General features: G+C 35.1%; 63 protein-coding genes. 16 read left to right on the forward strand and 47 right to left on the reverse strand.

Annotated elements, in window-relative coordinates:
- On the forward strand, window positions 1-940 hold a 940-nt coding region (locus tag ABD814_RS05130; RefSeq protein WP_344911025.1), incomplete at its 5' end, for a DDE-type integrase/transposase/recombinase.
- A gap of 213 nt (window positions 941-1,153) precedes the next feature.
- Here the strand turns inward: ABD814_RS05130 and ABD814_RS05135 are convergent.
- From ABD814_RS05135 to ABD814_RS05160, 6 genes are all read right to left on the reverse strand, one after another.
- Window positions 1,154-1,336, reverse strand: a complete 183-nt coding sequence (locus tag ABD814_RS05135; RefSeq protein ID WP_344911026.1) for a DUF4227 family protein — start codon at window positions 1,334-1,336, stop codon at window positions 1,154-1,156.
- A gap of 146 nt (window positions 1,337-1,482) precedes the next feature.
- Entirely contained in the window at window positions 1,483-1,929 is a 447-nt protein-coding gene (fur, locus tag ABD814_RS05140) for a ferric iron uptake transcriptional regulator (protein WP_344911027.1), read from the reverse strand.
- A gap of 108 nt (window positions 1,930-2,037) precedes the next feature.
- Window positions 2,038-2,676, reverse strand: a complete 639-nt coding sequence (gene spoIIM / locus ABD814_RS05145; protein WP_344911028.1) for a stage II sporulation protein M — start codon at window positions 2,674-2,676, stop codon at window positions 2,038-2,040.
- A gap of 100 nt (window positions 2,677-2,776) precedes the next feature.
- Window positions 2,777-3,940 carry an endonuclease Q family protein gene (locus ABD814_RS05150; protein ID WP_344911030.1) on the reverse strand — a complete coding sequence of 388 codons (1,164 nt, stop codon included), beginning with the start codon at window positions 3,938-3,940 and terminating at the stop codon, window positions 2,777-2,779.
- Window positions 3,940-4,494: an NUDIX domain-containing protein gene (locus ABD814_RS05155; protein ID WP_344911031.1), complete on the reverse strand. Its 555-nt coding sequence runs from the start codon at window positions 4,492-4,494 to the stop codon at window positions 3,940-3,942. The genes ABD814_RS05150 and ABD814_RS05155 overlap by 1 nt, the downstream gene beginning before the upstream one ends.
- Before the next feature lie 25 nt (window positions 4,495-4,519).
- On the reverse strand, window positions 4,520-5,311 hold the full coding sequence (locus ABD814_RS05160; protein WP_344911033.1) for an SDR family NAD(P)-dependent oxidoreductase: 792 nt from the start codon (window positions 5,309-5,311) through the stop codon (window positions 4,520-4,522).
- Between the two features lie 77 nt (window positions 5,312-5,388).
- On the opposite strand from ABD814_RS05160, the gene ABD814_RS05165 reads away from it, so the two are divergent.
- Both ABD814_RS05165 and rnz read left to right on the forward strand, forming a co-directional pair.
- Window positions 5,389-6,150 carry a glycerophosphodiester phosphodiesterase family protein gene (locus tag ABD814_RS05165; protein WP_344911034.1) on the forward strand — a complete coding sequence of 254 codons (762 nt, stop codon included), beginning with the start codon at window positions 5,389-5,391 and terminating at the stop codon, window positions 6,148-6,150.
- Between the two features lie 25 nt (window positions 6,151-6,175).
- Entirely contained in the window at window positions 6,176-7,105 is a 930-nt protein-coding gene (rnz, locus tag ABD814_RS05170; protein ID WP_344911035.1) for a ribonuclease Z, read from the forward strand.
- Window positions 7,106-7,127: 22 nt separating this feature from the next.
- Here the strand turns inward: rnz and ABD814_RS05175 are convergent, their stop codons facing one another.
- Both ABD814_RS05175 and ABD814_RS05180 read right to left on the reverse strand, forming a co-directional pair.
- Complete coding sequence (locus tag ABD814_RS05175; RefSeq protein WP_344911036.1) at window positions 7,128-8,375, reverse strand: DNA polymerase IV; 1,248 nt, start codon at window positions 8,373-8,375, stop codon at window positions 7,128-7,130.
- A 43-nt stretch (window positions 8,376-8,418) separates the two neighbouring features.
- The gene (locus ABD814_RS05180; RefSeq protein WP_344911038.1) at window positions 8,419-9,540 is read right to left on the reverse strand and encodes a M20/M25/M40 family metallo-hydrolase; all 1,122 of its coding nucleotides are present in this window, start codon (window positions 9,538-9,540) and stop codon (window positions 8,419-8,421) included.
- A 124-nt stretch (window positions 9,541-9,664) separates the two neighbouring features.
- Here ABD814_RS05180 and ABD814_RS05185 point away from each other — a divergent pair, with 124 nt between their 5' ends.
- Window positions 9,665-9,820, forward strand: coding sequence for a DUF4044 domain-containing protein (locus ABD814_RS05185; protein ID WP_344911039.1), 156 nt, complete (start codon window positions 9,665-9,667; stop codon window positions 9,818-9,820).
- 32 nt (window positions 9,821-9,852) lie between these two features.
- On the opposite strand, the gene ABD814_RS05190 is transcribed toward ABD814_RS05185, so the two are convergent.
- The 31 genes from ABD814_RS05190 to ABD814_RS05340 all read right to left on the reverse strand — a co-directional run bounded on the left by ABD814_RS05190 (window position 9,853) and on the right by ABD814_RS05340 (window position 37,757).
- On the reverse strand, window positions 9,853-10,806 hold the full coding sequence (locus ABD814_RS05190) for an aromatic acid exporter family protein (protein WP_344911041.1): 954 nt from the start codon (window positions 10,804-10,806) through the stop codon (window positions 9,853-9,855).
- Between the two features lie 151 nt (window positions 10,807-10,957).
- Entirely contained in the window at window positions 10,958-12,196 is a 1,239-nt protein-coding gene (locus ABD814_RS05195; RefSeq protein ID WP_344911042.1) for a dihydrolipoamide acetyltransferase family protein, read from the reverse strand.
- 18 nt (window positions 12,197-12,214) lie between these two features.
- Window positions 12,215-13,201 (reverse strand): alpha-ketoacid dehydrogenase subunit beta, encoded by a 987-nt coding sequence (locus tag ABD814_RS05200; protein WP_344911044.1) that lies wholly within the window; start codon window positions 13,199-13,201, stop codon window positions 12,215-12,217.
- Window positions 13,202-13,216: 15 nt separating this feature from the next.
- The gene (locus ABD814_RS05205) at window positions 13,217-14,206 is read right to left on the reverse strand and encodes a thiamine pyrophosphate-dependent dehydrogenase E1 component subunit alpha (protein WP_425549056.1); all 990 of its coding nucleotides are present in this window, start codon (window positions 14,204-14,206) and stop codon (window positions 13,217-13,219) included.
- 7 nt (window positions 14,207-14,213) lie between these two features.
- Window positions 14,214-15,641: a dihydrolipoyl dehydrogenase gene (gene lpdA, locus ABD814_RS05210; RefSeq protein WP_344911047.1), complete on the reverse strand. Its 1,428-nt coding sequence runs from the start codon at window positions 15,639-15,641 to the stop codon at window positions 14,214-14,216.
- Window positions 15,642-15,811: 170 nt separating this feature from the next.
- Window positions 15,812-17,167, reverse strand: a complete 1,356-nt coding sequence (locus tag ABD814_RS05215; RefSeq protein WP_344911049.1) for an aspartate kinase — start codon at window positions 17,165-17,167, stop codon at window positions 15,812-15,814.
- A 119-nt stretch (window positions 17,168-17,286) separates the two neighbouring features.
- A complete protein-coding gene (gene safA, locus ABD814_RS05220; protein WP_344911051.1) occupies window positions 17,287-17,880 on the reverse strand; it encodes a SafA/ExsA family spore coat assembly protein in 594 nt (197 codons plus the stop codon).
- Window positions 17,881-18,155: 275 nt separating this feature from the next.
- Window positions 18,156-18,935 carry a sporulation transcription factor Spo0A gene (spo0A, locus tag ABD814_RS05225; RefSeq protein ID WP_344911053.1) on the reverse strand — a complete coding sequence of 260 codons (780 nt, stop codon included), beginning with the start codon at window positions 18,933-18,935 and terminating at the stop codon, window positions 18,156-18,158.
- Window positions 18,936-19,224: 289 nt separating this feature from the next.
- On the reverse strand, window positions 19,225-20,508 hold the full coding sequence (gene spoIVB / locus ABD814_RS05230; protein ID WP_344911055.1) for a SpoIVB peptidase: 1,284 nt from the start codon (window positions 20,506-20,508) through the stop codon (window positions 19,225-19,227).
- A gap of 192 nt (window positions 20,509-20,700) precedes the next feature.
- Complete coding sequence (gene recN / locus ABD814_RS05235; protein ID WP_425549055.1) at window positions 20,701-22,434, reverse strand: DNA repair protein RecN; 1,734 nt, start codon at window positions 22,432-22,434, stop codon at window positions 20,701-20,703.
- A 24-nt stretch (window positions 22,435-22,458) separates the two neighbouring features.
- Entirely contained in the window at window positions 22,459-22,908 is a 450-nt protein-coding gene (ahrC, locus tag ABD814_RS05240) for a transcriptional regulator AhrC/ArgR (RefSeq protein ID WP_344911059.1), read from the reverse strand.
- 24 nt (window positions 22,909-22,932) lie between these two features.
- On the reverse strand, window positions 22,933-23,751 hold the full coding sequence (locus ABD814_RS05245; protein WP_344911061.1) for a TlyA family RNA methyltransferase: 819 nt from the start codon (window positions 23,749-23,751) through the stop codon (window positions 22,933-22,935).
- A gap of 82 nt (window positions 23,752-23,833) precedes the next feature.
- A complete protein-coding gene (locus tag ABD814_RS05250) occupies window positions 23,834-24,718 on the reverse strand; it encodes a polyprenyl synthetase family protein (protein ID WP_344911063.1) in 885 nt (294 codons plus the stop codon).
- A 2-nt stretch (window positions 24,719-24,720) separates the two neighbouring features.
- The gene (gene xseB, locus ABD814_RS05255) at window positions 24,721-24,948 is read right to left on the reverse strand and encodes an exodeoxyribonuclease VII small subunit (RefSeq protein ID WP_344911065.1); all 228 of its coding nucleotides are present in this window, start codon (window positions 24,946-24,948) and stop codon (window positions 24,721-24,723) included.
- Window positions 24,941-26,290 carry an exodeoxyribonuclease VII large subunit gene (xseA, locus tag ABD814_RS05260; RefSeq protein ID WP_344911067.1) on the reverse strand — a complete coding sequence of 450 codons (1,350 nt, stop codon included), beginning with the start codon at window positions 26,288-26,290 and terminating at the stop codon, window positions 24,941-24,943. Before xseA ends, xseB begins: the two co-directional genes overlap by 8 nt.
- 19 nt (window positions 26,291-26,309) lie before the next feature.
- Window positions 26,310-27,164 carry a bifunctional methylenetetrahydrofolate dehydrogenase/methenyltetrahydrofolate cyclohydrolase FolD gene (folD, locus tag ABD814_RS05265; protein WP_344911069.1) on the reverse strand — a complete coding sequence of 285 codons (855 nt, stop codon included), beginning with the start codon at window positions 27,162-27,164 and terminating at the stop codon, window positions 26,310-26,312.
- Window positions 27,165-27,179: 15 nt separating this feature from the next.
- Window positions 27,180-27,557, reverse strand: coding sequence for a transcription antitermination factor NusB (gene nusB, locus ABD814_RS05270; protein WP_344911071.1), 378 nt, complete (start codon window positions 27,555-27,557; stop codon window positions 27,180-27,182).
- 211 nt (window positions 27,558-27,768) lie between these two features.
- Window positions 27,769-28,158 carry an Asp23/Gls24 family envelope stress response protein gene (locus ABD814_RS05275; RefSeq protein WP_344911073.1) on the reverse strand — a complete coding sequence of 130 codons (390 nt, stop codon included), beginning with the start codon at window positions 28,156-28,158 and terminating at the stop codon, window positions 27,769-27,771.
- 42 nt (window positions 28,159-28,200) lie between these two features.
- Window positions 28,201-29,565, reverse strand: a complete 1,365-nt coding sequence (gene accC, locus ABD814_RS05280; RefSeq protein WP_344911075.1) for an acetyl-CoA carboxylase biotin carboxylase subunit — start codon at window positions 29,563-29,565, stop codon at window positions 28,201-28,203.
- A gap of 12 nt (window positions 29,566-29,577) precedes the next feature.
- A complete protein-coding gene (accB, locus tag ABD814_RS05285) occupies window positions 29,578-30,054 on the reverse strand; it encodes an acetyl-CoA carboxylase biotin carboxyl carrier protein (RefSeq protein WP_344911077.1) in 477 nt (158 codons plus the stop codon).
- A 216-nt stretch (window positions 30,055-30,270) separates the two neighbouring features.
- Window positions 30,271-30,870: a SpoIIIAH-like family protein gene (locus ABD814_RS05290; protein WP_344911079.1), complete on the reverse strand. Its 600-nt coding sequence runs from the start codon at window positions 30,868-30,870 to the stop codon at window positions 30,271-30,273.
- A gap of 2 nt (window positions 30,871-30,872) precedes the next feature.
- On the reverse strand, window positions 30,873-31,514 hold the full coding sequence (gene spoIIIAG / locus ABD814_RS05295) for a stage III sporulation protein AG (protein WP_344911081.1): 642 nt from the start codon (window positions 31,512-31,514) through the stop codon (window positions 30,873-30,875).
- A gap of 3 nt (window positions 31,515-31,517) precedes the next feature.
- Window positions 31,518-32,126 carry a stage III sporulation protein AF gene (spoIIIAF, locus tag ABD814_RS05300; protein ID WP_344911083.1) on the reverse strand — a complete coding sequence of 203 codons (609 nt, stop codon included), beginning with the start codon at window positions 32,124-32,126 and terminating at the stop codon, window positions 31,518-31,520.
- A 13-nt stretch (window positions 32,127-32,139) separates the two neighbouring features.
- Window positions 32,140-33,321, reverse strand: coding sequence for a stage III sporulation protein AE (spoIIIAE, locus tag ABD814_RS05305; protein ID WP_344911085.1), 1,182 nt, complete (start codon window positions 33,319-33,321; stop codon window positions 32,140-32,142).
- Between the two features lie 22 nt (window positions 33,322-33,343).
- Window positions 33,344-33,733 (reverse strand): stage III sporulation protein AD, encoded by a 390-nt coding sequence (spoIIIAD, locus tag ABD814_RS05310; protein ID WP_344911086.1) that lies wholly within the window; start codon window positions 33,731-33,733, stop codon window positions 33,344-33,346.
- Window positions 33,734-33,737: 4 nt separating this feature from the next.
- Window positions 33,738-33,944, reverse strand: a complete 207-nt coding sequence (gene spoIIIAC / locus ABD814_RS05315; RefSeq protein WP_344911088.1) for a stage III sporulation protein AC — start codon at window positions 33,942-33,944, stop codon at window positions 33,738-33,740.
- Between the two features lie 15 nt (window positions 33,945-33,959).
- Entirely contained in the window at window positions 33,960-34,469 is a 510-nt protein-coding gene (locus ABD814_RS05320) for a stage III sporulation protein AB (RefSeq protein WP_344911090.1), read from the reverse strand.
- Window positions 34,414-35,382: a stage III sporulation protein AA gene (spoIIIAA, locus tag ABD814_RS05325; protein WP_344911092.1), complete on the reverse strand. Its 969-nt coding sequence runs from the start codon at window positions 35,380-35,382 to the stop codon at window positions 34,414-34,416. The genes ABD814_RS05320 and spoIIIAA overlap by 56 nt, the downstream gene beginning before the upstream one ends.
- Window positions 35,383-35,522: 140 nt before the next feature.
- Complete coding sequence (gene efp, locus ABD814_RS05330) at window positions 35,523-36,083, reverse strand: elongation factor P (RefSeq protein ID WP_344911094.1); 561 nt, start codon at window positions 36,081-36,083, stop codon at window positions 35,523-35,525.
- A gap of 39 nt (window positions 36,084-36,122) precedes the next feature.
- Entirely contained in the window at window positions 36,123-37,184 is a 1,062-nt protein-coding gene (locus tag ABD814_RS05335) for a M24 family metallopeptidase (protein WP_344911095.1), read from the reverse strand.
- A gap of 87 nt (window positions 37,185-37,271) precedes the next feature.
- The gene (locus ABD814_RS05340; RefSeq protein WP_344911097.1) at window positions 37,272-37,757 is read right to left on the reverse strand and encodes a YqhR family membrane protein; all 486 of its coding nucleotides are present in this window, start codon (window positions 37,755-37,757) and stop codon (window positions 37,272-37,274) included.
- A 201-nt stretch (window positions 37,758-37,958) separates the two neighbouring features.
- Between ABD814_RS05340 and ABD814_RS05345 the strand changes: the two genes are divergently transcribed.
- On the forward strand, window positions 37,959-38,336 hold the full coding sequence (locus ABD814_RS05345) for an SA1362 family protein (RefSeq protein WP_344911099.1): 378 nt from the start codon (window positions 37,959-37,961) through the stop codon (window positions 38,334-38,336).
- Between the two features lie 88 nt (window positions 38,337-38,424).
- Here ABD814_RS05345 and ABD814_RS05350 read toward each other — a convergent pair whose 3' ends face one another.
- Both ABD814_RS05350 and mntR read right to left on the reverse strand, forming a co-directional pair.
- A complete protein-coding gene (locus ABD814_RS05350) occupies window positions 38,425-39,318 on the reverse strand; it encodes a patatin-like phospholipase family protein (protein WP_344911101.1) in 894 nt (297 codons plus the stop codon).
- 129 nt (window positions 39,319-39,447) lie between these two features.
- Entirely contained in the window at window positions 39,448-39,867 is a 420-nt protein-coding gene (mntR, locus tag ABD814_RS05355; RefSeq protein WP_344911102.1) for a transcriptional regulator MntR, read from the reverse strand.
- A gap of 186 nt (window positions 39,868-40,053) precedes the next feature.
- Here mntR and ABD814_RS05360 point away from each other — a divergent pair, with 186 nt between their 5' ends.
- From ABD814_RS05360 to ABD814_RS05370, 3 genes are all read left to right on the forward strand, one after another.
- The gene (locus ABD814_RS05360) at window positions 40,054-40,470 is read left to right on the forward strand and encodes a rhodanese-like domain-containing protein (RefSeq protein WP_344911104.1); all 417 of its coding nucleotides are present in this window, start codon (window positions 40,054-40,056) and stop codon (window positions 40,468-40,470) included.
- Window positions 40,471-40,619: 149 nt separating this feature from the next.
- Window positions 40,620-42,251: a DEAD/DEAH box helicase gene (locus ABD814_RS05365; protein ID WP_344911106.1), complete on the forward strand. Its 1,632-nt coding sequence runs from the start codon at window positions 40,620-40,622 to the stop codon at window positions 42,249-42,251.
- A complete protein-coding gene (locus tag ABD814_RS05370; RefSeq protein ID WP_344911108.1) occupies window positions 42,229-43,005 on the forward strand; it encodes a YqhG family protein in 777 nt (258 codons plus the stop codon). The genes ABD814_RS05365 and ABD814_RS05370 overlap by 23 nt, the downstream gene beginning before the upstream one ends.
- On the opposite strand, the gene ABD814_RS05375 is transcribed toward ABD814_RS05370, so the two are convergent.
- Window positions 42,971-43,201 carry a YqzE family protein gene (locus ABD814_RS05375; RefSeq protein WP_344911110.1) on the reverse strand — a complete coding sequence of 77 codons (231 nt, stop codon included), beginning with the start codon at window positions 43,199-43,201 and terminating at the stop codon, window positions 42,971-42,973. The genes ABD814_RS05370 and ABD814_RS05375 overlap by 35 nt on opposite strands.
- A 45-nt stretch (window positions 43,202-43,246) precedes the next feature.
- Window positions 43,247-43,738 (reverse strand): shikimate kinase, encoded by a 492-nt coding sequence (locus ABD814_RS05380; RefSeq protein ID WP_344911112.1) that lies wholly within the window; start codon window positions 43,736-43,738, stop codon window positions 43,247-43,249.
- 174 nt (window positions 43,739-43,912) lie between these two features.
- On the opposite strand from ABD814_RS05380, the gene comGA reads away from it, so the two are divergent.
- From comGA to ABD814_RS05415, 7 genes are read left to right on the forward strand one after another with little or no spacing between them, the layout of a single operon-like run.
- Entirely contained in the window at window positions 43,913-44,950 is a 1,038-nt protein-coding gene (gene comGA / locus ABD814_RS05385) for a competence type IV pilus ATPase ComGA (protein ID WP_344911113.1), read from the forward strand.
- Window positions 44,892-45,944 (forward strand): type II secretion system F family protein, encoded by a 1,053-nt coding sequence (locus tag ABD814_RS05390; protein WP_344911114.1) that lies wholly within the window; start codon window positions 44,892-44,894, stop codon window positions 45,942-45,944. The genes comGA and ABD814_RS05390 overlap by 59 nt, the downstream gene beginning before the upstream one ends.
- A gap of 11 nt (window positions 45,945-45,955) precedes the next feature.
- Window positions 45,956-46,276, forward strand: a complete 321-nt coding sequence (gene comGC, locus ABD814_RS05395; protein ID WP_344911116.1) for a competence type IV pilus major pilin ComGC — start codon at window positions 45,956-45,958, stop codon at window positions 46,274-46,276.
- On the forward strand, window positions 46,266-46,709 hold the full coding sequence (comGD, locus tag ABD814_RS05400) for a competence type IV pilus minor pilin ComGD (RefSeq protein WP_344911118.1): 444 nt from the start codon (window positions 46,266-46,268) through the stop codon (window positions 46,707-46,709). The genes comGC and comGD overlap by 11 nt, the downstream gene beginning before the upstream one ends.
- Window positions 46,693-47,031, forward strand: coding sequence for a hypothetical protein (locus tag ABD814_RS05405; protein ID WP_344911120.1), 339 nt, complete (start codon window positions 46,693-46,695; stop codon window positions 47,029-47,031). The genes comGD and ABD814_RS05405 overlap by 17 nt, the downstream gene beginning before the upstream one ends.
- On the forward strand, window positions 46,979-47,431 hold the full coding sequence (gene comGF / locus ABD814_RS05410) for a competence type IV pilus minor pilin ComGF (protein ID WP_344911121.1): 453 nt from the start codon (window positions 46,979-46,981) through the stop codon (window positions 47,429-47,431). The genes ABD814_RS05405 and comGF overlap by 53 nt, the downstream gene beginning before the upstream one ends.
- Window positions 47,400-47,777, forward strand: coding sequence for a hypothetical protein (locus ABD814_RS05415; RefSeq protein ID WP_344911122.1), 378 nt, complete (start codon window positions 47,400-47,402; stop codon window positions 47,775-47,777). Before comGF ends, ABD814_RS05415 begins: the two co-directional genes overlap by 32 nt.
- Window positions 47,778-47,806: 29 nt before the next feature.
- On the opposite strand, the gene ABD814_RS05420 is transcribed toward ABD814_RS05415, so the two are convergent.
- From ABD814_RS05420 to ABD814_RS05430, 3 genes are all read right to left on the reverse strand, one after another.
- The gene (locus tag ABD814_RS05420) at window positions 47,807-48,427 is read right to left on the reverse strand and encodes an MBL fold metallo-hydrolase (protein WP_344911124.1); all 621 of its coding nucleotides are present in this window, start codon (window positions 48,425-48,427) and stop codon (window positions 47,807-47,809) included.
- 58 nt (window positions 48,428-48,485) lie between these two features.
- Window positions 48,486-50,375, reverse strand: a complete 1,890-nt coding sequence (locus tag ABD814_RS05425) for an LTA synthase family protein (protein ID WP_344911126.1) — start codon at window positions 50,373-50,375, stop codon at window positions 48,486-48,488.
- A 112-nt stretch (window positions 50,376-50,487) separates the two neighbouring features.
- Window positions 50,488-51,447: an ROK family glucokinase gene (locus tag ABD814_RS05430; protein WP_344911127.1), complete on the reverse strand. Its 960-nt coding sequence runs from the start codon at window positions 51,445-51,447 to the stop codon at window positions 50,488-50,490.
- A 225-nt stretch (window positions 51,448-51,672) separates the two neighbouring features.
- Between ABD814_RS05430 and ABD814_RS05435 the strand changes: the two genes are divergently transcribed.
- On the forward strand, window positions 51,673-52,506 hold the full coding sequence (locus ABD814_RS05435) for a hypothetical protein (RefSeq protein ID WP_344911128.1): 834 nt from the start codon (window positions 51,673-51,675) through the stop codon (window positions 52,504-52,506).
- Here ABD814_RS05435 and ABD814_RS05440 read toward each other — a convergent pair.
- Window positions 52,503-53,066 carry a 5-formyltetrahydrofolate cyclo-ligase gene (locus ABD814_RS05440; RefSeq protein WP_344911131.1) on the reverse strand — a complete coding sequence of 188 codons (564 nt, stop codon included), beginning with the start codon at window positions 53,064-53,066 and terminating at the stop codon, window positions 52,503-52,505. The genes ABD814_RS05435 and ABD814_RS05440 overlap by 4 nt on opposite strands.
- Window positions 53,067-53,159: the final 93 nt, after the last annotated feature.

Raw genomic sequence — 53,159 nt, forward strand, 5'->3', positions numbered from 1 at the left:
ACTGGCATTCACTTTTGGCAATTTAATGGGCAAATCACCTATAAAAAATCAAGTTATGAATAATGCAGGGTTACGTTATATTTATCGGTCTTTTCACTTAAATCTCGAAGACATTAAATCCTACGGATTAATCAAAGCGCCTGTTGATTTAGCAAAGATTCATGCGTCTCCTCGATTATTAGGGGAAATCCTTACGCTTCATGTGAACTATGGGTTGCCAGCCCCAAAAGTAGCCGCTTTACTTTATGACCTTCACGGTGTGAAGATCAGTCGCCAAACGGTCTTAAACTATGCTTCAGCAGCAGGTGCGCAACTCTTACCTCTCACTCAAGATTATCCTTACGAGCTATCAAATGAGATTTGTGGAGATGAGACTTATATACGCGTCAAAGGAAAGTGGAACTATATCTGTTATTTCTTTGATGCTAAAAAGAAAATTATCTTATCCCAACGTTTATCAGCTAAGCGCAATACCGAGTTGGCGATAATGGCTGTTCACGATGTGCTGTCTCATTACGCCTTAGAAGGCGTACCAGAAGATTTGAACCTCGTCGTTGATGGTAATCCAATTTACAAATTAGCTCAACATTATTTATCCCAACACGGTTTTCAGTTTGATGTGACACAAGTCATTGGATTAACCAACGAAGACGATGTCTCAAAAGAATACCGTCCCCTTAAACAAATAATCGAACGATTAAACCGTACATACAAAGGGAATTATCGAGGAACACACGGTTTCAAATCACAAAACGGAGCACGAGCCCATATCGCCTGTTTTACGGCTTGTTTCAATTTTTTAAGACCTCATCAAGCATTAGACAATAAAGTTCCTGTTCGGATTCCTTATGTTCATGACGGGGTTGAAAATATGCCTGACAAATGGATTCGGTTATTAAACTTAGGAAATGGTCTCCTTAAAAGCACCTCAGCTGAATAAAGGTTACTTTACTTAACCAACTTGTTTAAAAAGCTAAAACAGGAGGGTCTTTTTGTGTTATCCATTTTTTAAATTCAGATTCTTTTCTTCGCTTAATTCCGCTTGAAACTTTCAAAAAAACATCTTTGGCATTTAAAAAAGTATCCTATTTGGGAATATCATACCTTCGAACAGGAATAAATCTGATTTTTCATAGAACTTTTGGCATTACCTTTAGTTTAAGAAAAACTTAAATAAGTTTACTTGTTCAGCAGCCTTTTCAGGTTCAATATGTCTTAACTGCTGTTGATATTCATTTCTCATCATACTAACGCCATATAAAAAGATTGAAAAAGTAATTAAAAAAATAATGACAACTTTTATCATCTCGGTGATGATTTGTTTTAACTTAACCATGTTAGCTCGTCCCTTCTACTTACATACTAAAACCATTATTGTTCTAGTACCTATTTTAAACAGGAAAAGCTAACATTAAACATTAAATGATTAAAGGAGCTATTACAATTAACAGCTCCTAGATTTAATTTAAAGACGATTCAGTTTTAATCTTGCTTAGGTTGGCAATCTCGACAGATACCATGGAATGTTAATCGGTGATCCTTAACTTGAAAGCCCCAGCCTTCTTCAACAATTAATTCAACCTCTTCTAATAGGTCTTCAACAATTTCTTCAACAGTGCCACATTCCATACAAACAAGGTGATGATGAAAGTGGGCGGCACCTTCTTTTCTCAAATCATATCGTGACACACCGTCACCAAAATTAATTTTATCAACTATTTTTAATTCTGATAGTAATTCTAAAGTTCGATAGACGGTTGCTAAGCCAATTTCTGGTGCCTTTTCTTTTACAAGCAAGTAAATATCTTCTGCACTTAAATGATCTTCCTCACGTTCAAGTAACACCCGAACGGTTGCTTCGCGTTGAGGAGTTAATTTGTAACTTTGAGCATGTAATTGTTTTTTGATCCGTTCAATCCGATGTTCCATGACGGAACCCCCTCCCACTTTCTCAATTATAAGCAGAGAGTGAGAAACTGTCAATTACAATTATTATAATTTGAAAATAAGTTTTAACTATCATCATAAGAATCTTTCTTAATTGATAAGTTGTCTAACTAACGGTAAATAATAACCAATTAAATAACCTTCAATTAATGCCGCCAACAAACAAAAACCAAACAAAACGACAAAAACAATTAAATACTGGCTAACCGGTTCTACTGTAAACCGAATAAAGCGTCGACCTGAAAGTTTTTTTAATAATTGACCGGAAAAGATCATAGCAATCGTAGCAGCAAACAAATAAACAGGGATAACAATTAAGTTTTGCGGTAGAATGGCTGCGCTAATGAATAATAAGCCGCTAAAACCATACTGATAGACAAAAAAACCGACTGAAAAACCGATAAAAGTTCCTTTAATGAATATCGTAACCCAAATAATTGGTAATCCAATAATTGATAAGCCTAAAAGCAAGAAAATAATTAAATATTGTAAATGTGAGAATAACGCAGATTTAAATAAATCAAAATGATTCAGAATTTCTTGTTGATCAATTCTGGAAAAATATTGATTTAAATAAAATAGTAAATCTTGTTTCTGAGTAAAGTGCATTGATACAACAATCATTGCACCAAAAATAAGCCCAACTATAAATAAAATCATAATAAATAGATAACTTAATTGATTCGTTTCGATATGTTTTGTAATTTCTCTTTGATAATTCGTTTTCATCGTCTCCGCCACCACACATTCTTTAATGTTGTTATCGTGAAAATATCAATAACTATACTAAAAAATATGAAATGATAGAGTAAAATAGAACTGAAAATTTCTATTCACTTATTTTACCATACTTACCTCCCCCACCGGTTTGAATATTGATCTTGCCAGAGCGGATGTTTTCAAGTTGGTTTGCAATTCTACTACCAACGAGTGCCCTAATTACCTCAAGATTCGCTTCATGTAAAATCTCCATTTCCGTCCCAAACTGATCAAGCATTTTTTGATATGTTTTTTTACCAAGTCCATGAATATAATCTAATGGAACGTGATAATGATATTGAGGACGCTTACGCTCGATTAATTCGCTATCCTTTAACTCATCAATTCTTTCTGACACACCTTTAATTTTCCCACTTCGGCCACAATTTGCACACTGATCTTCAGTAAAGTTATTGCTCTCACAATACTTACAAATCGATTGATAATATTTTCCTAACCGTGGGTGCATTCCATAATTAGCAATAACTTTGCGCCCATCTCTTTCATGTAAAGCAAGCTTGAACTCTTTAAAGTTACTCAATTTCATTGCTATTGTCTGGTATTCACGGACCATTTTTATTAATGAATGAGCATCTGAATTTGTTAAAAAAGTATAGTTGTTCAACTCGTTTATGCCTTGAACCATCGTGGTATCTGAACTTAAACCTAATTCAATCGCATCGATTAAATCTGGTTTAAAAACTTCGGTTAAAGAATGCTTCACACCTTTACCGTATAAACTTTTGAATGGTGTAAACACATGAGCAGGAATGAATAATCCAGCTAACTCTTTTACTTTTTCTTGTAACTCAACTGCCGTCACATAAACACGTTGTGAACTTAACTGAATATTTTTTAGCTGATTTTTTAACCATTCAGTAAATTGTTTGATTGTTTTCAAATCTGGAAAATAACACAACACATGAATCGGTCCTGAGCAATACTGATCGTAAATCTCTAATTCAACACCTAATAGAAGTGTGACTGACTCAAACTGAATCCCGCCATCTGCTAATTCAATTGCTTGATTAGCTTGGATCAATTGCTCGATCTCGGTTTGGACTGTCGGGACATGACAATCAACAATTCCAATCAAATCAAGGCCTTTATTTCTGCTTGCTTCAATTAAAATATTTGTTAAAGTTAAATTTTTTGAACCTGTAATTTTAACTGGCCGATTTGCTTGATCACGACCAATATGGATGTGCAAATCCGCATAAAATTCTGTTAACATTAAAATGTTCCTTTATCGTTTCGTAATTTTAAGTATTGAATGGCATAACTCGTCTTTAGATCATGAATCCGTTGTGACTTTTCAAATCCTGCCAATTCTTCTAGTGTATATTCAAACACTTCAACAAATTCATCATCATCGGCTTGAAGCCCATTCTCTACAGCCGTTAACTGGTCAGCAAGATAGAAATACAAAATTTCATTTGCAAACCCTGGTGACGTATAAGATGAAGTTAAATAAGTGATCCGATTTGCTCGATAGCCAGTTTCTTCTTCTAATTCTCGTTTAGCAGTTTCAACTGGATCCTCACCTAATTCAAGCTTTCCGGCAGGAATTTCTAACAAGCTTTTTTCTAATGGTTTACGATATTGTTCCACAACAACGATTTTACCCTCATCTGTTAGAGCAATAATCGCAACTGCACCAGGATGTTTGACAATTTCTCTCGTCGATTCTGTCCCGTCTGGTAAGACGACGGTATCTACAGATAAATCAATCATCCTCCCAGTAAAAATCTGTTCAGTTTTTATCGTTTTTTCTTCAAATTTTTTCATCAGCTAATCCTTTCAACTCATTATTTTATTTTTTATTAAATTGTTGGTTTAGTAATTTTTCCATTAGAGTTGGGAATTGATGGTGTAATTTTGCACCAATAGCCATCCACCAAGGTAAATTAATCTCTCGTTTACGTTTAAATAGATTTTTGATGATTGCATTTGCGACTTGATCTGCTGTCAGCATATAACGTGCAACCGACTTTTGATAGCCACCATCAGGATCAGCTTGTTTAAAAAAGTTCGTTTTGACAGGACCTAAATTGACGGTCGTAATCAGTAAATCTTTCGTTTCAATTTCTAGTCGCACTGCATTTGTATAAGCAATCAATGCGCTCTTTGTCGCACTGTAAGCAGCAGCTTTCGGGGTTGCCATTTTGCCTGCCATTGAGCCAATATTAATAATATGTCCAAATGTTTGAGTTTGAAAAAACGGAATCATTACTTTTAGCGATTCAATTACAGCATAAACATTTAGCTTGAACATTCGATCGATATCATTTGTTTGAGTCAAATGTGCAGATTCGAAAATACCAAGCCCTGCATTATTAATTAATCCATCAATTTGTGAATGGTTTCGAATGACTTTTTTAAATACCGTTTGGCAAGCTGTTCGGTTACTTAAATCAGCCGCATAAACGTGAATTTGATTAGACGTTTTTTTACTCAGCTGCTCGTGCAATTGATTGAGTTTTTCTTCAGATCGACTAATCAGAATTAGATTAGCTTCTAGCTGAGTTAATTTAAATGCTAATGCTTGTCCAATACCGCTCGTGGCTCCCGTTATGATGATTGTTTTATTAGAAAAATTTTTCACAAAAAATCGAACCTCCTAATGCCACATTCTTCTATATTATGCTATGATTTAAGTGAAATCGCAAATTATTAATTGAGGTGATTCAGATAAAACCACTTATTATCGCACATCGTGGGGCAAGCTTTGACCGCCCAGAAAATAGCTTCGCTGCCTTTAAACTTGCTTATGATCAAGGGGCTGAAGGAATTGAAACGGATGTTCATCTCAGCAAAGATAACGTACCCGTCCTCATTCACGACCATACAGTTAACCGAGTGACGAGTCAAAAAGGCTTGATCAAACAATTCACATTTAAAGAGCTAAAACAGTTAGATATCGGTTCATGGTTTGACCCGATTTATCATACTGAACGAATCATGTCATTAGTAGATTTTTTACAATGGGCCGAACCGAGCCAATTGATGATTAATTTAGAATTAAAAACGAATAAAGTGAACTATCCCGAGGTTGAAGCGATTGTTTATCAATCTGTCGAGGAGTTAAAGATGCTTGATCGTGTTGTTTTTTCAAGCTTTAATCACTTGAGTCTTGAAAAATTATCTCAATTAAATCCAAACACTTATCGAGCGCTGTTAGCTAAAAGACATTCGTCTCGACTCATCAAACTGAGTCAACAATTAAATTTAACAGGTATCCACTTAAAGCAACGAGCGATTAACCTGATCACGACAAAAAAGTATCATCAATTCAATCAATATGTCGGTGCATATACAGTCAATCAGCCGAATGATCTGAGAAGATGCTTGCGGGCAAAGTGTGATATGATCATAACAGATCGTCCTGGTTTAACGATCGAAAAAAAGGAACTATTCCTTAATCAAAAAGATGACAAGTTCTAAATATAATTAAAAGAGGTTAATTGATATGAAAGTAACTTTTTTAGGTACAGGTGCGGGTCTGCCTTCTAAACAGCGGAATGTTAGCTCAGTTGCACTTCATTTGTTAAAGGATGAGGGTGCGATCTGGTTGTTTGACTGTGGAGAAGCAACTCAACACCAAATTTTGTATACAACATTGAAGCCACGAAAAATTGAAAAAATATTTATTACCCATTTACATGGTGACCATATCTATGGTTTACCAGGTCTATTAAGTAGTCGCTCTTTCCAAGAAGGCTCAAGTCCATTAACAATATTCGGACCAAAAGGACTAGATCAATTTATTGAGACGAGTTTAAATGTGAGTCAGACAAAGCTACAATATCCAATTCAATTTGTTGAGATTTTTGATGGCTATCAGCTCGTTGAAGCAGATTACACAGTTGATGTGATTAAATTAGACCACGGCATTGACTCGTTTGGCTATCGACTAACTGAACACGATCAAATTGGGGAACTACAAGTCGACCGATTAAAAGCATTAGGTATCCAACCTGGACCCATTTATCAACAAATTAAACAGAATGAAGTAACTGAATTAGCAGACGGAAGGGAAATAGCTCGAGCTGATGTTGTTGGACCAGATAAAAAAGGACGTAAACTAGCTATTTTCGGTGATACAAGATTTCCATATCGGTTTGAAAAGTTCGTTAAAGGTGTTGACTTATTAATCCACGAAGCCACTTTTGACGGTGCTGATCAAAATTTAGCGAATCAATATTACCATAGTTCAAATGTAGAAGTAGCCCAACTTGCTAAAAATGCAAATGTTAATCAGTTAGTGCTAACTCATCTTTCTGCTCGATATCAAGACCAGAACTTACGTGAGTTTTTGCAAGAAGCACAAGCAATTTTTGCAAAAACAACTGTGGCAAAAGACTTTTTAACAATCGAAATACCCAAAGCGACTCGTTAACCACAGTGCTTTGGGTATTATGTTACTGTTTAAAATCATCTAGAAAGTCTTTTTGAAAGCTTGTTGTTGGTGTGTCATTATTGACTTGATCTTTAATTTTTTTGAATGGGTTCTTCCCATATTTTGTGCTTAATTCGTCAATGACATTTTGTATTGCTTCATCCTGTAAATGTTCTTGATAATTAAATAAATTAAGCTGTTCAATCGCTTGTTCTTTTTCAACCAGATTTTGCGCTGTTACTCCGAGTAAACGAATCGGTTCACCATTCCAATTTGTATCAAATAATTCACTCGCTACCGCAAAAATCTCGTCCTCTTGTGCCAAATACTCATCTTTTGTAATACTCCTTGTGATCGTCTTTCGATTATAGTAACGAATCATAATTTGTAATGTTTCAGCAACAACCTCTTTACGTGCTAACCGAATAGCAACTTTCTGTGATAATCTTCGTAACAGTTTGGCAATTGTTGTATCGTCGGTTGTATCTTCCCGTAATGTTTCCGAATTTCCGATACTTTTAAAGTCATAAATCGCATCTGGATCAACTGGGCTCGTATCAATCCCTTTTGCACGTTGTTGAAGACGTTCGCCATTAACACCGAGGATTCGTTTTAGCTGAAATTGATCCGCTTCAACTAAATCACCGATTTTATAGACGTCAAGTTTGTGCAGTTTTTCTGCTGTCTTTTGACCAACGCCGTACATTTCTTCGATATCAAGTGGCCATAATTTTTCTGGTAAATCTCTTTTTCTTAGAATCGTAATTCCCATCGGCTTTTTCATGTCAGAAGCCATTTTTGCTAAAAATTTATTAGGTGCGATACCAATGCTACATGGTAAATCAAGCTCATTCTTGATTCTTTGCTGTAATCTTTCTGCAATTTCCCAAGGTGGACCTAAATCATAGCATTCGGTAATGTCCAGATAGCCTTCATCAATTGAAATTGGCTGAACAATTGGTGTAATCTCGGCCATAATTTTAAAAATCTCACTCGATGCTTGACGATAGCGATCAAAATTAGGTGGTAAGACAATTAGTTCAGGACAAAGTTTTTTTGCCTGCCATAAAGGCATCGTCGTTCGAACACCTTTTGCTCGTGCTTCATAGCTGCTCGTAACAATAATGCCACGGCGCTCTTCCGGATTCCCAGCAATGGCTAATGGTTTCCCTTTCAGTTCAGGATTATAAGCAGCCTCAACTGAAGCATAGAAACTGTTCATATCAAGATGAAAAATAATTCGTCCGTTTTTTGGATACCATTTCAACATTGTATCGCTTCCTTTTGAACAAGCATTTTCAACAAATTTTTATTTATGATTGACTGGCAACCTGTTTAATAATTTCAAGTACGAGTTCAGTTAATTTCACAAGTTCAGTAATTGGCATTTTTTCATTAGTCGTATGAATTTCTTCATAACCAACAGCTAAATTCACTGTCGGGATTCCAAAACCAGCAATAATATTAGCATCACTTCCGCCACCACTTTGTTTTAGAGCGCTCGTTCTACCAATCTGATCAATTGCCTGTTCTGCGATGCGCACGACGTGGTCATCTGCCGCTTGTTTAAAACCGGTATACATCACTTGTGTATCAATTTCAACATCTCCGCCAAGCTCACGAGCTGCATCAACAAATGCCTCTTCCATCTGACTCACTTGTTTTTTTACCTTAGCTGGTTCTAATGAACGTGCTTCAGCTAATACTTCAACATAATCACAAACAATATTTGTTTTCTGTCCACCTTCAAAACGTCCAATATTAGCCGTAGTTTCTTGATCAATGCGTCCTAATGGCATATTCGTAATTGCTTTAGAGGCAATTGTGATCGCAGAGACACCTTTTTCAGGTGCGACCCCAGCATGAGCTGTTTTCCCTTTTACTTTTGCTAAAAGCTTCATTTGTGTTGGAGCTGCAATGACAATGTCACCTACTGGTCCATCACTGTCAAGCGCATAACCAAATTCAGCATCAATTAATGCCGGGTCTAATGCCTTCGCACCAACTAAACCAGACTCCTCACCTACTGTAATCACAAACTGAATTTGTCCATGAGGTAGATTCTGTTCCTTAAGACAGTGGATTGCTTCAATCATTGTTGCTAAACCTGCTTTATCATCGGCACCAAGAATTGTCGTACCATCTGATTTAATTAAATCTCCTTCGATCTTTGGTTTAACACTTTTGCCAGGGAATACTGTATCCATATGTGATGTAAAATAAATCGGTGTTGCCTTTTGTTTCGCTGGTAACGTACAAATTAGATTACCTGCACCAAATCCAGTCTTAGACTTCGCATCATCTTCAATGACATTCAAGCCCAAGTCAGTAAAAATTGTTTTAAGAACTTGGGCAATTTCTGTTTCAGCTCCTGTTTCTGAGTCAATTTGAACAAGTTGCAAAAATTGGTCAACTAATCGTTGTCTATTAATCATTTAATTATTTCTCCTTTGTGAAGATAAAGACGTCTTCATCTCAATCTTTTCTTAAAAAGCTTGTCACTTCGAAAGAATCAAGTTACAATAGTGGTATGATTTCCTGTTTGAAGGAGGTATTTTCATGGCTAAGAAAAGAAAAGCAAAATCGAATCAACAAATGCAATCTGAACGCAAGCCTTCTAAACGAGAAAAGCGTACGAAGTTTGTCATTTACCTAATGATTATTATTATGCTCGGATCTGTGATCTCAGGCGCATTGGTACAAATATTTTCATAAGAAGAGTAGCTTTAAAATTAGCTACTCTTTTTCTATGCACAATTTTCAGTTACTGCTCGGTTTTTAATTTGTAAATAACGCTCAATTTCACCAAGTAATTGAAATAAACTTGCTCTGATTTCAAATTCTAATCTCGTTGTTGGTAATTGATCTTTTTCAAAATATGACTTTAGCCACTGTACTTGATCTAAGTGATAAGTTACTGCATTATTTGGATAAATTGCATCAGCTAAATCATTATATAAATCAGCGATTTTATGTGATTGTTTAACTGGTATGTCTAGTGGCTCAATCATTCGAATCATTTGCTCTAAACAATCTAATTGAACTTTTCGCATTGAAAAATAATCTTGTTGCTTGTGTGCCTGACGGCTAAACGTATTTTCAATATTTTTAGCTACCCATTCTTCCGCACGATATAATTGCTCCTTTAACTCATTGAACCGACTTTTCGGTAGATCTTTATTTTCACCTTTTAAATAACCAGCAAAGTGTCGAAAGATTTGTTGATAACTCGCTTCAATTTCTTTTTTATAGTCAGCTAATTTCTTATCTAAACTTGGCATATATAGATTAAGAACTAACGCTACCCCAATTCCAAGCACCATAATCACAATCTCATTGATGATAATCGGTTGATCAATCGTACCTGTTTCATAAAAATGAAAGATAACAACAAGACTTGTCACAATCCCAGGTGCAATTTTTAAAAAATTAGAGATTGGGATGAAAACAAGGAGCAATAAGCCTACCGTCCACGGCTCATAGCCTAAGTTATCAAAAATAAAATAAGCAAAAACAATTGATAAAAGGCCTGCAGCGAAACGTTGTCCAGCGATTAAAAATGATTGCTTCCTTGTTGGCTGAATACACAATACTGCAATAATCCCTGCTGAACCTGTAAAATTCAACCCCAGTGTTTCAGCAATCAAAACTGCAATTGGCACCGCCACAATCATTTTAAGCATTTGATAGTCTATTTTCACTTCGATTCGCTCCTCACCTATTTTAAACTAAATCATACAACCTAACCTTTATTATAGTTTACAATAGTAAAATATTCAAAACCAATTAAAAAAATAGCCCTAACTACTTTATTCTGTCACAAATAAAATAACTAGGACTGATATTAATGATTTAATATATTGGTGTTGTGTCGCCTGAGATATTTTCTAAAATGTTTTTAACGTGTGACATAAATCTTCCGCAAATTACACCATCTAAAATTCGATGGTCAAGTGATAAACACAAATTGACCATATCACGCGCTGCAAACATGTCATTAATAATCACAGGCTTCTTCACAATCGATTCTACTTGTAAGATGGCCGCTTGTGGATAATTAATGACACCCATCGATTGAACAGAACCAAACGTTCCCGTATTGTTAACCGTAAAGGTTCCGCCTTCCATATCTGCTTGCGTCAACTGATTATGCTTTGCTTTATGCGCCAATTGATGAACACTCTTTGCAATCCCTTTAATACTTTTTTCATCAACATTATGAATCACAGGTACATACAACTCAGTTTCATTTCCAACTGCGATCGATAAGTTAATCTCTTTATGTTGAATAATCTTATCATCTTGCCACGAACTATTTAATTCGGGAAATTCTTTTAATGCCTTGGCTACCGCATTTAAAAAGAATGCGAAATATGATAGGTTATAACCTTCTTCTTCTCTAAATTTGTCCTTTTCAGCATTACGATAAGCAACTAAGTTTGTCACGTCAACTTCAATCATCATCCAAGCGTGTGGTATTTCTGTTTTAGCTCGAACCATATTAGTAGCAATTGCTTTTCTAATTCCGGTAACAGGAATCTCACGATTAACCGCTACTGGGGGAACAGGCTGTTGTGTCGTTTTAGCTTGGATAATCGACTCATTTTCGATTGATTCAACAACCTGATTATTTTCGTTATTCAAATAATTGAGCACATCTTTTCGAGTAATTCTTCCGGCTAATCCAGTCCCTCTTAGCTTACTTAAATCAATCTGATGTTCTTGTGCTAGAGTTAAAACTGCAGGTGAGTATCTTTGCTTCATTGATTCTGATTTTTGCGTTTGACTTTTTTTAGCACGATCATGCTCTTGAACATCAACTTCATGATCGTGATCTTCAGTGTGACCTGAATCAACTTTAATTTCAAATATAGGTGTTCCGACGTTAACAGTCTCATCTTCTTCAGCAAGCAACTTCACAATTGTTCCTGAATACAATGCTGGAACTTCTGCATTAACTTTATCAGTCATCACCTCTAGTACTGGTTGATATTGCTCAATTTTATCACCAGCCTTAATCAGCCACTGGCTAATCGTACCTTCAGTTACACTTTCACCTAGTTGTGGCATTGTCATTGTTTTAATCGTCATCTGAATCCCTCCAATCTACTAAAATAGAGCCAAATCGATCATAGCTTGTTTAATTTTATCTTTATTGACCATAAATTCTTTTTCTAATGTTGGTGCATACGGCATCGCCGGTACGTCTGGACCAGCTAACCTCTGAATTGGTGCATCTAAATCAAATAAACAGTGTTCAGCGATAATTGCTGAAACCTCACTAATAATACTGCCTTCTTTATTGTCTTCAGTAACGAGTAACACTTTGCCCGTCTGTTTCGCTGCTTGAATGATAGCAACTTGATCTAATGGGTAGACTGTTCTTAAATCAAGGACATGTACATCAATCTCTTTTTCGGTTGCTAGCTCATTGGCTATTTCTTTTACATAATGCAACATTAAACCATACGAAATAACGGTGATATCTGATCCTTCACGAACGAGATTTGCTTTTCCAATAGGGATCAGTTCATCCGTTTCTGGTACTTCTTCTTTTAATAATCGATACGCTCGCTTATGTTCAAAGAATAGAACTGGATCCGGATCACGAATAGCTGCTTTTAATAACCCTTTTGCATCTCTTGGACTTGATGGCATCACGATTTTTAATCCTGGTTGATTCGCAAAAATAGCTTCCATCGATTGTGAATGATAGAGTGCCCCGTGAACACCACCGCCATAAGGTGCCCTAATTGTGATCGGGCTACTCCAGTCATTATTTGAACGATAGCGTAACTTAGCTGCTTCAGAAATAATCTGGTTAACAGCAGGTAAAATAAAATCAGCAAACTGAATTTCTGCAATTGGAATCATCCCGTACATCGCAGCTCCAATACCAACACCAACAATCGCTGATTCAGCTAACGGTGTATCTATGACTCGTTTTTCGCCAAACTGCTCATAAAGACCATCAGTTGCACGAAAAACTCCCCCACGTTTACCTACATCTTCACCTAAGATAAAGACCTTCTCATCACGTTCCATCTCTTCTTTCATCGCCAATTGAATCGCTTCAATATATGATAATACAGACATTGTTTCTTCCCTCCCTTACTGATAAACACCATCATAGAGTGTTTCAACTGATGGATATGGTGCTTTTTCAGCAGCTTCTGTTGCTTGATTGATCTCAACTTTAATCGCAGCTTCCATTTCTGATTCGATCTGATCAGTTAATATATTTTTTTTAACTAAATATTGTCTAAACGTATGAAGACCGTCTTGTTCTTTTGCTTGATCAATCTCTTCTTGTGTCCGATAAGTCATATCATCATCATCACTTGAGTGTGCCGTTAAACGGTAACTGACCGCTTCAATCAGTGACGGACCTTCCCCTTTAAGTGCACGATCTCGAGCTTTTTTTATCGCTTGATAAACAGCTAATGGATTATTGCCGTCAATCGTTTCCCCATACATGCCGTAGCCAATCGCACGATCCGAAATTTTTTCACAAGCAACTTGTTTATTTAATGGGACCGAGATCGCATATTGATTGTTTTCAACCATAATGATGACCGGTAATTTATGAACAGCGGCAAAGTTGGCTCCTTCATGAAAATCACCTTGATTCGTAGAACCTTCACCTAAAGTGACAAATGAAATCGCTTGATCGTTATTCATTTGGCAAGCTAGGCCAACACCTACCGCATGTGGGACTTGGGTAGTAACTGGTGATGAGCCTGACAACATGCGTAATCGCTTCGAACCAAAATGCCCAGGCATCTGTCTTCCACCCGAGTTTGGATCAGCTGCTTTTGCAAATGCTTGCATCATTAAATCTTTAACTGTCATCCCCAATGCAAGTACAACACCAAAATCTCGATAATATGGTGCTGTATAATCACGCTCACGATCCAAGGCATAGGCGGCACCAACTTGTTGAGCTTCCTGTCCTTGACATGATACTAAAAAAGGTATTTTCCCCGCGCGGTTAAGGAGCCATGTCCGCTCATCAAAACGACGCGCTGTTAGCATTAAACGATACATTTCTAATACGTCATCATCTGTTAATTGTAAATCTTCATGATTAATCATTTGAATACTCCTCTCATAAGCTATGAACTGGCTGATCATCAATTGCCAGCGCCACTTCTTGAATCGCTTCACTTAACGATGGGTGTGGATGAATGCTGTAGCCGATTTCTGCAGCAGTTGCATCGAGCAACATCGCCAGACTGGTTTCAGCAATTAATTCGGTTACTTGATTACCGATCATGTGCACACCAAGTAAATCTTTTGTATCTTGGTCAATAATCATTTTTACAAATCCGCTATTATCACCATTAACTAATGCTTTACCAATTGCTGAAAAAGGTAGTTTTTTTACTTTAATGTTCAGACCTTGATCAGATGCTTCAGCTTCACTTAAACCAACTGTGGCAACTTCTGGTTGACTGTAAACACAACTTGGGACAAAGGCCTGTTGCTGAAACTTATCGAGCTGCCCAACCATATGCTCAACGGCTAGCTTGCCTTCATGTGCAGCGACATGTGCCAACTGTTCCCCACCGATGCAGTCACCAACAGCATAGATATGATCTTCTTTTGTTTGATAATATTTATTAACATCGATAAAACCAGCTGAATCGGTCGTAATTGACGTATTACTAATTCCAATATCAGCTAGATTAGCTGAACGCCCTATTGCAACGAGCACTTGATCGGTTATGATTGTCTGCTTTTCTTTTTTATCAGTTAACTCAAGTTCAACTGCTTGATTGCTAATAATCCTGTGATTAATAACTGTATTGTTTGTTAAGACGTTGATACCTTTTGTCTTTAAATCTTTTGCTAATTGTTTGGCGATTTCTTGATCAAATGATGGTAACAGCTGTGTTTGGTTTTCGATTAACGTGACATTGACACCAAAATCATTAAGCATTGAAGCCCATTCTACCCCAATCACGCCACCACCAATAATCGCTATCGATTCAGGTAATTTTTCTAATCTTAAAGCATCATCAGACGATAAAATAAACTTGCCATCAAATGGTAGAAGATCCAATTGATTTGCTACCGTACCTGTTGCAAGCAAAACGTGCTTACCAATTAAAATTGTATTTTCTTGTTCTCCTTCATGTTCAACCGAGATTGCTCCCGCCATCGGTGAAAAGATTGATGGCCCTAATAAACGGCCATAACCATTGAATATGTTTATTTTATTATGTTTCATTAAATGTTGGAGTCCACGATAAAGTTGGTTAACAACATCTTCTTTTCGTGCTTGGATTTTAGCAAAATGGAGTACCGGATTTGACGTTTCAATGCCATATTGCTGACTGTTAAGCACATCTTGATAAAACGATGCACTTTTTAAAAGCGTCTTCGTTGGGATACATCCCTTGTGTAAACATGTACCGCCAATTAATTCTTTTTCAACTAAAGCAACACTTAACCCTAACTGTCGAGCACGAATGGCTGCGATATAGCCCCCCATACCACCACCTAATATTACTAGGTCATAATTTTCACTCATAAAAAAAGCTCCTTTTCCAATAAAGTTAGTGTGCGAAGGATCAATTACTCATTTATATCTTATCGTTTATCAATTATTTTAGCAAGTGATTTATTATATGATGTTAGTACCTAGTTACAATTTGTTCACAAAAATAACTGTAGCATGAATGAGCTACAGTTATTTTAATACTATTTATTAAAAAAAACTTGATAAAGTGATTTTACTGCGTCATTGACAGCTTTTTCTTTAATGCCAAACATTAAAGAAACCTCTGAAGAACCTTGATTAATCATTTCAATATTAACATTTGCATCTTTGAATGCTTTTGCAGCAGTGTAAGCTGTTCCAACTTGACTCTGCATGCCTTCTCCAACGATCATCACTAGTGCTAATCCACGCTCAACATGGACTTGGTCAGGTTTTAACTCTGCCTTAATTCGCTCAAGCACGATCTCTTCTTTTTGCTCATCCATCTGTTCTTCCCGCATAATTACTGACAAGTCATCGATTCCTGAAGGTGTATGTTCATAAGAAATCCCCTCATCTTCTAAAATTTGCAATAGTTTGCGTCCGAAACCAACTTCCCTGTTCATTAAGTATTTACTAATGTATATACTCATAAATCCATTATCACTAGCGATTCCAACTACAGGATTAGCTTGAATATCGACTTCTTTTTTAGAGACAATAATCGTACCGAGGGCATCGGGGTTATTTGTGTTCTTAATACAAACTGGAATTTCAGCACGAACAGCTGGGATTAAAGCTTCTGCATGAAAAACAGAAAAACCAGCATACGATAGTTCTCTCATTTCTTTATATGTTAAAGCCGTAATTTCTTTAGGATTTTTAACGATCGATGGATTGACACAATAAACAGAATCAACATCAGTGAAATTCTCATAAAGCTCTGCCTTCACACCTGCCGCAACGATTGAACCGGTAATGTCTGATCCACCTCTGGAAAATGTTACCAACTTCCCTGCCGATGTGTAACCAAAGAATCCAGGAATAATCAAAATTTCTTCATATTCTCTTAATCGATAGATTTCCGCAAAACTTTCTTCAAGAATTTGTGCGCCACCAGGCTGTTCACTCAGGATCAATCCTGCATCTTTCGGATTCAAATATCGAGCGTTAATTCCAAGTGATTGTAAGTATTCACTGAGTATCTGCGCAAGTGTGTCTTCACCAATTGCTTTAATAGCATCTAACTTAAAGTTTAAATCACCATCACTCTGAAAAATTTCTGTCACATGAGATTCAATCTTAGTTATAACTTGATTTGATAACCCTAAATCATCGACAATTGAATGAAACCGAGCAATAACTTCAGCTAACTCAGCATGATACTTTTGTTTTCTCTGATACGATTCGCCAAGTTCAATCAATAAATCAGTTACTTTAACATCATCAGCATGACGTTTTCCAGGAGCAGAGACGATAATTACACGTCTCTGCTCATCTGCTTGAATAATTGTGGCTACCTTTTTTAATTGTACGGCATCTGCTACTGAACTTCCCCCAAATTTGGCTACTTTCATCATATACATCTCCAATATTATTTTTCTATATCAAATCTTACCACAAAAAATAATATATTGTTATAGAAAATTCAGTTTATTTTAAAATAGATGGAGATGATTGAACCGAACTTACTTTGTCAGCGCTTTATAAACATTTGTGTCCAGTATTTACCGTCTTCAACATAGCCAACTCCGATATGACTGAAATCACCTAGAATGTTAGCGCGGTGACCTGAACTGTTCATCCAAGCCCTAAAAACAGCATGTGGCGTCTGTTGTCCACGTGCAATGTTTTCAGCCGCCCGACGATACTGAAGTCCAAAATCCTGAATCATATCAAATGGCGATCCATATACAGGACTTGTATGTGAAAAATAATTATTTTCTAACATATCAGCTGATTTAATTCTTGCAACCCTTGATAATTGCCAATCTGGACGAAGCTCATTCAACCCATTACGAACGCGCTCTTGATTGACTAGCTGAATGACGATATGTTCCGTGTGTTTAATCGCATCAATATTTGGAATTGAAATTTTGTCTTTTGGATAAATTAAATCTGGGTTTTCAAGCTGAGGATTAGCCTCAATGATTTCTGTCACCCCAATTTGATACTTGAGTGCAATCTTCCAAAGTGTATCATTAGGTTGAACAGTATACGTTGACTCGGCATGTATATTTATCGGAATTAAGATAAACAACACTCCAATTAAAACTATAATTTTTTTCATAAAAAAACCTCCTTTTTGCTTAGTTTGGGCAAAAAAAAGGTTAGTATACGTTACTTTTAACACATTACTCGATCATCAATTTAATTTTTTTTACTTTAGCTTGATTAGCTCAGCGATTTAAATTTTAATGATAGAAAACGAACACTTGAGCAGAATTGGTTAATCTTCATATTACAGCAACTTCTTTGTTTACTTTGCTATAAAGAGTTAGACTTCTGCAGTTAAAATCCTCTTTTACCGATTCCAAAAACGATAAAAGAGGATTTAATCAATTGTTAACTCGCACGATATTCAAGTCTTAAATGATCAGCAACCATTGCGATGAATTCGCTATTAGTCGGTTTTGCTTTTGAACTGCTGACAGTGTAGCCAAATAATTCAGAGATGGAGTCGATATTTCCGCGACTCCAAGCAACTTCAATCGCATGGCGGATCGCACGTTCAACACGTGATGGTGTCGTATTGTATTTTTTTGCAATGTCTGGATAAAGCACTTTCGTAATTGAGCCTAATAATTCAACGTTATTAAAAATCATCGTAATCGCTTCTCGTAAATACATGTAGCCTTTAATATGTGCCGGGACGCCAACTTCATGGATGATATTTGTAATGCTAGCTTCTAAATCAAACTTCTTTTGTTTATGATCTGGGTGTTTCGCCGTTTTTCGTTCTATTTTTGGTTTACCATAAACTTGCCTCACTTGATCAGCTAAGTATTCTAAATCAAATGGCTTCAAGATAAAGTATGACGCACCTAGGTTAGCAGCCTTTTTCATCACATCTTCTTGACCGAAGGCGGTTAGCATGATGACATGAGGTTGTTTTTTTAACTCTAGATTTCTCATTTCCGTTAATACAGCTAATCCATCCATATGAGGCATAATAATATCTAAGATGACAACATCTGGATTCGTTTCTGTTAAGAGTTCCAAACTATCCCTTCCGTTATGAGCGACACCTACAATTTCGATGTCTTGTTGTGTTTCAAAATACTCCTCCATTACTCTGACTAGTTCCTGGTTGTCATCAACCAAACAAATTTTAATCTTTGACACATTTAATTCCTCCTTATTATGCTATCTACTCCTAACTAAGATTCGACGAAAAATCGCTTATCCCTTTTTAATCATCCAAGAAAATTTTTATTCGCTAAAACTTCTGTCAATTCGCTAAAAACACAAAAATTAATTAGCTTTAATTCCTTTTTTTATCTATTTTGTCGAAAATAATTTATTAAGATTATAACATACTTCAGTGAGTTGGGCGATTTCCTAATGTAAATATACATTAAAAAATAGCGCTAAGTTAATCGCGCTATTTTTGGTTCGATTATGAATTAAGCAATTAGCCTGCTTGCGCAAAGGTTTCTTTGTAATTTATTTCTGCCTCTTCTAACATCCACTCAATATGAATCCCATAACCAGATGTAGGGTCATTCACGAAAACATGTGTTACTGCTCCAACAATTTTATTGTCCTGAATGATTGGGCTTCCGCTCATCCCTTGAACAATCCCACCTGTTTTCTCAAGTAAACGTTCATCGGTTACTTTAATAACCATTCCCTTTGTAGCTGGATTTGTTTGTTCGATTGCACTGATAATTTCAATGTCAAATGTTTCAACTTCCTCTTCATTCACAACGGTTAAAATTTGTGCGGGACCTTCTTTTACTTCATTGCTATAAGCGATAGGTAATGGATCAATGGTATCCGCATCTTTTAAATCAATGCTTAATTGTCCAAAAACTCCAAACGAGCTATTCTTAGTGATGTTTCCTAATAAATTCTCATTTTTATTAAATGATGCCCTTTTTTCACCGGGTATGCCACTATCCCCTTTCTGGATCGATGTGATTCTAGATTTTACAATTGTTCCAGACTTTATTTCAATCGGTTCTTTCGTATCGACATCAGCAATTACATGCCCAAGTGCACCATACATATTTGTTTTTGGATCAAAGAAAGTTAAAGTTCCGATTCCAGCCGCTGAATCTCTAATATATAAACCAATTTTGTAACTATCTGTTTTTTCATCATATGATGGCATTAATTCTTCTTCAAATGTTTGATGATTGCGCTGGAATTTAACTTTGATGGGTTGATTATTAGCACCAGATTCTGACACAATTGGGCCAATATCAGCAATTGTTTGAATCACTTGCTCGTTCATTTCTAAAATATTATCGCCAATTTTTATCCCTAAATCACGTCCAGGTGATTCACTTTCTTCACCTTCGCCTAAATAATGATAACCAACAACTAATACCCCTAAAGTTTCTAAATTTACCCCTATTGATTGACCTCCAGGAATGACTTGATATTGTTGTTTGACATTGACATTAATTCTTTTTAGCGGAAAATCTTTATACTGATATTTTAAGTTAGTTTTGCCAACTTTAAGTGGTTCAACGGAGCTATTGTTTAATTTAATGATGTCTTGCTCAGATTGATCAATTAGATTAAATGAATGAGCAGAATCAGTTAGTTGAAATGTTTCAGTACTATTTGTATATAGATTAACCTCTGTTGGAATGGTTAAATAATTTTTGACTGTTGGAAAAAATGGTAGTCCAAATAACACAATGAATAAAACGATTCCACAGATTGATTTGATTAATTGTCTTTTCACAATTCACTCTCCTTCGCTGTTTGTTTTATTTTTTTCTGTACCTCTACTTTGACCTTTTTCACAGCTTTTTAAACCAAGTAAAGTTCTCAAAAACTTGAGAAGATTTCCTTCTTTACATATAAAAAAAGAAGCTTAATTTGAATAAGCTTCTTAATCCACAAATTATTATTTTTTCGTATTAATCGATAAAAATTAATTACTTTTAAAATCTTTAGCTCTAGTGATTAATTCTTTAGCGTGACTAACTGAGGCATCAGTTAAGGTTGTACCTGTTGTCATCCGGGCTAATTCTTCAATTCGATTGGATTCCTCTAATTGGATCACCGTCGTGTATGTTTCTTTATTTGTCGTTCCTTTTTCAATTAGTAAATGATTGTCTGCCATTGCAGCAACTTGTGGTAAATGCGTAATACATAAAACTTGTGAATCAAGTGAAATCGTATGAATTTTTTCAGCGATCGCTTGTGCAACTCTACCACTAACACCTGTATCAACCTCATCAAAGATTACACTTGTCACACCTTGATGTTTGGCAAAAACCTTTTTAAATGCAAGCATGATCCTTGATAACTCACCACCTGATGCAACGCGATCCAACGGTTTAACTGGTTCACCAGGATTTGTTGACAGTAAAAAGCGAACTTGATCAAAACCTGTCTCACCTAGTTGAACGGGTTTACCTAAAAGTTCGGGATCATCTGGTTTTCCACCACGAATCTGAATTTCTGTTTCAAACTGAGCTTTCTCCATGTAAAGATCCTTCAGTTCGGTTTTAATGACTTTAATTAAACGCTTGGCACCATTAACACGCAAATCATGCAATTGTTTTGCTTCAATTAAAGCATCTTCAGCTAGCTCAGTGATTTCTTCTGTCATCTCCTGCAGTGATTGATCACGATTCTCTAATTGTTCAATTTCATCCTCAATTTCTGCAGCATATTCAATGATCTCATTTACTGTAGAACCATATTTTCTAATCAACAGATGAATTTCATTTAAACGTGATTCGATCATAGCTAATCGTTCAGGTTCATACGCAAGCTGATCCAAATAATTTCGTAGTTCAATACTAATCTCTTCAAACATATAGTAATTATTCGAATAATTCTCGGTGACCTTTTTTAATTCCTCTTCGTGACTACTTGCTGTCTCTAAAGCACTTAAGCCCAACGAAAGCCAATCGAGTCCCTTATGCTCACCTCTTAATGCATTATATGTTTCTTCAACATTTGTATAGATTTGTTCAAAATTAACCAGTTTTTCACGTTCTTTTCTTAATTCAAGATCTTCATTTACAGTTAGATTTGCTTGATTAATTTCATTTAATTGAAAACGAAGTAAATCAAGCCGTTGAATTGATTCTTGTTCATTATGCTTCAAGGAATCAAAAACTGTTTTTGTTTTCTTTAATTTTTGATACACTTTTTGATAATCGTTATAGATATCAGCGTTATGTTCTTGATTAAATAAGTCCAACAAAGCTAAGTGTCGACTAGAGTCAAGCAGTGATTGCGTCTCGTGTTGTGAGTGAATATCAATTAATGTTTGTCCGAATTCACGTAAAATCGCTAATGTTACCAATGATCCATTCACACGACAGATACTTTTTCCTTTTGCACTAATTGTTCGATGCAGGACGATCATACCTTCTGAATCATATTCAATACCGTATTCTGCAAACAATTTGTAAATTGCATGTTTGGGATCTTCGATCGTAAATAAACCTTCCAAAACAGCTTTATTTTCACCATGCCGAACATATTCTACCGAGCCTCTTCCTCCAGCAAGTAGCCCAATTGCATCAATAATGATTGATTTTCCTGCACCAGTCTCACCAGTTAAAACGGTTAAGCCATCATTAAAAGAAATCGTTAGTTGATTAATGATGGTAAAGTTCTGAATTGAAAGTTCAGTTAACAAAACCACTCACCTCAATTAAATAGAAAAATTTTAAAGCATTTCTAGAAATTTCTTTTCAATCTCAGGAGTCACATCTTCGTTCCGACAAATAATTAAGATTGTATCATCCCCACAAATAGTGCCAAGAATATCATCCCATTGCAAGTGATCAATTAAAGTACCAAGTGCATTTGCATTACCGGGTAAAGTTTTTAACACTAAAAAATGCGTTGCTTTATCGATACTTACAAATGAATCTTGCATTAATCGTTTAAGCTTTTCTAATGGGTTAAACCGTCGATCAGCTGGCAAGCTATACTTATAGCTTCCATTTTCAGTTGGCACCTTAATTAAATGTAGTTCTTTGATATCTCTTGAGATCGTTGCTTGTGTCACGTTATAGCCTTCACTTCTTAAAATATCAACTAGTTCTTCTTGTGTTTCAACATCATGCTGATTAATGTACTCCCGAATTTTTATATGTCGTTGTCCTTTTTTCATTTAAACATCCCCTCTCTTATAAAACTAAAAGGCCTGATGTGCTTCAGTAACAATTTGATTAATTTTATTTGTATAATCTTCAAATGTAACCGCTTTATTTGGTTGATAGCTAAAATGTGCTAAGAACTCAATGTTACCATCCCCACCAGTGATTGGTGAATAAGTTAATCCCTTTAAGACTAAATCGTTATCAGCAGCGACTGCAATTGTATCTTGTAGTACTGTTTTATGAACAGCAGGATTTCTTACAATTCCGCGGTTTTCAACTTTGTCTTTTCCTGCTTCAAATTGGGGTTTTATCAAAGCGACTAAATCAGCGTTTTCTGTAAGAATCGCTTGTAATGGTGGGAAAATTAATTTTAATGAGATGAATGACACGTCAATTGTAGCAAAATTAGGTTGACCAACAGTGAATAGCTCGGGAGTTGCATAACGAAAGTTCGTCCGTTCCATTACAATTACCCTGTCATCATTTCTTAATTTCCATGCCAGCTGATTATAGCCCACATCAATAGCATAACAAAGTTCGATGCCGTTTTGTAAGGCGCAATCAGTAAAACCACCTGTTGATGCACCAACATCAACCATAATTCGTCCGTTCAGATCAAGCTCGAATACTTTTAATGCTTTTTCTAATTTTAATCCACCCCGTCCAACATAAGGAATCGCTTTTCCTTTGATCGTGAGTGGAATATTTGAATGAACTTTGACTCCAGGTTTATCCAATCGATCAGTCCCTGAAAATACAAGACCAGCCATAATACTGCGTTTTGCTTGTTCACGTGTTTCGACTAAGCCTCTTTCAACAACTAAGACATCCAGTCTAACTTTTTTTATTGTCATAATATCTTTTATCCTCTACTTTAGCCAAGGTGATCACCTGACTATTTAATAATCTCGATGATAAGTATTTAAATTAAAAAAATTATGCATCTCGGTCGCTTATATAATTAACGAGTGAAGCGAGCATTGAATTTGCAATGGTGGCCTCTTCTAATAACTTGATTGCCATCGCAACATTCTTTTCTTTTACTTTAATTGCCCCGTCTATTCCTAATAACTTCGGATAAGTACTTTTTTCATTATCTTGGTCACTACCGACTTGTTTCCCAAGCTTTATTTGATCACCCTCAACATCAAGTATATCATCCTGAATTTGAAAAAGTAATCCAATATGGTGACCATATTGCTTAACAGCCAAGCGTTCAGTTTGTGAGGCACCAGCCAAATATGCACCCATTTCCACTGCAAAAATTAATAATTCACCTGTCTTCAATTGGTGAATTTGTTCGAGTTGAGCTATATCTATCTGTTTCTCTTCCGCTTCAAGATCAAGTATTTGTCCTGCGACCATGCCAGATGAACCTGAAGCGATGCTTAGTCGATTGATAACCGTTACTTTTTGCTCAGCTGATAACTGTTTTGCTTCTGTAATCACTTGAAATGCCATTGTCAATAAAGCATCTCCAGCTAAGATTGCCGTTGCTTCATCAAACTGAATATGATTCGTTGGTTGTCCACGTCTAAGCTGGTCATCATCCATTGCCGGCAAATCATCGTGAATCAGTGAGTATGTATGAATCATCTCAAGTGCTACGGCTACTGGAAGTACATCATCTCTTGTGCCACCAAATGCCTCTGCACTAGCAATCATAAGTATCGGTCGAATTCGCTTCCCACCAGCTTTAATTGAATAAAGCATTGAGTTTTTTAGTGTTGTTGGAATATTCATTCGTTCAACTATTTCAATAATCGCTTGATTAACAATTAATTGATTCTCTTTTATATAATCATTTAGCTGGACTGCCATCATTACTCCTCCTCAATTTCAACGCGCTTGAACTCACCGTCTTCTGTAATAATATTTGCGACTTGTTTTTCAACTTGGGTCAATTTATCGTCACACCACTTTGATAATTTCATTCCTTTTTCATAATAGGAAATCGCATCTTCTAGTGGGACATCATCTGCTTCTAGCTTTTGAATAATCGCTTCTAATTCAGCCATTGTTGCTTCAAACGTTCTTTTTTTCTCAGTCATGTTCATCCTCCCTAATCGTTGTAATTTTCGAATCGATGATTCCGTCAGTTAATTTTAGTGTGATTTTTTCTCCTGAATTAACTTGTCTAACCGATTTAATAATAGTCCCCGTTTGATCATAACTAATCGAGTAACCTCGCTTCATTGTACTTAATGGACTTAACAAGTGAAGTTGGTTTAAATAATGATCAAATCGAGTCAATTTGTTATTAAAAAGTTGTTGAAAATGGTGATCTAGTGCCTGAGTTAAAAATTCGACTTTCTGTTGAGCGACCGATACCCGATGATTTGGACTATTCAACTTTAATTGCGCTGATGCTCGGTAAAGATTGTCTTTGTTTTTTCGGATTTGTTGAGTGATATTTTTCGCCAAAAGTTCAACCAAACGATCTAATTGCTGCTCTTTTTCGGCAATTAGTTGTTTAGGGTATTGGAACGCATAATTTGCTTGTAAATAAGATAGGCGCTCTCTTTTTCGTTTTATTAGTCCATTAAACTCTTTTGTTAATGTTCTTTTGGCCTGAAGAACTCGTGCTGTTAATTCAGTTTGAAGTGGGACAGCTAATTCGGCAGCAGCTGTTGGAGTCGGTGCTCTCAAATCAGCAACAAAATCAACAATCGTTGTATCCGTTTCATGACCAACACCTGAAATAATCGGAATTTTTGATGTAGCAACTGCTCTAGCAACAATCTCTTCATTAAATGGCCATAATTCTTCGATTGAGCCACCACCTCGGGCTATGATTAAATGATCAATCGTTGCGTCTAAATTAGCTTGGGCAATTTTTTTGACCAGATCATTTTTTGCCTGATCACCTTGAACGAGAGCTGGAAAAATTGATATTTTCACAGGTGGGAACCGTCGATTGATTGTTGATAAAATATCTTGAATCGCAGCACCAGTGGGTGAGGTAATGATCCCGATATGTTCTGGAATTGATCGGATCAGTCTTTTTTTAGACTGATCAAATAAACCCTCACGTTCTAGCTTTTCTTTCAATTGCTCAAAAGCTAGGTTTAATGCACCGATGCCATCTGGAATCATATCATGGACGTAAAGTTGATATTGTCCCATTGCTTCATAGACGCTTACTTCACCTTTTATAATGACATCCATCCCATTTTCAGGGGCAAATCTTAATGAGCGATTATAACCAGCAAACATTACAGCCAAAATTTTTGACTGCTCATCTTTTAGAGTAAAATACATATGTCCGCGACTATGGTGCTTAAAATTCGAAATTTCTCCTTTTAACCAAACAGTCGTTAAATGCTGATCCAACTCAAATTTTCTTTTTATATAACGCGTTAAAGCTGTTACCGTTAAATATTTCTCTACCACATTTATCACGCCCAGTTAATTACTTTTGTGCATGGTTAATTGCTGCTTTGATTGTATTTTTTAACAGCATTGTTATTGTCATTGGACCGACCCCTTTTGGAACGGGAGTTAAATAACTAGCCTGCTCTTTTACTGAGTCAAAATCTACATCCCCAGTCAAAGTGCCATCATCTAATCGATTGATGCCAACGTCAATCACTGTTGCACCTTTTTTTATGTAAGATCTGTCAATCATGCGGGCTCGACCAACAGCAACAATGACAATATCCGCCAATTGAACGAGTTCCTTCATGTTAGCTGTCTTTGAATGACAATAGGTAACTGTCGCATTTTCATTTAACAAGAGCTGACCAATTGGTTTACCAACAATATTACTACGACCGATGACAACTGCATGTTTCCCAGCAATGTCGATATCATATAATTTCAACATTGTTAAAATGCCGTATGGTGTGCACGGTAAGAATGTATCTTGATTTGTCATCATTTTCCCAATATTAATTGGATGAAACCCATCTACATCCTTTGATGGACGAATTGCCTCGATGACGAGTTGTTCATCAATATGGGCAGGTAGAGGTAATTGGACTAAAATACCGTCTACAACAGTATCTTGATTTAATTGGTCAATCAAAGATAATAATTCTGCCTCAGTTGTTTCTGCTGGTAATTGAATCAGTTCTGAATCCATCCCAATATAATCTGCTGCTTTTTGCTTCCCCGATACGTAAGACTTTGAAGCAGGGTGATCACCGATTAAAACAACCGTTAGCTTCGGATCAATTCCTTTTCTTTTCAGATTTACGATTTCTTCTTTCATTTTCACACGTAATGTCTCAGCGAGCTGGTTACCATAAATAATTGTTGCTGTCATGATTAAATATCCCCTTTATTTATTCATTTTTGCTAGTACACCATTAATAAATTGACCTGATTTTTCATCTCCATATATATGAGCAATTTCAATTGCTTCGTTAATGGCAACACCTTTAGGCGTCTCTAATTCATAAAAAATTTCAAATGTTGCAATCCGTAACAGCGTTTTTTCAACATTTGCCAATCTGTTCAGTGACCAATTTTCCAAATGCTCCTCAATTTTCCGGTCAATTGCAACTTGTTCCCTAATAACACCAGAAATCAGCGTTGTAACAAATTCATCCGTTTCATTATCTAGAATATTTTCTATCGCGAGATTTGCGTCGTATTCTTCATAATCTAATGAGAAAAGAACTTGAAATGCATTTTCTCTTCCGCGTCTTCGATTCATCTGTATTCTCCTTGTTTATCTCTATAGTTATTTTTTTCTCAAATGGCGACTGTAAAAACTAATCATAGCATAATGAATCGATTTCTAAAATAGTTTTTTCAAATTTGCTACGAGCTTGTAGACAAATTCAAGGTCCTTGTCAAATTTTAGTCAAACAAACAATGAAAAGACCCATAGAGCTAATCTCTAGGGTCTTCTTGGTTGCTCAGTTTTACTCACCTTGTGGATCTTCTTTTTCCATTTGAACACCAACAACATGGACATTGATTTCTTCAATTTCTAATGCCGTCATTGTTTTCAGTGTTTGTCTAATATTTTGTTGAACCTTTTGAGCCACAATCGGAATCGTTACACCATAATCAAACACGACAAAGACATCAATCGTAACACCAGTTTGTGTTAATTCAACCTTAATTCCTTTACCATGAGTCTTTAACCCAAATCGTTCAGCAACATCTGTTGCAAAATTACCACGTCTTGAGTATACACCTTCAATTTCAGTAGTCGCGATTCCAGCAATTACTTCGATTACTTCAGGTGCAATTTCCACCTTACCTAAACTTGAATCTTCACTGACATTTAAAATTGTTTCTTCGCTCAAAATGCTCCACTCCTTTAGCGTTATATCGCTGCACATTTGTCCTTATTCATCTTTTGGGGAATCAATGATCGGATATAGTTCAAGAAACTTTGTATTAAAATCACCTGATAAAAAGACTGGATGCTCCATCACCTTCTGATGAAATGGGATCGTTGTTGGAATGCCTTCAACATAAAACTCACTCAATGCCCGTTTCATCCGACTAATTGCTTCATCTCTTGTTTTTCCGTACGCAATTAATTTGGCAATCATCGAATCATAGTAGGGAGGAATTTTATAGCCTGAATAAGCTGCAGAGTCAATTCTGATTCCAAATCCACCAGGTGGTAAATATAATTCTATTTCACCTGGATTCGGGAAAAAGTCTCGATATGGATCTTCAGCATTAATCCGACACTCAATCGCCCAACCATCAAATTTAACATCAGTTTGCTTAATCTCAAGATGTTGATCATTTGCAATTTTAATTTGTTCTTTAATTAAGTCAATTCCAGTCACCATTTCAGTAACAGGATGCTCTACTTGGATCCGAGTATTCATCTCCATAAAATAAAAGTCTCTTGTTTTTTTATCAAAAATAAATTCAATTGTCCCAGCCCCAGAGTAATCAACTGCTTTAGCTGCATTAATAGATGCCTCACCCATTCGTTTTCGCGTCTCTTGATCAATCGCTGGTGACGGTGTTTCTTCAATTAACTTTTGTAAACGGCGTTGGACAGTGCAGTCTCTCTCACCTAAGTGTATCACATTTCCATGGTTATCAGCTAGTATTTGTATTTCAACGTGAGAAAAATCCTCGATAAATTTTTCTAGATAGACACCAGGGTTACCAAACGCTTGCTCAGCTTCTTGTTCTGTCACTTTAATTGCTTTAAGCAGTTCAGTTTGCTGGCGAACCACTCGAATACCTTTACCTCCACCACCAGCAGTTGCTTTTACAATCACTGGATAGCCAATTTCCTCAGCAAAATCTAACGCCTCTTGATCACTTTTAATAATCCCCTTTGTGCCAGGGACGATTGGGACACCTGCTTCTTCCATCGTTTGCCGAGCAATATCTTTTGTCCCCATTCTTTGGATTGCATGAACGCTTGGTCCGATAAAAGTAACGTTACATTTATGACAAAGCTCTGCAAAGTCTGGATTTTCTGCTAAGAACCCATAACCTGGATGAATTGCATCAACACCAGTCAGGTTTGCAACGCTCATAATCGGTGTAAAATTTAAATAACTTTCACGACTATTCGCGGGACCAATACAATAAGCTTCGTCAGCTAATTGGACATGAAGCGAGTCCGCATCTGCTTCTGAGTAAATAGCTACGGTTTCTATGCCAAGCTCTTTACATGCTCGAATAATACGAACCGCGATCTCACCACGATTCGCGATTAATATTTTTTTAATCACGTCATTTGCCCCCTATTTTCTTTTGATTCCAAATAGAGGTTGCCCATATTCAACGAGCTCTCCATTTTCAGCAAAAATTTCAACGATTTCACCATCAACATCTGATTCGATTTCATTAAATAGCTTCATCGCTTCAATCATACAAACGACATTACCCTTCCGAATTTGATCACCAACCGTAACATATGGGTCACTTTCAGGCGATTCGGTTAAGTAAAATGTTCCGACCATGGGCGAAGTGATTTCATAATCATAACTTGCTTTTGTTTCAACTGGTTCGGTATCAGTTGGCGACGGTTGTTCTGGTGCTGCTACTCCTGTGTTTCCAGTTAGTGTAGGTAACGGGGTTGCTACCGTTTCTTGTATATAAGTTGGGGTAGTGTGCTTTTTTAATTTTAATTTTTCTCCGTCTACTTGATAAACAAATTCATCAACTGTAGATTCGTCCAAAAGTTTTATTAATTGTTTAATTTCATCAATCGATAACATTGTTCCACCTCTTAGATTGAATTTTAATAGATACTTATTATTAATAACAGGTACTAATCATTACTCTTAACATTCTATTAGAAGATAGATAAAACTTCAACTATTCTTTTTTTAATCACAAAAAAGTAATCACAATCGACTTGTGATTACCATATGTGAGCGATTTTAAATTAGTTGAATGATGTAGTTTATCAGTGTTAGCTAGGTTTTATTCATTTATGTTTTTGAAGGTTGAAACTTAACCTCTACTTGCATTGAACCAAATTCATCGTAGACAGTACGCATAATTTGATTTGCTTCTTTTTCTGATAATTGATCTGTTTTAACTGTTACAATAATACTTTCATCAACCGAACGGACAAGAACATCTGAATAACCGTATTCCTCTTTTAAGCTTTCCTCAACAATCAGTTCTTTTGATGATAGCTGATCAATTTTCTGCATTTCTTCAAAAGCAGTATTCTTTTCTTCTGTTGATGCTGAGCTTGACGCAACAACACTTTCTAGTTTTTCTATTTGGCTGCTTCTTGATTGTCTAAGTTCCATTCGAATTAATGTAAAAAGATCGTCCTCAGTTGATATCGTCGAAATCAAATCTTCTTGTTCCCCTTTAGCTGTTGCTTCACTATCAATTGTAAATGACAGGTTTTGATCGAGGTCTGCTAAATCATTGGCTGTTAATTCTGTCTGATCAGCTGGTTCCTCTTGAAAAACAAACGAAAAATCATCTGAATCCGGAGAATTCATATAAAATACACTCAAAACAATTGTTAAACTTAATAATGTAAGTAACCAAACAGTTTGTTTTTTTAACATTTTTAACTCTCTCCTTTGCTTCTGGGCATGATCGATACACGATGGGGAGGAACGTCTAATACTCTTGAGACCGCCTCGATCGCCCACTCTTTAATTTGAATTTGTTCAACGCCATTCGCAACAACAAGGACACCCCTAACTGTTGGCTTTTTACTTTGGACAACTAATGGAACCTCTTGATCACCTTGTCTGATGACAACAATTTGTTGTTCTTCAGTTAGATCATCAATATTACGGGTGCCACCTCCTTGATCAGTTTCGATCGTTGTTTGCGTACCAACAATTAAATTTTTTTCATAAATGACTTCAGATGTTGCTTCCAAATTTACCATGACTTCTACATTTGAGATCCCTTCAACCTCCTCAAGCATTGCGGCTAGGTCAGTTTGATAAGCTTGTTCAAGTTCTAACAGTGGATCACTTGTACTTGGACTACTAGCAGTGTCTAATTGTTTAGCTTCAGTTTGAATCAGTGGATTCCCTTCTGAAACATTTGGTTGCTTAGGAGCAGAAAACCATTGACTTGCAATTAAAAGGATCACACCGATGCACCCAAGAATGATTAAATAATTTGATTTGGTTAATTTTTGTGTTGAATTTTGGTTTTTTAGCCACTCAGTTAATTTTTTAAACGGATTGTCCAATACCTATCCCCCCTCCCATGAGATTTGGATTTGATTTTGATTGACGCTAAGTTTGTTGCTAAACCAATTTAAGATTTGCTGATTATCATTAATTGTTTGCTGATCATGATCAATCTTATGATTAGATGCCGAAATAATGACTGGTTCGATTAATAATGTTTGGTGGTTGTTATCTGTAATTGTGAAGTGAAAAACCAATTCTTCTATCACTATCGCTTGGTCAGTCTCGGAAAAAATATCAACACGTTTAAGTTCGTACTCAAAGACTTGTGCAAACTCATCCTCCATTTCCGCCTTCAATTGATTCGCCATCTCATCTATAACATATGCGTCACTAGTAGCTTGTATTTCTTTTTTTTTAAGATCGATTTCATTTTCTAACACCGATCTTGAATTTGAGCCAAACAATGAGTCAACTATTTTATTTGATTCATCTGATATATTGATATTAAATAATGTTGTAATGGGTTGAATAAATAAAAACATAAATATGATCGACAAGCTAAACTGTGCATATTTTTTCATACTACGGTCTGGTAAAACCATTAACGTCAACATCATGATAAAAATCAGTACAATCATTTGAGTGATCCAATTCGTCAAAAAGTTCAAATGAATCCTCCCCTTATCGAATCATAAACGTTAAATTACTTGCGATCAATAAAACGACAATCATCATAATAAACATAAAAGACACAACAATTAACACCGCAAGTAAATAGAAAACGTGATCTGCAATAATCGAGATACTTTTTACTACTTGGTCGTCACCAATTGGCTGAACAATCGCTGCGGCTAATTTAAAAAAACTACCAACAATTGCAACTTTAACGATTGGTAAACTAACAATTAATAAAATAAAAATCAGTCCAAAAAGACCAAGACCATTTTTTAAAACCTGAGTAGTCGCAAAAATTGTATCTGTAGCTTCTGAGAGCATCCTTCCAACAACAGGAACAAAATTATTTGTGACGAATTTTGCAGTTTTGATTCCGAGACCATCTTGAACTGCTGAGATCGCTCCTTGTGTAGAGAGAACGGTTAAGAAGATTGTTAGACTAATAAATAATAGCGTTAAGCCAATTTGCCTTAATAAATCAGCTAATTTAGTCAATTGAAACTTTTGATTCATCTGACTGACTAAATGTAAGATTAGGGATAAAAAAATGAGCACTAGAATAAATTTATCGACTAAAATAACAATCAAATAAAGAAAAGTAATAATCAGGGGATGAAAAAATGAAGCTGAAATTATCCCTCCAAGCATCGCCATTAAACTCAACAATAGTGGGAGTAAGGCGATGATAAAATCATGCATTCTCGTAATCGTCGTTGTCATTAACTCACTAATCACTGAGAAGCTTTGAACAGCAAGTGTTGTTAATAAAATCATTAAAACGAAATTTGCTACGATCGTGACCGATTCCGATTGGAATGATGACTGAAGATTTTTAATTAATGCAGAAATAATCGCAATTATAATTAGTTGACCTAGGAGTTTCCCATTTAAAAATAGTTCATAGCCGATTATATTAATTAATGCACTAACCCAATCAATTAACGACAATTGATTCGCATTTGTGATTAGTTCTTTTAGAGAAATCCGTTCAATTTGTGGAAAATAGTCTTGATAATCCTTACCAATTTCAGACCAAAAAGTTTCTAAATCGCTAACATCAAGTTCTGATAATAAGTGGTCAGCTTGGTCGTAATCATTTATTGGCTCTTGAACTTGAGCATATCCAGGTAGATTCCATAGAAAAAAACTAATGATAACAGATAGTGTTACTTTTAATACGTTAGTCATAGTAGCCTCCCGACCAAGCAGATCAATATGGGATTAAATGAATGATTGTTTCAATGATCGCTGTTAAAACTGGTATAGAAACAAACAGGATTGATATTTTACCAACCAATTCAATTTTACTAGCGATTGAATTTAGTCCCGCATCATTTGTTAACTGTGAACCTAGTTCTGTTAAATAAGCAATGCCGATCACTTGAAAGACTGTTTCCAAATAAATTGTGTCCAAACGAAAGCGATTAAACAGGGTACGAATCAAATCAATGATTTCCCCTAGTGGAATCAAGATAAAATAAAACAAAAATAGAGAGGTAACAATGAGTAAAATTAGGGCAAAAGTTGGTTGATACGATTTAATTAGCGTTATCAGCATCGTTGCAACGACACCTATTAAAATGATTTGAACAAGTGACATTGCTTTATCCTTGCAATAAGAAAATTGCTCTAATTTGTTGAAAAAGGGTGGCAATACGGTCAATTACCATCATCAAGACGATGATGAATCCAACAAGTGTAATAAATTGAGCATATTCCTCTTTTCCCATCTGTTTCAATATTGTATGAATCATAGCTACGACAATTCCGATACCTGCTATTTGAAAAATGATAGAAGCATCTTGATTCATCATTTTTGCTCCTCTCTAAATCAATATAAGTGCGATTAAAATACCTGATAAAACACCAATTCCGCGATAAACTTTACTAAAAACGGTATATTTATTTTGAGCATCAATCAAAATGCGGTCAAGGTGAATGATTGTAAGTTCAATTTGTTTTTGTTGATTAATTAAATCAAAGTGACCAAGTGTTTGTCCAAATTGTTTTATAATCGTCAACTCGTCAGCTTCTAATGCAGAATCATTCATTAAATGGTCGACTTCACTATTCCATAAATCAAACAATTCATCATGACCAACCATTTTTTCACCAACTTGTTGAAAAAAATGATTGATTGGTGCTTTAATTTGCGTTGAGATTCTCAAACATACATCTGCAAGCAAATCTTGGCTATAAACGATCTCAGCCTCCAAAATTTTTAAAGCAGCCTTTAATTGTAAAAGATGGACTGGTCTTTTTTTTAATCTTGCTGCTTTTTCAAATCCGATTGCTGAGCTGGCGATAATTAAAAGAATTGCCCCAATCCAATTCACTTGTTACCCCCCCATTTTGCCATGCCGGTCGACCTTGATGATTTAAAATCGTTATTTTTTTATTTCGATCTAAAATCACAAAACGGTTAAAATAGTTATTCTCAATCAATGGTGCCAATTGTTTGCTTCGTAGAACAGATTGATAACTGTCACTGTGTAACGTACAAATCAAACGGACACCAGATCGAATCGTCTCTTGAATTGCTTCAATATCTTGATGAGAACCAATTTCATCAACAACAATTACGTCTGGCGACATCGAACGAATCATAAGCATCATCCCTTCACTTTTGGGGCAACCGTCTAATACATCTGTTCGTTTGCCAACTTGATAATGAGGAATGCCATTTTTCGATCCTGCTATCTCTGAGCGTTCATCAACTACTCCAACTTTCTTTGCTGTCATCGTTCCCCAGCCCGTCCCAATTAATCGGCAAAGATCTCGAAGCAGAGTTGTTTTTCCTGATTGCGGAGGTCCAATAATTAATGTATTGTGATAGCTATCACGATTAACGATTGAACGAATCATGGGTTGAGCCACATCAATTTTTTCAGAAGCAATTCGAATGTTAAAGGATGAAATCGACTGAATCTGTTTGATCGATCCTTTTTCTAAAACAGTTCGTCCAACAAATCCAACTCGATGTCCCCCAGTAACGGTAATGTATCCTTGTTTTAATTCTTCTTCAAACTTGTATCGTGAAAACCCACTTAATTGATTTAAAATAAACTGTCCATCCACTTCATTAACATGCAAATCATCAAAAGTAATAAATTCACCATTTAGAACGAGTTCAAGGGGTCGATTGATTCTGACTCTAATTTCTTCTAGTTTGTCTCGATCGTTTTTTATTGAATCCGTAATTACTTGACGGAATTTTTCTGGAAACAAGCTAACAATATTTTTTCCCACAAAATCAACCCTCACTTAACTTTAATCTTTGCTAGTTCTAATATATGATCCACTAGTTTGATTATGACAATCTAGTTAATCAATCTAAACCCAAAAAAATAGACTGAGTAGAATCGAATCTTCTACTCAGTCTATTTAAATTAATTTACACGCGAGACGTATTTGCCTTCTGTCGTATTAATAACAACTTTATCGCCTTCATTGATAAACATTGGTACTTGGATCAATAAGCCTGTTTCGAGGACTGCTGATTTCGATCCTCCACTGACAGTATTACCTTTAACACCAGGATCTGCTTCAACAACCGTTAACTCAATGTTAATTGGGAGCGTGACTCCAAGAATTTCACCTTGAAATGAAATCACGTTTACTTCCATATTTTCAATTAAGAATTTAGCCTCATGCTCAATTTGGGATTTTGCAATCTCAATTTGCTCATATGTTTCCATGTTCATAAATGTATACATATCACCAGCTTCATATAGATATTGCATATCTTGTCTCTCGATATGTGCACGCGAAACTTTTTCTCCTGCACGGAATGTTTTATCTTGAATGTAGCCATTTCTCAAGCTTTTTAATTTTGAACGAACAAAGGCTGCTCCCTTACCAGGTTTGACATGCTGAAATTCAATCACTTGCCAAATATCATTGTCAAACTCAATTGTGACGCCTGTTTTAAAATCGTTTACTGAAATCATAAAAATCCTCCCCAAAACCTTTTTATATAGATCATTTGCTTATAAAATAATAAGCTCTTTTGGTGCTTTGTTCAAGCTCTTATTACCATCTGTCGTAATAATAATATCATCTTCAATTCGGCAACCACCAACATTCGGAATATAAATCCCTGGTTCAACCGTTACGACCATATTTTCTTGCAGAACGATATTACCCATTGGTGATAATCTTGGCTCTTCATGAACTTCTAACCCTAAGCCGTGTCCTGTGCCATGACCAAAGTACTCGCCATAGCCTTTTGCTTTAATATGATCTCTTGCTAACGCGTCTGCCTCTTTGCCCGTCATTCCAGCTTTGATACCAGCTAAACCATTTAAGTGCGCTTGGAGAACTGTAGCATATATTTCTTGTAATTGATCAGAAATTTCACCGACAGCAAATGTTCGAGTAATATCTGAGCAATAGCCATTATACAACGCACCAAAATCTAATGTAACTAACTCACCAGTTTGAATTTTTTTATTTGATGCCACACCGTGCGGTAATGCAGAGCGATAGCCTGATGCTACAATCGTATCAAAGCTCGATTCAGTTGCCCCATGTTTTCTCATTTCAAATTCAAGCATATTTGAAACTTCGATCTCAGTCATTCCTGGCTCAACTGTTTTTAATACATAATCATAAGCTAAGTCAGCAATTTCTGCGGCTTTGTACATAATTTGAAGCTCATCTTCTGTTTTAATCATCCGAATTTTTTCGACAATTTGAGCTGTTGGAATGAACTTAGCTGTAATTGCCTCATCATATTGCTGATACATCGCATATGATAAATCATCTTGCTCAAATCCAACATTTTTTAAAGAACGTTTTTTAATTTGTTCTGCTAATTCTTTAATGATTGATTGTTTATGTTGAATAATCTCAAAGCCAATCGCTTGTTCTGCGGCTTGTTCAGTATAGCGAAAATCTGTTAGAAAAATCTGTTCATCTTTCGTAATAAGCGCTAATCCTGCTGTACCTGTAAAACCTGTTATGTAGCGACGATTATATGAATTTGTAATAATCAACCCATCCAAATCTTGATCACTTAAAGCTTGTCTTAATTTTGTCAATTTCGTCATTGATCCGTTCCACCCTTCATTTGATTCCTATCTCCATATCTTTTAGTGTACCATATTACTCGACAGTTTGACTAAATTTTTACTAGTCTAAGTTACTTTTTTTGTTGGTTGATCTATAAAGTCATATGAGATCGTATAACCGATAAAGACACCATAAAGAATAAAAACTGCTAACATTGTGACAATTGTGTTAATCTTTAGTTCATTTAGGTTAGGGATATGGACAAATAAGCTAGAACTTATTAAGATAAGAAGTAACCAAATAACAACTCCATAAACTAATCCAGGTAAGATCCCTGTTAATTTTCGAAACAACCAATAATACACATACGCAACTAAGATTGATACTATACTTATCAATAATATTGATAACATTTCACCATACCAGCGATGGATCCACTTTGCATCGTACCAAATTTCTAGCATAAATGAACTGGGTGACAATTCAGTAAAATTAAAATAACTAGAAACCGCCCAGACTGTTGACCAAATTAACCCAGCAAATATACCTGTGATTGCAACTCTTCGTTTTAAATCTTTAATCGATTCTTTTTTTCCCTTTAATTGTTGCATGATCATCACCTCTATCATAGATTTACCAAGATAGATGAAGCTATTCATTAATTGTCGAATCCTGTATAAATAATAAAAATCTGTCGATACTAAAATTTAACGATTAATAATCGATGATTTAAGGGAATATAAGAATATCACAATATAATTCAATTAAGCCCGCGATCAAAAATTAAAATTTAATCGAAAAGAGGTTATCAGATGATAAATAAAAAAACGTTTACACCGTTCATGATTGTCATTACTCTTCTTGCTACGCTTGGATTAGTCAGTACGCTAATTACCAGTCCAAACCAATTCATTAAAGGTTTACTTTTATTTTCTAGTATAATATTGACTTGTATTCTGATTGTTTTCTTTGTCCGCTATCGACGAAGGACCAAAAATGATGAACTAAGAAAATACCGAAGAGCCGCTAAACAATCTCAAAAACGACAGCGCCAAAAAAGCGAGCACCTACTAAATAACTCTCAATATAAAAAAGTAACCTCTATTCCTAACAAAAGAAAAGCTAATCCACCTCATTTGCGTGTAATCGATGGGAAAAAACCAGCAAAAAACGATCCGATGTCTCTATAAGTAAAAAATATCATTAGATACCCCGAATGGTTTAAACTTTCCAATCGGGGTATTTTTAAAGATCAGCAAATTCAATTAAAATTGTTCATTAAAATGACCGGATTAAAAATTGAGTGGTTTTTTCTTTCCCAGTTTCGATCAGTTCTTCTCTTACCTGTCTTGATAACGAAAAATCAGCGACACTCACATGATCAGTATCTAAAAATACAATGTTAGGTTGCTCGTGTTTAGAAATATAACGCAAATCCTGAGCATGCCTCATCGTACCAATCAATGTTTTACTAAATTGTAAGCCATTGTTTATGTTGAAATTAGTAAAATACTTTTCTTTTGATTGTAATTGAAAACCAATCACCGGTCGAATAGCCTTTTGATCTGGGCTCTTAAATAACCATAATGGCAAGCTACTTAACAAAGCACCATCGACCATCAAATGTTTTTTTGCTTCCTGATCGTATAGTTTTATCGGTCTAAAAAAATATGGTAATCCTGCACTCATTCGAATCGCTTTGGCAACAGAAAAACGTTCTGGTGATAAGCCATAAACCTGTTGTAAATCATCAGGGAGAACAACTAACCGCCCAATTGATAAATCAGCAACGGTTAATTTTAACTGATCCCTCTCTAAATCAGCGAAAGTGTAGACACCTTTATCTGCAAGAAGATCTTCAATCCATTTTTCAAATAAATGTCCTTTATATAGACCAAAACTACGGTAAAGCGACAACCATTTCAAAAAAGGCAAATACTTCTCAAGTTTAGTACTGTCCAACAACACTTTTAAATCCTTACTTAGCATAATTTGATTCAATTCATTTACTTTATAACCTGCCGCAAGTAAGCCGGCAACAATCGCTCCTGCCGAACTCCCAGCAGCACGAACAATTTGATAATTTTTATTCTCTAACGCTTCTAGGGCGCCAAGAAAAGCAAAAGCCTTCACTCCACCACCTGAAAAAACAGCGTCAATTTTCATCTTCATGCTCCTTTTATTAACTGATAATAAAATTTATGCATGAAGCAAGATTTAAAGCACTGCTTCCGTACCGTGATTTGCAAAATAACAAATAAAAAAGGTGACTGCACTAAAGCAATAACCCCTTTTTAACATTTATTCATCTATTTGCTCTGACATCTCAATCAATTCTTTTTGACGTTCCGGATTCATTTTAAGGTACTGAACTAAATTACCAATTCGATCAATCGCATTCCAGCTTAAATGATGTTCAATTCCCTCAACATCTTCGTAAATTTTATCATGATCGACACCGATAATTTCTAAAAATTGTTCTAGAAGGTCATGACGGTAAACAAGACGCTCACCAATCTTTTCACCACGTTTAGTTAGAATAAGACCACGGTACTTTTCATAGTTTAAATAGCCGTCTTTATCTAATTTTTGCACCATTTTCGTCACAGATGAAGGGTGAACATCAAGTCCCTCAGCAATATCAGATACTCGTGCATATCCTTTTGTATCAATTAACAAATAAATTTGTTCAATATAGTCTTCCATACTTGGTGTTGGCATATACTTCCCCCAATTTCTAATTGATTAATGACGATCATCAATTCAATTATCAATTAAAGAATACATTAGATTCCCAATTTAGACAAGTTATTTATTAGTTGCTCAATCGAGCTCAACCAATTTTATTTTGAAAAATGATTGATTTATCGTATAATAAGACTAGTTTATAAAAAAGGGGAAAGAATTATGCCGTTTATTTTAGCAATTGCTTGGGATTGGGTCATTATCCTCTCAATTCTAATCATTTATTTTGGTTATTTAGGATATCGTTACTTTAAAACGAGCCGCGTATTAAAAAGCTTGTCAGAAGAAGAATTTAAAAAAGGGTATCGAAAAGCACAATTAATTGATGTGCGTGAAAAAAATGAATATGATGCTGGTTATATTTTAGGAGCTAGAAATATTCCTGTTACACAATTAAAACAACGAACAAAAGAATTAAGGAAAGACTTACCTGTCTATCTTTATTGCCAATCTGGCTCACGATCACGACGGGCTGCCACGATTCTTCATAAACAGGGCTATCAAGACCTTTCACATTTAAAAACTGGTTTTAAACAATGGAATGGTAAAATCAAAAAAGTAAAAAAACCGAATTACTAACAATAGTCACTAGCTATTAGCTTGAAAGGAACTCAAAATGAGCTCCTTTTTTTGTTTGAGTAAAATCAAGCGTCAATATCAAGCAACTTACATTGAAATCATGGATTTGGATATACTAAAACTAGTTTGCTTAAAAGGTAGGTTAGCTTATGCATATTGAACTAATACGTGACCAAACATTTATCGAACAACTTTTAACTCAACTAGAGGAAAACCAACAATTAGCTAATTGGGATTCATTTAAACGTGCTTATCAAGTTGCAGAAACGTTATTAATTCCTGATTCAAAACAATTGACCGCGCTCAATCAGCTAAAAAATGTTCAGTTTCTCCCACATCAAATTCAAACAGCTAAAAAGGTGATTAACGATATGAACGGGCGCGCAATCCTTGCTGATGAAGTTGGTTTAGGTAAAACAATTGAAGCAGGTTTAATTTTAAAAGAATATTTAACACGACGTCTGATTAAGAAAGTGCTAATTATTGTTCCCGCTTCCCTAGTCAATCAATGGGCTAGCGAATTATACGAAAAATTTTTTATTAAAACGACAATCGCAAAGAAAAATCCAGACTGGACACTAAATAACATACAAATTACATCAATTGACCTAGCGAAAAGAGAACCGCATAGAAGCATAATTTTGGAACAACAGTATGATTTGTTGCTAATTGATGAAGCTCATAAGTTAAAAAATAAACAAACAAAAAACTATCAATTTGTCCGAGCAATTTCTAAAAAATATTGTTTACTACTAACCGCTACGCCGATCCAAAATAAGTTGGATGATCTATTTAATTTAGTCAGTCTACTCAAACCTGGACTACTTGGTGACCAAGACACATTTACAAAAACATATACCCAGGGTTCTAAAACTCTTGATCAAGAATTAAAGAAAGTGATCAAAAAAGTGATGATTCGAAATTTAAGACAAGACACAATCTTAAATACGAAAGCACGTAAAGTTGAAAATGTATTAATTCAATTTACAAAACCTGAAAAAGATTTTTATCAAGAACTTGAACAAGCACCAATTTTTAATCATAATGCAACAAAAATTCTACACTTACGGGAGTTTTGTTCATCAAGAGAAGCTCTTTATCTAACCTTAAATAAATCTGATGCTAAAGATGTTCCTCGACTAATAGAACAGTTAAAGCAGTTACCACATCATGCAAAGGCAATAAAATTGATCGAGCTGATCCAATCAATTGATGACAAATGTATCGTTTTTACTGAGTATCGAGCGACACAAGTTTACTTGCAATGGCTTTTAAATGAACATGGAATCAGTTCCGTTCTCTTTCGTGGTGGTTTTAAACGAGGAAAAAAAGATTGGATGAAACAATTATTTAAAGATCATGCACAAGTTATGATTGCAACTGAAGCTGCTGGTGAGGGAATTAATTTGCAATTCTGTCATCACTTGATTAATTATGACTTACCATGGAATCCAATGCGTATTGAGCAACGAATTGGTCGAATCCACCGCTTCGGTCAAACAAATGATGTTAAAATTTATAATTTTTCAATTGAAGATTCAATTGAAGATCATGTGCTTAATTTACTATATAACAAAATCAACTTATTTGAACGAGTTGTCGGTGAACTTGATCAAATCTTAGCCGATTTAAACCTCCAATCAATCGATACAGAAATAAATCAAATTATTGATCAATCACAAAGTATTGGAGAGATTAAGATTAAATTAAACAATTTGGCTGAAGTAATTCACGAGCATCAACTAGAGGATGATAACAATGACAATCGAGAATCTTCATAAGTTTTTAATTGACTATTTTGAAGCAAATCAGTGTAATGTCGAGGCAGATCAAGATACGCTCACGATTCAGTTAACTGAAGAGATGGACGAAAGATTAATGAATCGCCCTTTTTACTGGCATTATGTCAGAAAACTGAATCAAGAAGGACAGCCGCTCCAGTTAAAATTAACAACGAATCACTCAAAAGCTACAAAAGAAATCGATTATATTTACTTTACGACAGATCGATTCAAAAAAATTGCTGACGACAGTCTCGTGAAAGGACGATTCACTAAACTATATCAACAAACAAAAACAACAAAGCAAACACCGTTATATCCGTGGTTAATTGTCACAATTAAAACAACTTATTTAGGGAAAAATCAATCTGACCATCTTCATTCATATGGGATTCATTTAATTAATGGCACAATCATTGATCAAGCGTTTTTTACTTTACAAAAGAAAGAATGGAGCATGACCGTACCGGATCTTTGTTATCCGATGACCCCACTGATCAAACCGATCAATGGCTTTAAGCGAATTGACTCCTACTTGATTGATCAATTGAAGACAAAAGAGCATCAATGGGCAAAGGAATCATTTCAAAGCCTGACTGAAGAAATTGAGTTATTAGATTACTTTAAAGCCCACAATCCAAGTATGGATGATACTCTCTATCAACAAGAAAAAGTTAATTTAGAATCGATTTATCAGCCAAAAATTAAAATTGAGCTAATTAACGGTGGTCTTTTTTATCTGAAGCAGGATTAGTTTTGACTTGTTTTTTTTGATTATGAGCTCTCAACTGCCTGATCGTGCTCGGAAACAGACCAAACCACTTATGCGAATATGGGGAGTAAACAAGCTGTTTTCTCTCCTCTTTCAATTTTTCTCGCTCAGCCTTCGGTTTCTGATAATGATCTAATGTGAGATCAATGATAAATTCAATAAAAGTCTGATCAGCCATGACTAAAAACTCCTTTTTGTCTTAGCTTTACCGATCGATCAATACTTATTCAAAAATTGAATAAATTTGGTCAACGATTTGATCTACTCCTTGATTATCAGTCTCAATCGTGATCTTAGCAATATCCCGATACAGAGAATCTCTTTTTGTTAGTAGGAGCTGTTTATCTCGTGATTGATCTTGCCAAATCGGTCGATCTTGATCTGCTTGTAACCTTTCATTGATCGTTTCCCAACTTGTCTTTAAGTAAACGACTTGTTTTGTCGATAACCATGCGCGGTTTTCTTGTCTTTCAACAATGCCACCTCCTGTTGAGATGACATAACCTAGGTCAGAGGTACTTGTCAAAACCTGATGTTCTAAATCTCTAAATACGTTCTCTCCATCTTCAGCAAATATAGTCTTAATTTTTTTATTAGCTGTTTGTTCAATTAGATCGTCTGTATCAAGATAATTTAACTTGAGTTTTTTAGCTAATTGTTTGCCGATCGTTGACTTTCCACTACCCATAAAACCTACTAAAAAGATACTTTTCATTAATATTCCCCCTAATTAAAAATATTTTTTCTTGCTCTTATTATAGCGAGTATTTGATAAATTTCATCACAAATTTGATTTTTGCCATGAAAAGATCACCTGTTTTTGTTTTTCAATATTTTACCCATACTTGAAATAAACAATTAGTCAAGATATATTACAGGTGAGAGTGAGGTGAACGTTATCTTTTCAGTTACAACCTATTTAGAAAAATTACTGCTAGAGGCGGTATCAAAACAAGCAACAGACCTGCATTTTTATCCAAATAATGTTCAAACAAGTGTTTATTTCAGAATTCATGGTTTACGCTATCTACAAAGAAAGCTATCGACAAATCATTATCAATCAATGCTTAATTACTTGAAGTTTTCAGCAGGTATGGATATTGGAGAAGTGAGAAAACCACAAGATGGTTCGATTAGCATCCAGCTCGAATCGACTAAATATGATCTCCGTTTGTCTACACTTCCAACGAAACAAAGTGAAAGCCTTGCAATTAGGATTCTTCCCAAACAAACTTCATTGAAATTAATGGAGCTACTCCTCTTTCCAGATCAAGTACATCTACTCAAACAATCAATCATTAAAAGAAATGGAGTTGTTTTACTAACCGGTCCGACTGGCTCGGGAAAAACTACATTACTTTATGCATTGTTAGAAGATTTATTATCTGATCAGGCTTATCAAATTATTACACTAGAAGATCCAATTGAAAAAGAATTAGTTAATATCCATCAAGTCCAAGTCAATGAAAAAAGCGGTATTACTTATCAAGCAGGTTTAAAGTCTGCTCTGAGACATGACCCAGATATTCTAATGGTAGGTGAAATACGTGATCAGCAGACAGCGAAATTTGTCTTTCATGCTGCATATACTGGTCATCTAGTCTTAACTACACTTCATGCGAAAAATGGACTAGGGACGATTCATCGTTTAATTGAAATGGGCATTAAACCTATTGATATTGAACAAAATCTACTGGCGATTGCCTCACTTGAATTGATTCCACTTTTTAAAGATCAAGCGATTGAAAGTCGTCGTGCAATTTTAGAATTATTAGATAACACTTTAATCACCCGTTATTTACACACTTTTGACAAAACAGTATTAGATTATTTAACTTTTAATCAATTAAAAAGAAAGGCAGTCACACATGGTTACACATCTAGCAAGATCCTTGAAGAAGAACAAATCAAGACTCTCGATCAATGAACAAACACTATTCTTAGAAAAACTCGCACAATTACTTGAACAAGATTATTCGATTCTCGATGCGCTCCAAATATTGAAATGGCACCGCAATTGGAGCCACACAATCGATCAATTAATCAACGAACTTAAAAATGGCCGAAAGTTTGACCAAATTTTGCAAGAGCTACAATTCGATCAGCAAATTGTTTCATTCATTTATTTTGCTTTACAACATGGTAATTTAATTGCAGCAATTCAACGGAGCGTTTTATTTGTTAAACAACAACTTCAATTGTTTGGTAAATTCAAGCAAGCGATTCGCTATCCAATCGTTCTGCTCGTCAGTTTTTTGGTTGTGCTATTTTTCATTGATCTCTACGTCTACCCCGCTTTCCTTCAACTCTATTCAACACAGTCACAACCTTCACTGATGTTGTTTGTCTCGATGCGAACTGTTAGTAGCTTTTTTTCTATCCTATACATGTCGATGATCGTCTGCGTTATCACTGGTATTGTCCTAACAGTTATGAAACATAAAATCACGATCCAACATAAAGTTGCCGTTATCAATTTCATTCCATTAACTGCAAAACTAGCTAAAAAGTATTGTAGCTTAACCTTTGCAATCCATTTAAGCTCATTACTTAAAACAGATTTATCATTTAAAAATTGTTTAACACTAATTATTAACCACAATCATGATACTTTACTGAGTTATTATTGTACACAACTCTTAGCTGATCTCAATCAAGGCGTCCGCTTAACGCAAGCAATTAGAAATCGAAACTACTTTGACGATCAGCTAATCTTTATTTTTGATAATCAAACAAATCATCTGATCATGAAACGTGATTTAGAAACTTATTCTACACTGTTACTTGAACAAGCCCAGTCATTTATCCTAAAAATAATTAAAGTGATTCAACCAACCGTCTTAATTATTATTGGTATTAGTGTCGTTCTAATTTACTTATCGATTCTATTACCAATGTTACAACTCATTCAAACAATATAGGAGCTGAAATTATGATTAAAGAAGAAAATGGATTCACACTGATTGAAATGTTGATTGTCTTGGCAGTAATTACCTTGTTATTAATTTTAGTCGTACCCAATTTAGCTGATCAAAATGAGAATATTAATAAAAATAGTGAAGAAACATTGATTAAAATGGCCGAGAATCAAACGCAAGTATATTACATTGAAAAAGGCCGGAAACCGAGTTCGATTAAACAACTCGTTGAAGAAGGTTATCTTTCAACAGATGAAATTGCAAATGGACAGAGAATCCTTATTTATGTTGACGGTGATCCAGATCATATTGACTTTATTGACAATGAAAACTAATCAAACTGGCTTCACCCTAGTTGAAGTTTTAATTATTTTAGCTATGATTCAAGTGATTTGGTTTTTTAGTCTCTACAACTACGACAAACAACCGAGTCAACTAAGTTTTGATCTGTGGTATCAACAGTTTGAATTAGATTTACTTTATTTACAAAAACAATCGATGGCAACATCAAATAACTATGTCATTCAATTTACTCCAGAACAAAATAAATACGAAATTCGTTCGAGCCCTATTGTTCCAGCATTAAAACGAAGAGAAATACCTAGTGACTGGCAACTCTCCCTACCCACATTAGGAAATCCAATCTCTTTTTCCCATACCGGACAATTACGTCGACCGGGAACAATCAGAATCGAAACAAGTAATGAAATGTATTTTATTTATTTCCCATTTGGTAAAGGAAGATCCTATTATGTTCAAAATAAATGAAGAAGGGTTTCTATTAATTGAAATGCTTATTTGTTTAGCACTAACTACAATGATGGTTACTGTTTGTTTACCAATTATTAATCAATTAAAATTAGAACAAAAAATAATTGCAAATCGTGTCGATGTATATCATTATCTCTACAACGAAATTCAAATGATTGATCTAGATCAATTGCCAGTCTCGGAAACAACTGAAGTTGATACAATTGCTTTGAAAATGATATTTTATCAAGAAAATGATTTAATTGTCGGACAAGGAGATTGGAAAAATGTCAAAGATCAATTCGAGCAAGTATTTGTTTATTTTAAACCTCCAAACTGAAAGAGGGTTTACAATTGTTGAATTACTTCTTTCGCTAGTAATTTTAGCGATGATCTTACTAATAACGCCGATAATAACAAGTAATATTCATCATCAACCCCAAACTGAACGGTTTTCAGTTCAACAGTTTTTTCATGCCGCAACAGATGAAGTTCAAGGTAATCAGCTGAGTGAAAAAGATCAATATCGAATTATTCTAACGACGTCAACAAATGAGCAAATTGTTTTGTCAAAATATAATGATACCATTCGACGGCAAGTGAACCGTACTGGCCATGAGGTTCTACTTCGAGACGTTAAACAGTTAGCAATTGAATATAATGATCAATATCTCTTGATCAAATTGGAGATGAAATCGGAGCAAAAATATGAAAAAGTTATTACGTTATTTAGTCAATGATCAAACTGGTTCGACGTTTGTTTATCTATTTTATTTGTCTACAATCATCTTGCTTTTTACAATTGCAATCATTACTCAATTAGAAAATGAACAGACAATTTCAACATTAGAAATTGAACAGTTGCAATTAAATATGATCCACCAACTAACATATCAAACAATGATCAATGACTGGGATCAGATTGATCATTCTGAAACATACACGTATGTTTATCCGAATGGGCGTGCTAAAGTTAGCTTTAAACTTGATAATGAAGCTTTTTATAAGATGACGATAATAGCAACTAGAGAACCTCCATATCAAAAAATAAAAACATATCAATTAGAAATATCCCAAAGTAATTGAGAGAGTTGCGATAATTGCAACTCTCTTTGTCATCCGCGTACAAATGGGTTGTCGGCTTTTTCTTCGCCTATCGTCGTGATTGGTCCATGTCCTGATAAGACTTTGAAATGATCGGGAAATTGATAAAGCTTTAAAATCGAATCAATCAGCTCTGACTGATTCCCACCAACTAAATCTGTTCTACCGATACCACCTTTAAACAAACAATCTCCCGAAATAATTGTTGCTTCATTTTCAAAAATAAATGTCACTCCACCTGGTGAGTGCCCAGGAGTATGAATCACATTAAAGTCGAACCCATCAAACCAACTGCTTCCAAGTTCAATGTGATTATCTGCTGGTTTAATAACGACTTTTCCTAATGGAAAATAACTTGAACTATTTAGCTGAGGTGACATCAACCATTCTTTTTCAGCGGAATGAATCGAGACTGGTATCTGGTAATGGTCTCGGATTTGATCGACAGCAGCAATATGATCAAAGTGACCATGTGTAAGTAGTATTGCGATCGGGCTTAAATCTTGTTCAGTTAAATAATTAATGACTCGATCCGCTTCTGCACCAGGATCAAAAATCAAAGCTTGCTTTTTATTAGCAACGATATAACAGTTTGTTCCGAGTTGACCTAGACTTAATTGATAAAATTGCATTAAATATACCTCCAGTAAAATTAAAGCCCCTTACTACAATTGCAAGGAGCTTTTAACATTAATTTGTAAAGTTATAGAAGCGGAATAGATCACCGTAAATTATCCGATCTGAATAAGATAATTCTAGCTCAATTTGTTCATTTAAATGAGCATATGGATTCACTTCAGTGACATCTAACTCATCTTCTTCATTTAAATTTAATAATTCTTCGCCAGTTTCTCGATCATAATAAATATCTTTTGTAAAAATAAGCTCATTTGAGATGAAACTTCCATCCCTTAAAGCAATATAATCTTTTCGATTAGGCGCAAATAAACTCGTACCAAAACCAATATCTTTAGAATCATCGACACCTAATAAATATAATAATGTCGGTTTAATATCAATTTGGCCAGCTATATCAGAAATGACTTCACCCTCATGTCCTGGAATATGAATAAACAATGGGACACGTTGTAATTGAATGTGATCAAAAGGGGTAATTTCATCTTTATCTAAATAAGTCGCCATTGCACGATTATGAAAATCACTTATCCCGTAATGATCACCCATTAAAACAATAATTGAATCCTCATAAATACCAGCTTCTTTTAGGAGTTCAAAAAATTCCTCGATCGATTCATCTAAATAACGAACAGTTTGGAAATAGCGATTTAACGTTCGAGAATTCGAATCGTATTGTGAAATGGTTGCATCTTCTTCATCTAATTCAAATGGGTGATGATTCGTTAACGTAATAAAACGGGTGTAATACGGTTCAGGCAAAGTTGTTAAATATTTCATTGATTGCTCAAAAAATTCTTTATCTTTTAATCCCCAACCAACACTATTTATTTCATTAACTTCATATGCATTAATATCATAAAAGTGATCGATACCAATATTAGCATACATCGTATTCCGATTCCAAAAGCTTCCTGTGTTTGCATGGAAGACAGCAGATGTGTAGCCTTCATTCGCTAAAATTTGTGGTGTTGAATGAAGTGTATTACTACTATGAGTAAAGTAAGCAGCACCACTTGGTAAAGGATATAATGAATTTTCAATAATAAACTCTGAATCTGACGTCTTTCCTTGCTCTGTTTGGTGATAGAAATTTTCAAAGTAAAAACTATCATCAATGAGTTGGTTTAAGAATGGCGTGATTTCTTCTCCATAAACCGTATTATTAATCACAAAAGACTGGACGGATTCGAGCGCAATAAAGATCACATTTTTACCTTCTGCTATGCCATAGTAATACGTTTTTTCTTGATCTGTTGCGTTTTGATCAACATAGTTGACGATCTCAAATAACTCATTACCATCTGCAAAAACACGTTGAACTTGCGAGTGAGATTGCTGGACAAGATCATAAATATGAAAATTGAACAAACCAATATTTTTCACTAAATACTCTCGATCAAAACCTCGCTGTAGTAGTTGTGGGCGTTCAATCTCAGCTAAAATATAGTTGCCTAATAATAATAATATTGACAGACTTAAAACCAATTTCTTTTGCTTGCTGACAAGGTTAACTGCTAAATCTGTTCGATCTTTCTTAGTCAATCGCCAAATGATAACTAAATCAATGAAGATGAAGATATCTTGGACTCGTAGTGAGGCAAATGTACTTGAGCCTAGATCACCTGCATTACTTCCTTGAAATAGGACTGGCAATGTCAAAAAGTCACCAAAATTACGGTAGAATAATAGATTAAAATACAAAATAAGTGTCCCGAGCAAACTTACATAGCGAATGTACTTTAGTTGTTTTGATTCTTTTAGCCATACAGTTATTCCAAATACGAGAAAAGCACTCACAAAAGGATTAATAAATAAGATTAATTCTTGCATTGTGTTTTCCAAATTTAGATTAAAAAAGAATCGATAAACTAAATATGTTTTCGCACCAAAAAGAGCAGTAACTAAAACATATAAATCTAATTTGTTTCTTGTAGTGAACATTGTAAGAAGCCCCCTTGAACTAAAAACATTTCTCTTTGTCTACTAATTATCTCACTATATAACTAGACGGAATAAATTTATAAAAAGTTACAATTCTTTATAACTAAATTTCCTAAGCTTGGTTTTGCTTAACTAAATACGCCCCTCCAACGATCCCTGCATCATTTCCTAATCGAGCGATTTCAAATGAACTTCCTTCATTGGAACGTGGTAATGCATACTTTTGATAAGCTTTTTTTAATGGGTTTAATAGTGCATCCCCGGCTTTTGAAACACCACCACCAATTAGGATTTTTTCAGGGTTAATGATCGTAGCAATATTCGCGATCGCTAAACCTAATTGATCAGTGATTTGTTCCACAACTTCAACAGCACAAGCATCATTGGTTTTATATGCATCAAAGACATCTTTTGCCGTTAGTTTATTTTTTTTGTTAAAAATTGTGACTAAAATAGAATCTTTAAATTGCTTGATTTTTTCTTCTGCAATTCGACTAATACCAGTAGCAGAAGCGATCGTTTCTAAACAGCCTTTTCGACCACAATTACAACGATATCCACTTGAATCCATTGTCATATGACCAATTTCACCAGCCGTACCATTTACACCACTGACGATTTTACCATTAACAATAATGCCTCCACCCACACCAGTTCCTAACGTCACCATCACTAAATAGTTCGAAAGTTCACCAGAACCTAACCAGTTTTCTCCTAGTGCAGCAATATTTGCATCATTTTCAATATAGACAGGTAAACCAGACAGCTCATGTAATAAGGTACCTAGAGGGAAATTTTCCCACCCTAAATTAACCGCTTCTGCTATATCTCCCGTCTCAGCGATCACAAAACCAGGAGCACCTGCACCAATACCGATTAATTGCTGATTCGATATCTTATGTTCTGATAACTTTTGACTAATCGATTGCCAAATATCAGACGGAATTTGATCTGCCTGATCTTTTATTTTCGTTGGAATCTCCCATTTATCAAATATTTCACCTTGTTCAGTAATGATTCCTAATTTAATTGACGTACCACCAATATCCACACCTAATAAATAATTTTGCATTAAAAGTTCCCCTTTCAACTATGTAATTATATCGCATTTCAGCAAAATAATAATTTAATACTGTCTTTATACAGTAAAATAATTATTCATTCACAAAACACGATTCCAAATTAAAATTTTTATATTTAACCTTAATATTATACTAATTCTTATCATTAATTCATAGTTATAATTAACATTAAAAAGACAAGCTTGCGCTAAATTTGCAAACCTGAGGTGATGTGTATGCGTAATTTTATCGTCTTATTCCTATCTTTTATATTAATAATCATTATGGCGTACCAATTGAACCAATTAACGATTACGACATTGAATTATTTTCCGATCGATTCAGAAGCTACATTTTCAGAAACTGCAACAAAGCTAACAGTAAACCGATCTGACAATGAGCGGTCCATTTTGACTTGGGAAATCGTATCATCACATGAACTTAATTCCTATTTAAATCAAGATGTCGGACTGCTTTTTAAAGATGGTCAACTTGTTAGTGTTCAATCAAAGTGGAGTCAAACAACGTCTCAACTCAGTCAAAAAACAGACTTACTCGCCCTGCCTAATAGTCTATATCAAGCAATCAGTTATCACTATCTTGAACTCCATCATCCTGCCAGTCAAATTATGAGTGCTAATCAGATGTCAACAGCACAACTTTACGTTACTGATTCTGATAGTTTTCAAACTCCAAATACAAAACAAGAAAAGATGGTTGCTGATAAATTAATAAACAATACGAATAAAATATTAGAAAAAAATTGGTCTGAGTTAATTGATTACTATCAGATTGATCCAAATCTTTATTATCAGATTCCACTGATTAAACTGACACAATATCAAAAGACACCATTACCCGGCTTAACAGAAGCTGATTCAAACCGTGTCATTGCACAACTTTGGGAAGGATTGTATAAAAATTATCTTCTGCGGATTCGTGAACAACAAATTAATGGTGGCTTTATGCCATTAATCTTGTTAGCCAAAAATCATCAACACTTATACGTCTTATTTACTGACGATCAAGGTAATTATGAACAGCTGATTCAAAAATTGAATATTAATTAATCATCTGACTGTTGTGAGACAAGCAATTGCTTTACTGGCTGATCGAATGGTTCATTTTTAATTTTGCTAATCATTTGACCTTGCCAAACCAAACTTACCGTGTTAGCTGAAAAATCAGCTAAAAATCGATCATAATAACCTCCACCATGACCAATTCGATAATGACGGTCGTCAAAAACAACACCTGGAACGATTAATAAATCAATTGCTTGTTTATTAACTCGGATTGTTCTTGTTTCGATAGGTTCCATTAAGTTATAAAATTGAATCGCTAGATCATCTTTTGTTTCAATCTGATAAAAAGTCATCGATTTATCTGTTGGATTACATTTCGGAACGACTACTCTTTTATGTTCTTGCCAAGCTTGCTCAATAATTGTCCATGTGTCCCATTCATGTTCTAAGCTAATTGTCACACCAATTGTTGATGCTTGCTTCCATTCTGTTTGTTGAAATAATTGCGCATGTAAATCTCGATTTATTTTAGCTCTTTGCTCAGTTGACAAAGCATTCAATTTTGCTGAAAATTTTTTTCTCAATCGTTTTTTTGAATCAACCAATTCGATCACTCCTCGCAATTCAATTGAGATAGGGGGAGGTGACTAACCTCCGTCCCTCTCACACCACCGTACATACGGTTCTCGTATACGGCG

Source organism: Amphibacillus indicireducens (genome assembly GCF_039539605.1).
GTDB lineage: Bacteria > Bacillota > Bacilli > Bacillales > Amphibacillaceae > Amphibacillus > Amphibacillus indicireducens.

Coding starts and splice junctions, on each gene's coding strand:
- lpdA (WP_344911047.1), bottom strand. CDS start 15,641: ATGAGTGAAAATTATGACCTAGTAATATTAGGTGGTGGTATGGGGGGC.
- comGD (WP_344911118.1), top strand. CDS start 46,266: ATGAAAACTAATCAAACTGGCTTCACCCTAGTTGAAGTTTTAATTATT.
- ABD814_RS05430 (WP_344911127.1), bottom strand. CDS start 51,447: ATGCAAAATTATTTATTAGGTGTGGATATTGGTGGTACGTCAATTAAA.
- mntR (WP_344911102.1), bottom strand. CDS start 39,867: ATGCCAACACCAAGTATGGAAGACTATATTGAACAAATTTATTTGTTA.
- ABD814_RS05335 (WP_344911095.1), bottom strand. CDS start 37,184: ATGACGAAATTGACAAAATTAAGACAAGCTTTAAGTGATCAAGATTTG.
- safA (WP_344911051.1), bottom strand. CDS start 17,880: ATGAAAAAAATTATAGTTTTAATTGGAGTGTTGTTTATCTTAATTCCG.
- fur (WP_344911027.1), bottom strand. CDS start 1,929: ATGGAACATCGGATTGAACGGATCAAAAAACAATTACATGCTCAAAGT.
- ABD814_RS05215 (WP_344911049.1), bottom strand. CDS start 17,167: ATGAAAGTAGCCAAATTTGGGGGAAGTTCAGTAGCAGATGCCGTACAA.
- ABD814_RS05195 (WP_344911042.1), bottom strand. CDS start 12,196: ATGACGATTAAAACAATGACAATGCCACAACTAGGTGAAAGTGTAACT.
- comGF (WP_344911121.1), top strand. CDS start 46,979: ATGTCAAAGATCAATTCGAGCAAGTATTTGTTTATTTTAAACCTCCAA.
- comGC (WP_344911116.1), top strand. CDS start 45,956: ATGATTAAAGAAGAAAATGGATTCACACTGATTGAAATGTTGATTGTC.
- ABD814_RS05180 (WP_344911038.1), bottom strand. CDS start 9,540: ATGATTAATAGACAACGATTAGTTGACCAATTTTTGCAACTTGTTCAA.
- ABD814_RS05250 (WP_344911063.1), bottom strand. CDS start 24,718: ATGGCAGTCCAGCTAAATGATTATATAAAAGAGAATCAATTAATTGTT.
- nusB (WP_344911071.1), bottom strand. CDS start 27,557: ATGAATCGAAGACGCGGAAGAGAAAATGCATTTCAAGTTCTTTTCTCA.
- efp (WP_344911094.1), bottom strand. CDS start 36,083: ATGATTTCAGTAAACGATTTTAAAACAGGCGTCACAATTGAGTTTGAC.
- ABD814_RS05245 (WP_344911061.1), bottom strand. CDS start 23,751: ATGACAATAAAAAAAGTTAGACTGGATGTCTTAGTTGTTGAAAGAGGC.
- ABD814_RS05185 (WP_344911039.1), top strand. CDS start 9,665: ATGGCTAAGAAAAGAAAAGCAAAATCGAATCAACAAATGCAATCTGAA.
- ABD814_RS05200 (WP_344911044.1), bottom strand. CDS start 13,201: ATGTCTGTATTATCATATATTGAAGCGATTCAATTGGCGATGAAAGAA.
- ABD814_RS05345 (WP_344911099.1), top strand. CDS start 37,959: ATGATAAATAAAAAAACGTTTACACCGTTCATGATTGTCATTACTCTT.
- ABD814_RS05425 (WP_344911126.1), bottom strand. CDS start 50,375: ATGTTCACTACAAGAAACAAATTAGATTTATATGTTTTAGTTACTGCT.
- xseB (WP_344911065.1), bottom strand. CDS start 24,948: ATGACTGAGAAAAAAAGAACGTTTGAAGCAACAATGGCTGAATTAGAA.
- ABD814_RS05360 (WP_344911104.1), top strand. CDS start 40,054: ATGCCGTTTATTTTAGCAATTGCTTGGGATTGGGTCATTATCCTCTCA.
- spoIIIAE (WP_344911085.1), bottom strand. CDS start 33,321: ATGACTAACGTATTAAAAGTAACACTATCTGTTATCATTAGTTTTTTT.
- spoIIIAC (WP_344911088.1), bottom strand. CDS start 33,944: ATGAATCAAGATGCTTCTATCATTTTTCAAATAGCAGGTATCGGAATT.
- ABD814_RS05390 (WP_344911114.1), top strand. CDS start 44,892: ATGGTTACACATCTAGCAAGATCCTTGAAGAAGAACAAATCAAGACTC.
- folD (WP_344911069.1), bottom strand. CDS start 27,164: ATGACAGCAACAATTATTTATGGTAACCAGCTCGCTGAGACATTACGT.
- ABD814_RS05150 (WP_344911030.1), bottom strand. CDS start 3,940: ATGTTAACAGAATTTTATGCGGATTTGCACATCCATATTGGTCGTGAT.
- accB (WP_344911077.1), bottom strand. CDS start 30,054: ATGTTATCGATTGATGAAATTAAACAATTAATAAAACTTTTGGACGAA.
- ahrC (WP_344911059.1), bottom strand. CDS start 22,908: ATGAAAAAAGGACAACGACATATAAAAATTCGGGAGTACATTAATCAG.
- ABD814_RS05350 (WP_344911101.1), bottom strand. CDS start 39,318: ATGAAGATGAAAATTGACGCTGTTTTTTCAGGTGGTGGAGTGAAGGCT.
- spoIIM (WP_344911028.1), bottom strand. CDS start 2,676: ATGAAAACGAATTATCAAAGAGAAATTACAAAACATATCGAAACGAAT.
- ABD814_RS05370 (WP_344911108.1), top strand. CDS start 42,229: ATGACAATCGAGAATCTTCATAAGTTTTTAATTGACTATTTTGAAGCA.
- ABD814_RS05380 (WP_344911112.1), bottom strand. CDS start 43,738: ATGAAAAGTATCTTTTTAGTAGGTTTTATGGGTAGTGGAAAGTCAACG.
- ABD814_RS05375 (WP_344911110.1), bottom strand. CDS start 43,201: ATGGCTGATCAGACTTTTATTGAATTTATCATTGATCTCACATTAGAT.
- spoIIIAD (WP_344911086.1), bottom strand. CDS start 33,733: ATGTCACTTGTTCAAATCATTTTAATAGGTGTCGTTGCAACGATGCTG.
- ABD814_RS05405 (WP_344911120.1), top strand. CDS start 46,693: ATGTTCAAAATAAATGAAGAAGGGTTTCTATTAATTGAAATGCTTATT.
- ABD814_RS05135 (WP_344911026.1), bottom strand. CDS start 1,336: ATGGTTAAGTTAAAACAAATCATCACCGAGATGATAAAAGTTGTCATT.
- ABD814_RS05175 (WP_344911036.1), bottom strand. CDS start 8,375: ATGTTGAAATGGTATCCAAAAAACGGACGAATTATTTTTCATCTTGAT.
- ABD814_RS05435 (WP_344911128.1), top strand. CDS start 51,673: ATGCGTAATTTTATCGTCTTATTCCTATCTTTTATATTAATAATCATT.
- ABD814_RS05155 (WP_344911031.1), bottom strand. CDS start 4,494: ATGAAAAAATTTGAAGAAAAAACGATAAAAACTGAACAGATTTTTACT.
- ABD814_RS05365 (WP_344911106.1), top strand. CDS start 40,620: ATGCATATTGAACTAATACGTGACCAAACATTTATCGAACAACTTTTA.
- ABD814_RS05415 (WP_344911122.1), top strand. CDS start 47,400: ATGAAAAAGTTATTACGTTATTTAGTCAATGATCAAACTGGTTCGACG.
- ABD814_RS05290 (WP_344911079.1), bottom strand. CDS start 30,870: ATGTTAAAAAAACAAACTGTTTGGTTACTTACATTATTAAGTTTAACA.
- ABD814_RS05420 (WP_344911124.1), bottom strand. CDS start 48,427: ATGCAATTTTATCAATTAAGTCTAGGTCAACTCGGAACAAACTGTTAT.
- rnz (WP_344911035.1), top strand. CDS start 6,176: ATGAAAGTAACTTTTTTAGGTACAGGTGCGGGTCTGCCTTCTAAACAG.
- ABD814_RS05340 (WP_344911097.1), bottom strand. CDS start 37,757: ATGCAACAATTAAAGGGAAAAAAAGAATCGATTAAAGATTTAAAACGA.